A 45279-nucleotide genomic window follows, 5' to 3' on the forward strand; every position below is an offset into this window, starting at 1 on the left:
GGCGATAATGTCCGGTCATTATGATGTATGGCCCGACCGACATGTGGAACGAGGACAACGCCATCTATGACGATGGTGAATGGATCACGTGGACCGAGATCAATTCGCATCTCGAACGGTTGGAGTTCCAAGCGCGCTTCCCGAACCTCGATGTTGATCTTGTGCCGATCTTCCAAGACCTGCTCTCGGTGGCTCAAAACTATCACTGCCTCACCGGCAGCCATTTACAGGTCTACGGCGATCTGGGTGAACTATATGGTGCGATCACCCACGGGATCAAACTGCATCGCAATTATGCACAAGGGTCAGATGGCAAACTCGGCAATCACTTCGTCGAGGTGAAGACCATCACCCCGTTCAAGCGCAACGACACGATCACGCTCAACCTCAAACGCAACTTCAGCAAAGTGCTGATTGTCAAGATCGACAGCGCTTTCGAGGTGCAAGGCAAGCTGATCGACCGCAAGGCCCTCCCTAAGGTGAAGGGCGACAAGCTGCGCTTCGACTGGGATGACTTCGACCATGTCGAAATATCACGCGCCTCTCGCGTTATGATCGACTGAACCCAAAGTGCTGCCGCGCTCTTGATATGGACCGCCAATTGGAGCTACCAGCATACGCTCAGCATACGGTGGTCGTCATTTCCGGGTGACATCGGGAAACAGGCTGCAACAGGGCAGGGTGGAATTCGGGGAATTCAGGTGGGTTGGCGATGATCGAAGCCTTCAGAAATAGCGCTTCTGATCATTCGTAATGATGGGGTCAGAGGTTCGAGTCCTCTAAGCGGCACCATGATATCCCTGAAANGTGAAGCCTGAGAGCCGAGTTTCCCATATCTTTAGAGCACGACGCTTTTCAGGGTAGTAGTCGTTGCGATCGTAGATACCTTCAACGCCGCCGATGACGTGGCTCAACACGCGCTCAATATGATCCTTTGCGATCAAGCGATTACCGTGAGGATCGCGGATGGCATTCGCATGCGACGAGAAAGTGCGTCGAAGGTCGTGAAATGTCCAATGAGGAACTTCGCCTCCTTCTTTCGCTGCGAGTTTGGCTACCGCTTCGCGAATGCGTCCCATCGTCCTGCTGAATCCCGAGATATGACGTGAAGTGTCGTCTGTGCGGAACGATGGGAATAGATGCATGCTCTCCGTTTGAGCGAGACGCCTCTCAACAATTGCCCAAGCTTGATCACCGACCGGCACGATGTGCGGCCTACCGTTTTTCATCCGCTCGCCGGACAATTCAAGGTGACGATCAGCCTGATTAACTTCGGCACGGGTTAGGCCAAAAATCTCGGTCCTGCGCTGTCCGGTGAGGAGGCCCAGCTTGTAAGCGTCTGCCCAGATTGGCGGCTGTTGATCGAGTGCTATCCACAACCAGCGAATTTCATTGGCATCAAGGAAACGTTGCCGCTTTCGCGCGCTGCTTAGCGCCAAATCCTCGGCAGGGTTGGTTCGCAAACCTGTCGCTCGTCGCTCCGCTTTGGCCCATTTGAAGAAGGCCTTGAGGTAGGAAACGATAGCATTGGCCGCAGCCATTTCACCCTTGTCGCGGATGGATTGGACGATGTCGAATAGGGTATCGTCTGTGACCTCGGCGATTGGACTTGAGCCGATCTTGTCTTGAAGCTGTCTGCGCCATACGCCCTTTTTGCAGGCGATGGTGTTAGGCTTGTTCCCGGCTTTTCCGTGCACATTCCTGCCCATTTCAAGGCCGGAGATATAACGATCCCAAACTTGCTGACAGGTCAACGATACTGGCTTCACGCAAAGGGAAGTCTGCTTTTCGCCAACACTATGTAGCGTATAGACATCTTTGCCTTCATTAAGATCGACGACAAATTTGCGAGCCATAACCCGAGCGTCGGCCAATCTAAGCGCCGGGAACCGCCCGAGGGTGATGACGCGAGGCGCACCATCGACGCGCGCACGCCAAATCCACGTTTTCGCGGATTTCGTAACTTTGAGAGCCAAGCGGTTCCCCTCGGGGTCGAGGAGGATCGAATCTTTGACTCCACGCTTGAGAGCCATAAGGCCCCGATGGTTCCAACTGACCATATCAAACACCGTCTGCTGGCATACGCAGCGGGCACGAGGCTTGGTGATTTTTTGCGCGCTATCGGTAGGTAAATTTGCGTCCCGATAACCCAAAATCACCGCCCCACCGTATGCTGGGCGTATGCTGGAGGACGCTTTTGAGCGCCCCAATTGCCAACCGGTTTGGGCAAGAATCGCAGATTTTCAGGGATNGTGCTCTACCAACTGAGCTAAAGCGGCAACGATGGGCGCCTCTATCAGCGCGTCGGGGCTAAGACAAGCATCGTCGCGCAGAATCTGGTTGGACCGCATCGGGCGGTTTTGCCGGTCCTGACCGAACGCCAATATTCAAGCGGTCATGGCCGCCGATTGCAGCCGCAACCCGAGCGATCGATCGAAGAATGGGCGGCCCGACAGGTCGCGCGGAAAGTGGCGGGGGCCGTTTATCTCCCCGGTTTTTTGGGTGCGGGTCCGATGATGATCGCGTCGGCGCGTATCTCGACCCCGAGATCGAGTTTCGCGGCGAGTTCACGCGCCAGCGCGGCGGGGTCGGCAAGATCGAAACGGCCACTGACCTCGATCGTTTCGAGCGCGGGTTCGGTGAGGCGGATTTTCACGGCGTTCACGGTATTGGCGCGGGCGACGACATCGCCGAGCGGCATCCTGTCGGCGTCGATCGCGACCGGGCCGGCCGCAGACCGCATCGAAGGCAGGATCCGGACGTCGGAGGTGACGACCTCGGCGGTTTCGCCGGGTTGCAACCGGACGCTGCGGTCGGAATTGCGCGAGGCGACCTCGATCGCCCCTTCGATCAGCGACACGCGCGGGCGGCTGTTGCGGAGGTCGACCTCGAAGATCGTGCCGAGGGCGGTGGTTCTCGAGCCGGCTCCGAGGACGATGAAGGGGCGTCCGGCGTCGTGCGCGACGTCGAAGCGGGCATGACCGCCGAAGAGAAGGACGCGGCGTTGCTGGTCGTCGAACTTGTTTTCCAGAACCGCGCCATCGGTCAGCGTGACGCCGCTGCCGTCGGGAAGCTTGAACGTGCCGCCGGTGAGGACCGCAGGCGCCGTGACGACGGTATCGATCGTGAGCGGTGCGGCGGCCTGAGGCTCCTGCCGGTCGCTGACGATATACCAGGCGATGGCGAGCAAGCCGCCGACCGCGATCGTCGCCGCGATCGCCAGGCGTGTCCGGCTGGAGGCCGGCAAACCGCCTCGCGTCCGCGTGTCCCGTCCCGTCATGCCGATCCCCCCGAATCCCGTTGTCGTGTGATAACCAAGCCGCCGACCTCCTCGAAGCCGTCAGCCGCGCTGGGTCAACCGTCCGTTTGCCCGCGGCTTCGCCATTGTTCGCGCGCGAGCTCCCAATAGCGCGACACGCGAATCGATCCGTCGGGTCGGACACTTCGTCTTTCGCCCTGCGACAGGAATCCGGCAGCCTCGATGACGCGTGCCGACCGCAGATTGTCCATGGCCGCGGTGAGGCCGATCAACCGCACGCCCAGATGGTCGAACATCCAGCCGAAACTGCGCGCCGCACCTGTTTTTCCTCTACCCTGACCTTGTCCATCGGCGCGTTGCGCCCCGGCGAGTTCGGCCGCCGAGCGCTCGGGCCAGACGGTGAAATAGGAATATCCGGCCACCGCTCCTTGCTCGTCGACCGAGACCGCCAATATGGCTTCGCCGCGCGCCTGCCTGTCGCGCGCCTCGGAAATCCACGCCGACAGGACATCGTGGGTGAACGGTCTTGGCAGATCATAGATCGGATCGGAGACGGCGGGGTCGGACAGCAGCGCGATCAGGCCCTCGATATGGCGGGTGTCCGCCAGATGATATCTGGTGCCGAGCAGGGAAAGGTCGGCGGCGCGCACCGCGGCGCGGATCGCCATCTCCTCCTCCGCCGCGACCTCGAGCCTCGTTTTGGGGGGCGCACTCATCGCTTTGCCGCCCGTTCCTGCGCCTTACGCGCGCGGTGGCGGCGTAACGCGCCTATCGGCGTGAGACGTTCGGGGTCGTTCAAAGGCCGCCTTCGCCATCGCCGTGCAGGCTCATCAGCGAATCCATCAGCCCGTCGTCGGCGCTCGAGCAGACGCCGAGGACCAGCGCCTCCTCGCATCCTTCGGCGACGACATAGGCGTGGCCCATCGACGAATCGAGATAGATGCCCTGGCCGACCTCGAGCACCACCGGGTCGTAATATTCGGTGTGCACCGCCATCCGGCCTTCGAGGACATAGATGAATTCCTCGCCCTGGTGATGGACGAGTTCGCCGAATTCGGTCGCGCTGTGCGCGCGGATCCGGGTCAGGATCGGGATCATGCGCTTCTGGCGCAGGTCGGTGCAGAGGTAGTGATAGTCGTAATTGTCGGTGGTGACGCGCACCGCATTGTCGATCGTGCCGACGCTGCGGCGGCCGGTCGGGCGCGGCGACGCGTCCTCCGAATCCTCGGCGAACAGGTCGGACATGCGCATGTTGAGCCGCTGGCTGAGTTGCTGGAGCTTGTCATAGCTGAGCGTCAGCCGGTCGTGCTCGACCTTCGACAGCGTCGACACGGGGATGCCCGACTGGGCGCTCATCTCCTTGAGCGTCCAGCGATTCCGCGATCTTATCCCGCGCATCACCTCGCCCAGCGTGGGGGGCTTGGTCCGGTTCGCCATCAGCGTTGCCATAAGCCGTTTGACAATTTTCTAATCAGGATCATTATGTCCCTATTGGGCTAACAGTTGTTGGTCCCTTGGTAAGGGGTCGCGCGGCTCGCTGCAAGGTTAAGTGAGGGCGCCAGCAAAAGGGAGGTCGCGATGCGTTTTGTTCGCAAGCTGATGATCGGACTGGCCGCGCTCGCGGCGGTGCCGTTGATGGCGCAGGGGCCGGCGGTCGCGCCGCCCGCCAAGAAAGTCGCGGCGCCCGCGCCGCCGGCCGTGAAAACCGCCGCCGCGCCGGTCGCGCTCGATCGCGCCGACCTCGAAGCCTGGCTCGATGGATACCTGCCCTATGCGCTTGAACGTGCGCGAATCCCCGGCGCGGTCGTCGTCGTCGTGAAAGACGGTCAGGTCGTGCTGGAGAAGGGCTATGGCTTCGCCGACGTCGCCAAGCGCGCGCCGGTGCTGCCCGAGACGACGTTGTTCCGTCCGGGTTCGGTGTCGAAGCTGTTCACCTGGACCGCGGTGATGCAGCAGGTCGAGGCGGGCAAGCTCGACCTCGACAAGGACGTCAACGCCTATCTCGATTTCAAGATTCCGCCCTATCAGGGCAAGCCGATCACGCTGCGCAACATCATGACGCACACCGCGGGTTTCCAGGAATCGGTGCGCTACCTGATCAGCAGCGATCCCAAGGCGGTGATGACGCTCAAGAAACAGATGCCGCTGGCGCTGCCCGACCGCGTCTTCGCCCCCGGCACGACCCCCGCTTATTCGAACTACGCGACCGCGCTTGCGGGCTATATCGTCGAACGGGTCAGCGGCGAGGATTTCGACTCCTATATCGAAAAGCATATCTTCACGCCGCTCGGCATGGCGCATTCGTCGTTCCGCCAGCCGCTCCCCGCGGCGCTCGTGCCGCATATGTCGAAGGGTTATCCGAACGTCACGCAAAAGGCCGAGCCGTTCGAGATCGTTATCCCGGCGCCGGCGGGCAGCCTGTCGGCATCGGGCGCCGACATGGGCAAGTTCATGATCGCGCATCTCAATGATGGTGCCGGGCTGCTCAAGCCCGAAACCACGGCGATGATGCACAATTATAAGGCTCCTGGTGTCGGCCCGCTCAACAGCATGGCGCTCGGTTTCTACGAACAATGGGTCAACGGCCACCGCGCGATCGCGCATGGCGGCGACACCGTCTGGTTCCACTCCTATCTGTGGCTGGTCCCCGATGCCGACATCGGCGTCTATATCTCGATGAACAGCCCCGGTCAGGCTGGCGATGCCGGCGCGGTGCGTAGCGCGCTGTTCCACAAATTCGCCGACCGCTATCTGCCCGGCACCGAAAAACCCGGCACCGTCGATGCCAAGACCGCCGCGGCGCACGCGCAACTGATGGTCGGCCATTATGTCAGCAGCCGCGGCAGCTTCACCAATTTCTTCAGCCTGTTCGGGCTGCTCGGACAGGCGCAGATCGGGTTGACCGAGGATGGCAAGATCAGCCTCCCGGCGCTCGACGGTCTTGGCGCCGGCGCGCGCGACTGGGTCGAGGTCGCACCGTTCGTGTGGCGCGACACGGGCACAGGTGAGCGTCTTGCGGCGGAGGTCAAGGACGGCCGCGTCACACGCTGGAGCCTCGATGCGGGATCGCCGTTCATGGTGTTCGAGCCCGCGCCGGCCGGCACCAATGCCGCCTGGCTCAATCCGGCGCTGGTCTTCGCGCTCGGCATCGTCCTGCTCGCGGCACTGGCCTGGCCGGTGCGCGCGCTGGTCCGGCGCAGCTTCAAGGCCGACTTCGCGCTCGAAGGCAAGGCGCGCCGCGCCTACCGCCTGTCGCGGCTCTTTGCCTGGCTGGTGCTTGGCGCACTGGCGGGCTGGATCGGGCTGATAATGGCCTTCTCGGCCGATATCGGCAGCATCGGCGGACCGCTCGACTGGCTGATCCACCTGCTGCGCATCCTGACGCCGCTCGCCACCATCGGCCTGCTGATCACCGCGGTGTGGCATCTGGGACAGAGCATCAAGGGCAAGCGCCGCTGGACGATGAAGCTGGGCGCGGTGCTGCTCGTGCTGGCGGCGCTCCCGCTCGTCTGGGTGACGCTCGCCTTCCACCTCTATGGCTTCAACATGGTGTATTGATGACGACGATGGGCAAGCAGAAGCTGGCGCTCGACCTTCGGGTCGAGCGCTTTCCCTACCACCAGCCGTTCCGCATTTCGGGGCATGTCTTCACCGAAACCGCTCTGCTCGTCGCCGAGCTTTCCGACGGAACCCACGCCGGGCGCGGCGAGGGGGCGGGGGTCTATTATCTCGGCGACGATATCGACCATATGCTGGGCGAGGCGCAGCGCGTCCGCGCGGCGATCGAGGCCGGCGCGACGCGCGAGGAGCTTCAGCCTCTGCTCCCCGCAGGCGGCGCGCGCAACGCGCTCGACTGCGCCTTCTGGGAGCTCGAGGCGAAACAGGCGGGCAGACCGGTGTGGGACCTCGCCGGGCTGGCGGCGCCGCAGCCGCTGCTTTCGACGCTGACGCTTGGTGCCGACGCGCCGGGGACGATGGCGCGCGCCGCGCTGGCGCTCGATCCGGAGGCGCCGGTCAAGGTCAAGCTGACCGGCGATCTGGGCGAGGACATCGCGCGCGTTGAAGCGATCCGCGCCGCGCGGCCGGACGCCTGGATCGGCGTCGATGCCAATCAGGGCTATAGCATCGCGACGCTGCGCGAGTTGCTGCCGGTTCTGGTTGCGAATGGCGTCGCGCAGCTTGAACAGCCGCTTGCGCGCGGGCGTGAAGCCGATCTCGACGGATTGAAGCGGCCGCTGCCTTTCGTCGCCGACGAGAGCGCGGTGACGCTCGCCGATACCGCGTCGCTCGTCGGCCGCTTCGATGTGGTGAACATCAAGCTCGATAAATGCGGCGGGCTGACCGAGGGGCTGGCGATCGCGCGGCAGGCAAAGCTGCTCGGTCTCGACGTGATGGTCGGCAATATGATGGGCAGCAGCCTGTCGATGGCGCCGTCGTTCGTCCTTGGCCAGCTGTGCGACATCGTCGATCTCGACGGCCCGACCTTCCTCGCGACCGATCGCGATCCGGGGGTGCGTTACGCGGGCGGGCGGATCCATTGTCCGGAAGAAATTTGGGGTTAGACGGTGAGGATGTCCTATTTGGGTTGACAATTCTCTGATTAGGACAATAGTCTTGAAATTGTAAATTTCGTGAGTTGGAGGGTGGAATGAAGACGTCATTCCCGCTGACGCGCCGCGCACTCGTCGCCGGCGCGGTGGGCACCGCTTTGTCCGCGCCGATGATCGGCCGGAGCGCCTTCGCCTTTGCCGCCGCGCCAGGGCGCAGCTATTCGCGCCGCGCCGTCGACCTGGTCGCGTCGTCGCTCGTCATCGACATGCTTGCCCCGCTCAAGATCACCATGTCGCCCGACTATGTCGCGCATCGCCTGACCGATGCGGAGGCAGCGGAGTTCCGGGCGAGCAGCATCACCGGTTTCCACAACGCCTATGGCCTCGGCGGGCCCGACGCCCGCGCGCAGGGGCTGGAGTTCCTCGCCGGCTGGCAGGGCTTTGCCGGGCGCAACAGCCATGTCTTCACCCTCGTCGACACCGTGGACGACCTCGACCGTGCTAAGGTCGACCGGAAATGCGCCGTCATCATGGGCATCCAGAACGCCGAGCAGTTCGAAAAGATCGAGGACGTCGCGACCTTCCGCCGCCTCGGTCTGCGCTGCGCGCAGCTTACCTATAACAGCCAGAACATGATCGGGTCGGGCAGCACCGAGCGCGTCGATGGCGGGGTCAGCGACTATGGTGCCGCGATCATCGCCGAGATGGAAAAGACGAAGATGCTGATCGATGTCTCGCATTGCGGCGACAAGACGACGCTCGACGCGATCGACATCGCCAAGGGTCCGATCGCGATCACCCACAGCAACGCCCGCGCGCTGGTCGACCATCCGCGCGTCAAGACCGATGCCGCGATCAAGGCGCTCGCCGCGAAGGGCGGGGTGATGGGCATCACCGGGGTGCGGATGTTCGTGCGGCTGACCGACCCGACCAACGTCGGGCATATGGCCGACCATATCGACCATGTCGCGAAGCTGACCGGCATCGAGCATGTCGGCATCGGCTCGGACGCCGATCTCAACGGCTATGACGATATGGCGCCGGACGAATATGCGCTGCTCAAGCAGGGCTACAAGGCGAGCTACGGCTTTCGCGACAAGATCGACATCGACGGCTTCGACCATCCGCTCAAGGTCTTCGACCTGACCGAGGAACTGATCCGCCGGGGCTATTCCAACGAAAACATCACCGCGGTGCTGGGGGGCAATTTCCGCCGCCTGCTCGCGCAAGTCTGGGGGTAAGACGATGAAACAGGGTCTCTTTATCGCAGGAAGCATGGCCGCACTGATGGCCGCGATGCCGGCAGCGGCGCAGGAAGCCGGCGCCGTGGAAGCGGCGGGCGAAATCGTCGTCACCGCACAGAAGCGCGTCCAGAATGTCCAGGACGTGCCGATCTCGATCAGCGTCGTCGATGGCGAGGCGCTGCAGGAACAGGGCGCGGCGTCGCTCGTCGATTATGCGGGCTTCGTCCCTGGCATGCAGGTGTCGAACAGCGGCACTCCGGGCCAGACCACGATCACGCTGCGCGGCGTCGCACCGCTCAACTCGGCGCAGACGGTCGGTATCTATCTCGACGAGGCGCCGGTCGGATCGAGCGCGATCTACAACCGCGCGGGGGCGTTCACCATCGACCTGATGCCCTATGACCTCCAGCGTATCGAAGTGCTCAAGGGGCCGCAGGGTACGCTCTATGGCGCCAGCTCGATCGGCGGGCTGGTCAAATATGTCACCGTCCAGCCCGACACCAGCGCGTTCAAGGTGCGCGCCGGGGTCGAGGGTTTCGCGATCAAGGGCGGCGACGGACTCGGCTGGGGGGCGCAGGCGATGGTCAATGTCCCGATCGTCACCGACCGGCTCGCGATGTCGGCGAGCTTCGCCTGGCGCAAGACGCCGGGCTGGGTCGACAGCGTCAACAATGCCGCGCTCAAGGATCAGAACGACTATGAACAGCGCGGCGGCCGCGTCGCGCTATTGTGGCAACCGACTCCCGAATTCAGCGTCAAGCTCGCGGGCATCTGGCAGTCGCTCGATTCGGACGGCAACGGCCTTTACGCTGCCGACCTCGCCGTCAACCGGCTCGGCGACGGGCGTTCGTTCAACAATTATGTCCCCGAATCCTACGACATCGACCTCGACTATTATTCGGCCACGCTCGACTATGATTTCGGCGCCGCGTCGCTGACCTCGGCGACGACCTACAGCAAGACGCAGAGCCGACAGGTCCAGGATGCGAGCTATGCCTTTGGCGTGCTGTTCCCGCTGCTCACCGGCGGCGCGATCGCACCCGGCATCACGCCCTTCTACCTCGATCTCGGGCTGGAAAAATGGACGCAGGAGCTGCGTCTCGCCTCGCCGGGTGGCGGGCGCTTCGAATGGTTGATCGGCGGCTTCTTTACCGACGAAACGACCAGCAATTCCCAGCTCGTCCGGTCGTTCGACATGGCCGGCAACCCGATCGCGCCGCTCGATCCGCTCGCCATCGTCGGCCTGCCCGCGACGTACAAGGAATATGCCGCCTTCGCCAACGCGACCTTCCGCTTCTCCGACCAGTTCGAAATTACCGGTGGCCTGCGCTGGGCACGCAACGAACAGACCTTCCGCCAGATCAGCTCGGGCGCGATCGTGCCACAGGCGAACGATCCGGGTGAATCGGCGGAGAATGTCTTCACTTACTCGATCAGCCCGCAATTCCACATCAACGACGATGCGATGCTCTATGCCCGCGTCGCCACCGGCTATCGCCCGGGCGGCCCGAACGTCATCGTGCCCAATGTGCCGCCGACGGTCGATGCCGACCGGATGAAGAATTACGAGCTCGGGTTGAAGGCCGATTTCGCCGACCGCCTGGTGTCGGTCGATGTCGCGCTCTTCTGGATGGACTGGACCGACATTCAGGTCGTGCGCGCCTTTGGCGGCGTGTCGGGCGGCGCGAATGGGGGCAAGGCGACGAGCAAGGGCATCGAAGGTTCGATGTTGCTGCGCCCCGCGCCGGGCCTTACGATCACCGCGACGGGCAGCTATACCGACGCGACGCTCAGCGAGGATGTTCCCGAAATCAGCGGCGTCGACGGCGACCGCCTGCCGGCGGTGCCGAAGTTCAGCGGTGCGCTGCGCGCCGATTATGAATTCGAGCTCGGCGGCGGCACCAAGGGCAGCTTCGGTGCCGGCGTCCGCCATGCCGGAAACCGCTTTTCGCTGGTGGAGAGCGATCCGCTGACCGCGCTCGCCAAACCCTATACGTCGGTCGATCTCAATGCGTCGCTGACCTTCAGCGACCATTGGACGCTGCGCGCCTATGCGCGTAACCTGCTCGACAACAAGGGGGAGATGGCGCGATCGACGATGGCCGACGGACTCAACCGGCCCAGCTTCCTCGCCATTTCGCCGCTGCAGCCGCGGACGATCGGCGTTGCGCTCGACCTGTCTTTCTGACGCGACCGGAGTGAACCAAATGAACGCCCCTACCGGACGCCTGTCCGACCGATTGACCCTGCCGCAGCCCTATCTGCTGTTCCTCGGCGACACCACCGAGGCGAGCTTTGCGAAGACCGCCTTCGGGCTCGCCGACTGGGCGGCGGACCGCTGCGTCGGCGAATTTTCGGCCGCCGGTTGCACCGTCACCACCGGCCTGCCGCGGCTCGACCCCGCAGCGGCCAGGGCGGCGGGCGCGCGGTCGCTGGTGATCGGGGTCGCCAACCAGGGCGGGGTGATCGGCGAAAGCTGGGTCGCGATCCTAATCGACGCGATGGAGGCGGGACTCGACATCATCAGCGGGCTGCACGTCCGGCTGGCGAACGTGCCCGTGCTGGCCGAGGCGGCGCGGCGCACCGGGCAGCGGCTGATCGACGTGCGCACCCCGCCGTCGGACATCCCGATCGGCACCGGGCGCAAGCGGACAGGCAAAAGGCTGCTCACCGTCGGCACCGACTGCGCGCTCGGTAAGAAATACACTGCGCTCGCGCTGCACCGCGCCTTTGTCGAGCGCGGGCTCGACGCCGATTTCCGCGCGACCGGCCAGACCGGCATCATGATCGCGGGCGGTGGCATCCCGATGGACGCCGTGGTGTCGGACTTCGAAGCAGGCGCCGCCGAAATCCTCAGCCCTGACGCGCCCGCCGACCATTGGGACCTGATCGAGGGGCAGGGGTCGATCTTCAACCCCGCCTATGCCGCGGTGTCGCTCGGCCTGCTCCATGGCAGCCAACCTGATGTGTTCGTCGTCTGCCACGATCCGTCGCGCACGGTGATCCTCGGCATGGAAAGCTTTGCGCTGCCAACGGTCGAGGAGGTCATCGACCTGACAATCCGCCTCGGCAGCCGGACCAACCCGGCGATCCGCTGCGGCGGGATCAGCCTCAATACCTCGAGCCTGGGGACCGATGAGGCCGAAGCCTTGATGGCGGCCGAAAGCCGGCGGCTCGGGCTGCCGGTCGCCGACCCGATCCGCGGCGGCGCGGCCTTCGCCGCGCTCGTGGACAGCTGCCTCGCATGAGCGCCGCCGAACCAGCCGGGACGTCGAGCTGGTTCCAGCGCTTCCTGCTCCCGGGTTTTGCGTTGAAGGCGGTGATCATCGGCGGCGGCTATGCCACTGGGCGCGAGCTCGCCGAATATTTTGTGCCCGCTGGGCCGTGGGGCGGACTGGCCGCGATGCTGCTCGCGACCTTGATCTGGAGCCTCGTCGCGGCGGTGACCTTCGCGCTCGCGCGCAAGCTCGGCGCCTATGACTATCGCGCCTTCTTCCAGGGGCTTCTCGGTCCCGGCTGGATCGCGTTCGAGATTGCCTATCTGATCTTCGTCATCCTGATTCTCGCGGTGTTCGGCGCGGCGGCGGGGGCGATCGGCGCCGCGACCTTTGGTTGGCCCGAATGGCTGGGGTCGCTGCTGCTCGGCGTGTCGATCACCGCGGTGGTCGCATGGGGCACGGGTGTCGTCGAGCAGATGTTCAAATATGTCTCGATCCTGCTCTACACCGTCTACGGCCTGTTCCTCGTCATCGCGCTCGCCAGTTTCGGCGGGCTGATCGGGCAGGGTTTCGCGAGCGCGCCGCCGCCGTCGGGCAACTGGATGGCGGGCGGCCTCACTTACGCGAGCTATAATATCGTCGGCGCGGTGGTGATCCTGCCGGTGCTGCGCCATTTGACCAGCCAGCGCGACGCGGTGGTCGCGGGGCTGATCGCGGGGCCGCTGTCGATGCTGCCCGCGATCCTCTTTTTCGTCGCGATGATGGCTTTCTATCCCGCGATCGGCGCCGAGACGCTGCCGTCCGATTTCCTGCTTCGCCAGATGACCGTGCCGGGCTTTCACGTGATCTTTCAGGTGATGATCTTCGCGGCGCTGCTAGAAAGCGGCGCCGGCGCGGTCCATGCGATCAACGAACGCATTTCGGGCGCGGTCGAGAGTCGTGGCCGGCCCGCGCTAACCCCCGGTGCGCGTGCGATCATCGGTGCGGTGATCCTCGCCGGCTGCATCTTCGTCGCGGGGCGCATCGGCCTCGTCGACCTGATCGCCAGCGGCTACCGCTTCCTCGCATGGCTGTTCCTCGCCGTCTTTGTCGCGCCGTTGCTGACCATCGGCGTCTGGCGCCTGCTACGTCCTTCCCCCATTCCCCCCATGGAGACCGTGTCATGAAACACGTCCGTTTATTGGCCTTTGCGTTGCTCGCCACCGCCGCGATGCCGGCTTGGGCAGAACCGCCAAAGGATATCGCCGAAAGCGTCGAGGCGCTGCGCAAGGAGATCGGCGCCACCGGCGTGTCGATCGCGATCGTCGAGGATGGCAAGACGACGCTGTCGCGCGGCTGGGGCGAGCGCAAACTCGGCGAGCGCGGGCAGGTCGATGGCCAGACGATTTTCCAGACCGGATCGACCGGCAAGGCGATGACCGCCGCCGCGCTCGCGATCCTCGTCGACGAAGGCAAGATCGCGTGGGACGACCCGGTGATCAAGCATATGCCGTGGTTCCGCATGTACGACGCGTGGGTGACGCGCGAGATCACGATCCGGGACCTGCTCGTCCATCGCAGCGGGCTGGGGCTGGGGCAGGGCGACCTGATGTTCGTGCCGCGCACCAACCTCACGCGCAAGCAGACCGTCGAGCGCGTCGCCTACCTCAAACCCCAGACGAGTTTCCGCTCGTCCTACGCTTATGACAATATCCTCTATGCCGTCGCCGGCCAGCTGATCGAGGAGGTCAGCGGCCAGACCTGGGAAGCCTTCATGCGCGATCGCGTGCTGCGTCCCGGCGGCATGAAGAATGCGACCAGCGACAGCGAGGATCGCTTCCGCATCGCGAACCGGTCGTGGCCGCACGCGCGGCTGAACGGGCCGCTGCGCGGGTTGGGCGACCAGCAGGCGCTCGACGAGCGCGACGAACTCGGTCGCAACGGCGCGCCCGCCGGCGGCCTTGCCATGAGCGCAGACGACATGGCGGCGTGGCTCAAGATCCAGCTCGCGCACGGCGCGTTGCCGAACGGCAAAGCGCTGTTCAGCGCGGCGCAGGCCGCCGAGATGTGGAAGCCGGTGACGCCGATGCCGATCACCGAACTGCCCGCGGCGCTCAAACCCGCGCAGCCGATGCAGCAGGCTTATGCGCTCGGCTGGCAGGTGCAGGATTATCGCGGCCACCGCATCGTCCAGCATAGCGGCGGCGTCTTCGGCTCGATCACCCGCGTCGTGATGATCCCCGACAAGAATGTCGGCTTCGCGATCATGATGAACAGCGAGGAAAGCGGGATGCTGCTCGGGCTGACCTTCAAGCTGATCGATCATTATCTCGACCAGCCCGACTATGGCTGGACCACCAAATGGCAGGATTGGTACAAGGAGCGGCTCGCGGGCGGCGTCGAATATTTGAAACAGACGCAGGCGACGCCCGCGAAGGTCGGCCCGTCGCTCGACCCGGCACGCTACGCGGGGCGGTATCGCGATCCCTGGTATGGCGACATCGTCGTCGCGAATACGGCCAAGGGGCTGACGATCGACTTCACCTCGACCCCGCGCATGATCGGGCGGCTCAAGCATTGGCAGTATGACAGCTTCGTCACCGAATATGACGACCCCGCGATCGAGCCCGCATACGTCACCTTCGCGCTCGACGCTGACGGCAAGGTGACGGGCGTGACGATGAAGGCGGTGAGCAAGATCGCCGACTTCAGCTGGGATTATCACGATCTCGCCCTGAAGCCGGTGGAGGGGGCGAAGTGAAGCGCCTTGTTCTGTTGATGACCGCCACCGCGCTGGCGGGCTGCACGGCGACCAAGGAAAAGGGCGCGACCGATGAGCGGCCGCTGCACAGCCGGATGCTCGTGCTCGACACCCATCTCGACACCCCGCTCCATTTCGATCGGGCGGAGTGGAGCTTCGCCGACCGCCACAGCCTCGCGACCGACCTGTCGCAACTCGACATCCCGCGCATGAAGGACGGCAATCTCGATGGCGGCTTTTTCGCGATCTACATCGAACAGGGGCCGCTCGATGCCAAGGGCTATGCCGATGCGCTCGCCTTTGCGCGCAAGCGATCCGACCTGATCGACGCAACGATCGCCAAACACGCCGACGCGATCAGCCCCGCGCTTACTGTCGTCGATGCGCGCCGGCTCGACAAGGCGGGCAAGCTGATCGCCTTCAAGTCGATGGAGAACAGCTATCCGCTCGGCGAAGACCTGACATTGCTCGATGAATTCTACAAAAAGGGCGTGCGGCTCGCGGGGCCGGTGCATTCGAAGAACAACCAGTTCGCCGACAGCGCCACCGACAAGCCGCGCTGGAACGGCCTCAGCCCGCTCGGCAAAAAATGGGTCGCGGAAATGAACCGCCTTGGCATCGTCATCGACGCCAGTCATTCGTCCGACGCGACCTTCGACCAGATTCTCGCGCTGTCGAAATATCCGATCCTGCTCTCGCATTCGAGCCTGCGCTCGGCGCACGATCATCCGCGCAACCTCGACGAGGCGCGGCTGAAGGCGCTTGCCGCGAAGGGTGGCGCGATGTGCATCTCGACGATCTTCCTGTCGGAGATGAACATGACGCCCGCGCGCGCCGAACTGTTCGGCCAGTACGAGAGGATCGGCGAATTGTCGCCCGCCGAGCAGGCCGACCTCACCCGCCGCTGGCGCGAACTCGACAAGAAAGAGCAGATGTGGGCCGCCGATTTCGAGGCCTATATGAAGATGGTCCTGCGCGCGATTGAAGTCGGGGGCGTCGACCATATCTGCTTCGGCGCCGACTGGGACGGAGGCGGCGGCCTCAAAGGCATCGAGGATATCTCGGCGCTGCCCAAGGTCAGCGAGCGCCTGAAGGCCGCAGGCTATTCAGATGCCGATATCGAGAAGATGTGGAGCGGCAATATATTGCGCGTGCTCGCAGCGCAGGGGAAATGAGGAAAGGCCGGAAATATCCAGCCTGATCCCCGGCGAAGGCCGGGGCCCAGAGCGTGATAGCGTGACGGCGGCTTCCGGCCGCCCTGGACCCCGGCTTTCGCCGGGGCACGGGCTATCTCGAGGAAAAGCTCGCCCACCAAAGGCCGCCGGTTCACGGTCCCAAGGGCTAGCAACCGGCGACCGAACCGCATAGCAGGCCCAACATGACCGCAACCGTCGATCCCTTCTACGCCATCTCGATCAGCCGCCTCGCGCACCAGATGGCGGCGGCGGGCGATCCGGTAATCCATATGGAGTTCGGCCAGCCCTCGACCGGCGCCCCCGTCGCCGCGGTGGCGCGCGCGCAGGAGGTGCTGGCGCAGGACGGCATGGGCTATTGGGAAAGCCCGGCGCTCAAGGCGCGCATCGCGCGCTATTATCGCGACGCGCATGGCGTTGCGGTCGATGCCGAGCAGGTTATCCTGACCTGCGGCGCCTCACCCGCCTTCGTCCTCGCGCTGACCTGCGCCTTCGCGCCCGGCGCCCGCGTCGCGCTCGCCCGGCCGGGCTATGTCGCCTATCGTAACACGCTGCGCGCGCTGCATATGGTGCCGGTCGAGATCGGCTGCGGCGAGGAAGAGCGTTTTCAGCTGACCGCCGCGGCTGTCGCGGCGCTCGATCCGGCGCCCGAGGGGCTGATTGTCGCCAGCCCGGCCAACCCGACCGGGACGGTGATCGAGGCGGCGGAAATGGCCACCATCGCCGAAGTCTGCCGGCGGCGGAACATCCGCATCATCTCCGACGAAATCTATCACGGCCTGTCCTATGTCGGGCCGGTGCCGTCGATGCTGTGCGAGGCGCCGGACGCCTTCATCGTCAACAGCTTCTCCAAATATTACAGCATGGCGGGCTGGCGGCTCGGCTGGCTGGTGGTGCCGCCCGACCAGATCGACGCGGCGCGCGCGCGGATGGGCAATCTGTTCCTGACTCCGCCCAGCCTCGCCCAGCATGCGGGGCTGGTCGCCTTCGATGAAAGGGATGAACTGGAAGGGCATCTCGCCACCTATAAGCGCAACCGCGAACTGCTGCTGGGTCGGCTGCCCGCGATGGGGCTGCGGCGGATCGCGCCGCCCGACGGCGCCTTTTATATCTATGCCGACATCGGGCATCTGACCGACGACAGCATTGCTTTCTGCCGGCAATTGCTGGTCGACACCGCCGTCGCGACGGCGCCGGGCGTCGATTTCGATCCGGTCGACGGATCGCGCTTCATGCGATTGAGCTTCGCGGTGTCGACCGCCGAGATCGAGGAGGCGTGCCGCCGTATGGCGCCCTGGTTCGAGAATTATGCCCGCTTGCCCTAGCGGCATCTGGACCCCAAGAATTTCTATTCCGCCCTGGCCTCGCCGCCGCTTGCCTCGCCTCGCCCTGCGTGCAAGGGACATTCTCGCATAAACCTATGCGGGAGAGATTTGGCGATGCGGTTCGACGTGGTGATCGTGGGGGCGGGGCATGGCGGCGCGCAGGTCGCGGTATCGCTGCGCACGCAGAAGTTCGAAGGTAGCATCGCGATCATCGGCGACGAGCCCGAACTTCCCTATGAACGTCCGCCGCTGTCGAAGGAATATTTCGCCGGCGAAAAGGAATTCGAACGCATCCAGATCCGTCCCGCCAAATATTGGGACGAACGCGAGGTCACGATGCTGCTGAACAAGCGCGTCGTGTCGGTCGATCCGGTGGCGCACAGCGTCACCACCGACGGCGGCGAGACGATCGCCTATGGCAAGCTCGTCTGGGCGACCGGCGGCAGTCCCCGGATGCTGCCGATCCCCGGCGGCGACCTGCCCGGCGTGCAGGGCGTACGGACCCGCGCCGATGCCGACGCGATGAAAGCGGCGTCCGAAACCGCGAAGCAGATCGTCGTCATCGGCGGCGGCTACATAGGGCTTGAAGCCGCGGCGGTGCTGCGCAAGGCGGGCAAGCCCGTCGTGCTGCTCGAAGCGCTCGACCGCGTGCTCGCGCGCGTCGCGGGCGAGGATCTGTCGCGCTTTTATGAAAAGGAACATCGCGATCATGGCGTCGACCTCCGCCTCGGCGTGCAGGTCGCGGCGATTGAGGGCGACAGCCATGCGACCGGCGTTCGGCTCGGCACCGGCGAGGTCATTCTTGCCGACCTCGTCATCGTTGGCATCGGCATCGTTCCCGCAGTCGCGCCGCTGATCGCGGCGGGCGCGCATGGCGGCAACGGCGTGCTCGTCGACCATCACTGCAAGACCAGTCTGCCCGATATCTACGCGATCGGCGACTGCGCCGCGCATGAGAACGACTTTGCTGAGGGTGCGGTCATCCGGCTGGAATCGGTGCAGAATGCCAACGACCAGGCCAATGTCGTCGCCAAGGGCATCTGCGGCGACGAGGCGCGCTATCACGCGATCCCCTGGTTCTGGTCGAACCAATATGATTTGAAGCTCCAGACCGCGGGCCTGTCGACGGGCCACGACCAGACGGTGCTGCGCGGCGATATCGCCAGCCGCAGCTTCTCGGTCGTTTATCTGCGTCAGGGCAGGGTGATCGCGCTCGACTGCGTCAACGCGACCAAAGATTATGTCCAGGGTCGGATGCTGGTCACCGCAGGCCTGCAGGCTACGGCTGAGCAGCTTGCCGATGTCGAGACACCGCTGAAGGCGCTGCTGCCCGCCTGATCAGGCGGGCGGTAATTCGCTCACCGGTTCATCTCCCAGCGTTCGCTTCAGCGTCGCCTTGATGTTGCGGAGCAGGCGGCGCAGCGCGATGATCACGATCACCGCAGCGACGAACATCAGCACCGCGATGACGATCGCGATCGGCGGATAGGCGATGGCGAGCGCGAGCAGTCCGCCGGTCGCGACATCCTCTCCGGTCGACACTGCAACATTGCTGAACGGTTCGGGGCTGACGTTGACCACCGCGCGCGTCGTCGCCTTGGCGCCGTGACTGAGCAGCGCGCCGCCGCCGCCGAGCAGGAAGGCGACAACCTGCCATGCCGGATCCGAACTGTCGACGAGCGCCAGCGCCAGCAGTGCCCCGCCGAGCGGACGGATAAAACTGTGCACGCCGTCCCAGATCGAATCGACCCATGCGATCTTGTCGGCGAGGAATTCCGCGATGGTGCCCACCAACGCGACTCCGAGGACCCACGGATTGGCCAAGATCTGCAAGGATTGCAGATGGTCGGGCAGGGGCAGCCAGCCGAAATGCATCGCCACGCCGGTGGCAAGGATGGTGAGGTAGAGCCGCCAGCCCGCGAGCAGGCTGAGGCTGCCTGCGACGCCCAGTATCTCGACGATGCCCATCGGCCCTTCTCCCGCCGCCGACGCAAGGCGCCGGGCGATTGCCATCTTGCACGCAGCCCCCGGCGTGGGCAATGCCGGATGACAACAAGGATCGAGAGGATTATCGCCGGTGATAATGAGCGATGCAAACAAACTGCCCGACGGCGCGATTCCCGCCGCCACCCTCGTCATCATGCGGCCGTCCGATGACGGTGGCCCCGACGAGATATTGATGGTCAAGCGTGCCGCAAATATGGCCTTCGCGGCGGGTGCGGTGGTGTTTCCCGGCGGCCGGATCGACCCCGACGACTATCTTGTCGCCAGCCGCCACGGCTATGGCGACAGCGACGCCGATGGTGCCGGTCGCGTTGCGGCCTTGCGCGAAACGCTCGAGGAAACGGGACTCGCGGTGGGCTGGCCCGCGCTGGCCGACGCGGATGTTCCCGCGGTACGGCAGGCGCTGCTCGCCGAACGGCTGCTTTCCGAAATCCTCGACGAACGCGGCGACCGACTCGCGCTCGATGCGCTGGTGCCCTTCGCGCGCTGGTGCCCCAATTTCAAGGAAGCGCGTACCTTCGACACCCGCTTCTTTGCGGTCGAGGCGCCCGCGCACGGTCATGAACTGACCGTCGAGGAGGCCGAACACAGCCATATTTTCTGGGCCGGCGCGCGCGAAACGCTGGCGATGGCCGATCGCGGTGAGGTGTCGATCATCTTCCCGACTCGCCGTAATCTCGAAAAGCTGGCGCAGGCCGATGATTTCGCCGCATTTTCGGCTCATGCTGCCGCGCATCCGGTCGAATTGGTGACGCCATGGATCGAGGAACGCGAAGGGGAGTCGCACCTCTGCATCCCCGGACATCTGGGCTATCCCGTGACCAGCGAACCCTTCGAACGGGTGCGTCGCGGGTAGGCTGGGCCTTTTGGACAACTTTTTCTCTATTTAGCAGATTCATAAGAAATGCTGCAGTACGGCAAAACGCCTTGCAATATCTGGCAGCGATGCATAGAAGGGCGGGGCGGAAACGAGTTCGGGATGTGATTCTCAGGCTCGATTCGAGAAGATCAAAATTCCAGTGGATGGAGAAAACGATGAACTTCCTCAAGAAAGCAGCGATCTCCCTCGCCGCGACTTCGATGATTGCAGCACCGGTGGCGGCTTCGGCTGCACCCGCCATTTCGTCGGTGTCGTTTGACGACGTCAGCGCCGTTTCGGCCGTCGACGGCCAGAGCGAACTTGAAGGCAGCAGCTGGATCATCGCCCTCCTCGCACTGCTCGCCATCATCGGCGGCGTTGTGATTGCAGCCGGCAACAACAGCGATACCCCGACCAGCCCGTAATTCGGCCTAGTCGTTCAAGCTTCAAGGGGCTCCGAGTTTCGCTCGGGGCCTTTTGTGCGTCTGAAGAACCGGCAGGCGAAACGCGCCGGATTAGGCGGGGTCAGAGCGCGGGGCGGCGATTGGCACGCGAACGCGCGAGCGGGATCGACTGGCGGGCGCTGTCGGTCGTCGCGGGATCGATCGGCGCGACGACGAGCTGGAAGTCTGCGGCGGGCCGCCCGGTCGCCATGCTTTCGCCGAGCAATTCACCCCACGGCCCGACCGCCAGGCTATGGCCATAGGTCGATCGCCCGTCCGCATGCGTGCCGGCCTGCGCCGCCGCGACGACATGGCACCCGGTCTCGATCGCGCGCGCGCGGAGCAGGACGTGCCAATGCGCCGCGCCGGTCGAGGCGGTGAAGGCGGCGGGGATCGCGATCACGCTCGCGCCGCGCTCGACCAGTGCGCGATACAGTTCGGGGAAGCGCAGGTCGTAGCAGATGCTCAGGCCCAGCATGCCCACCGGCGTCTCGACGACGACCAGCGATTCGCCGCCGGCATAGCTCGACGATTCGCTCCAGCTTTCGCCCGAGGGCAGTGCGACGTCGAACATGTGGATCTTGTCATAGGCGGCGGCGATCGTACCGTCGGCGGCGATGACATGGCTGCGATTGACGCGGCGACCGCCGTCGTCGCTCAGGAACGGCATCGATCCGGTATGAATCCACAGCCCGTGGCGGCGGGCCATCGCCTGGAGCGCGGGCAGCCAGGGACTGTCGGCCTCGCGCGCTACATGTCCCGCCGACCGAGCGCGGTCGCGGTCGAGCAGCACCGACATTTCGGGGAAAAAGGCCATGACCGCGCCCGCCGTCGCAGCGGCCGCCAGCGCGCGGTCCATCGTCGCCAGATTGGCGTCGGGATCGATACCGCTCGTCATTTCGACGAGCGCGATTAGCGGCGAGGCGGCCTCCATGGTCATCGCCATGGGCTAAGCCGATGCGACGAAGAGGGCAAGCATCGCGACAGTTCAGTGGCGAGCAAGGTTCGGACGCGATAAGGTGGGGCAATGTCCGATCTTTCAGCGCCGGCCCCCGCCCGCTTCGCCCGTTCCCTGATGTCCGCCTGCGCCGCGCTGGCATTGCTTGGCGCGCCGCCCGTCGCTTTGGCCCAAGGCAGCGCGCCGGCCGCGCAGGTCCAGCCCGACAGCTGGCTGTACGAAGGCAGCGACATCCCGCGCGACACCGCGTGGCAGTTCGGCACATTGCCCAACGGCGTGCGCTATGCGGTGCGCAACAATGGTGTGCCCCCGGGGCAGGTGTCGATCCGCGTCCGCATGGACGTCGGCTCGATGTTCGAAACCGAGCAGGAGCGCGGCTTTGCGCATCTTCTCGAACATCTGACCTTCCGCGGTTCCGAACATATTCCCGACGGCGAGGCCAAGCGCATCTGGCAGCGGTTCGGGGTGAGCTTCGGCAGCGATTCCAATGCCCAGACGACGCCGACGCAGACCGCCTATCAACTCGACCTGCCCAGCGCGACTCCGGCGACGCTCGACGAAAGCATGAAACTGCTCGCCGGCATGGTCCGCGAACCGCTGATTTCCGACACTGCGGTCGCCGCCGAGCGCGGTGTCGTGCAGTCCGAACTGCGCGAATCGGACGGGCCGCAAAAGCGGATCGCCGATGCGACCAACGCGCATCTGTTCGCCGGCCAACTGCTCGGCGACCGCTCGCCGATCGGCACCTATGAATCGCTTGCTGCGGCACGCGCGAGCACCGTCAAGGCCTTCCACGATCGCTGGTACCGCCCCGACCGCGCGGTGGTGGTGATGGTCGGTGACGGCGACCCCGCCGAATTCGCACGGCTGATCGCCAAATATTATGGCGACTGGAAAGCCGGCGGGCCGATGCCGAAACAGCCCGATTTCGGCAAACCCGACCCTAAAGCGCCCGCGGCACTGCAGATCGTCGAGGCGAACCAGCCCCCGGCGCTGACCCTCGCGATGGTCCGGCCATGGATCAAGCGGATCGACACGGTCGAGAACACCCGGCGGCTGTACCTCGAGTTCCTCGCCATCGCGCTGGTCAACCGGCGGCTCGAAAACCGCGCGCGCGCGGGCGGCAGTTACCTCGTCGCGACCGCCGAACAACAATATGTCAGCCGCAGCGCCGATGTGACGCTGGCGCAGATCGTGCCGCTCGGCGACTGGAAGGCGGCGCTCGCCGATGTCCGCGGCGTCATCGCCGATGCGACCCAGAACCCGCCGTCGCAGGCCGACATCGACCGCGAAGCGAACGAGATTCAGGCGTTCCTCGTCAAGGAATTGCAGAACGCGCGCAACGAACCCGGCGCTCGGCTCGCCGACGACATGGTGCGTGCCGTCGACATCGGCGAGACGGTGACCAGCCCGCAGGGACAGGTCGACATGTTCGCCGCGATCCGCGCCTCGGCAACTCCGAAGGTGATGCTCGACATCAGCAAGGCGATCTTCTCGGGTCCCGCGACGCGTGTCGTCCTGACCACCCCGACCGCCATCCCCGGCGGCCAGCCCGCGCTGCTCGCCGCATTGAAGGCGCCCGCGGCGATCCGCGACGACCGGCTGACCGCCGCCGACGTCAATTTCAAGCAATTGCCTCCGCTCGGTACGCCGACTCCGATCGTCAAGACCGAGCGGCTGCTTGGGCTGCGCGCCGAACGGATCGAACTCGGCAATGGCGTCACGGCGCTGATCTCGGACAACAAGGTTGAACCCGGCAAGGTGCGCGTCAACGTCCGGTTCGGCACCGGCAACCGCAGCGTCGCGGCGAACGAGCCGAACCTGCTGTGGACCGGCGACTATGCGCTGATCGCCAGCGGTATCGGTCCGTGGGGACAGAATGAGATCGACGCGCTGACCAACGGCCGCCAGATCCAGCTCAATTTCGCGATCGACGACGATGCGTTCGAACTGTCGGCGGAAACCAAGCCCGACGACCTCGACGACCAGCTGCGGCTGATCGCCGGAAAGCTCGCGACCCCGCGCTGGGACGCGGCGCCGGTCGAACGGCTGCGCATCGGTTTCCTGACCGGATACGACCTTAACGACGCGACCCCCAACGCGGTGCTCGACCGCAATCTGCGTGGCTGGCTCGCCGCCGACGACAAGCGCTGGTCGCCGCCCGACAAGGCGGCAATCGAGGCGCTGACGCCCGCCGCTTTCCGCGCCTTCTGGGAACCGCGGCTCGCGAGCGGGCCGATCGAGGTCCAGATTTTCGGCGACCTGTCGGCGATCGACTACCGCAAGATCCTGTCCGAAACGCTCGGTGCGCTCGCGCCGCGCAAGCCGATCCTGCCTCCCGGCGGTCAGCAGGTCGCCTTCGCCAAGCATCTCGCGGAGCCCGCGCTCGCCTATCATCGCGGCGACAAGGGGCAGGCGGCGGCGATGACGGCCTGGCCGACCAGCGGCGGCCTGGGCGCACCGCGCGATACGCGCACGCTCGAGGTGCTCGCGGCGATCTTCAACGATCGCCTGTTCGACCGGCTGCGCGCCGAACAGGGGGCAAGCTATGGTCCGGTCGTCGACAGCCATTGGCCGACCGGTTTCGACAGCGGCGGCTATCTGCTCGTCGGCAGCCTGCTGGCGCCGAAGGATATCGACCGTTTCTATGCGATCGCCAGGGATATCGCCGCCGACCTTGCCGCCAATCCGGTGACCGCGGACGAACTGGCGCGCAACGCCGGCCCGATCCGCGAGCAGGTGGCGCGCGCGTCGACCGGCAACGTCTTCTGGATGTACCTGCTGGAGGGCGCGACGACCGACCCGCGCGTCGCTGCGGCGGCGCTGTCGATGGAAGAGGATATCGGTGCGGTCACCGCCGCCGACGTCCAGCGGCTCGCACGGCTCTATCTGGCGCCCGACAAGCAATGGTCGCTGGCGATCCTGCCGACGGGAATGACGCTGGCCGAGGCGTCGGCGCTCAATGCCCCGGCCGCCGCGGCCGCGGGCGGGCGCTAAGCCGGCCTTAAGCGGTGTCGTCGGCGCGGGCGGCGGGGCGCGGGCGCAGCTTACGGATCCGCGGTTCCTGGTCGAGGTCGCCCTTGGTCATGATGTCGCGCCGCATCTTGGCGCGCACGTCGTGGATCGAGGCGATCACCGGCCCCATCGCGACGCCGAGGTCGATCAGCACTGCTTCGGCGAGTTGCAGCGAGCTTTCGAGCGTTTCGGGCACGGCGTCATTGGCGCCCGCCTTGTAGAGCGCCGCCGCATGATTGGCGTCGCGCGCGCGGCTGATCACCGGCAGGTCGGGATATTTCTGTTTCAGCTGGCGCGTCATGCGCAGTTGCTGCACCGGATCGTCCATGGTCAGCACGATGGCGTTGGCGGTCTCGATCCCCAGCTTGTCGAGGCTTCCGGGGCGTGCGACGTCGGCGAAGCGGACGATGAAGCCATCGCGCCGCGCCGCCGCGACGGTATCGATATCGGCGTCGACCGCGACATAGGGCCGGTCATGTTCGCGCAGCAATTCGGCGACGGTGCGGCCGACGCGGCCGAAGCCGACGACGACCGTGCGGCCTTCGGGCGTGTCTTCGGCCTGGGCGTCGCCGCTGCGCATCTCGATCCGCCGCGCCATGTCGTGGCCGATACGCGCCAGCAGCGGCGTGATCGTCAGCCCGATCGCGGTGACGATCTGCCAGAATTCGGCGGTGTCGCGGCTGATGAGCTGGGCCTGCAAGGCGGTGGCGAGTACGATCAGCGTGGTTTCGGAGGGGCTGGCCATCAACAGGCCGACCTCGGCCGCAGTGCCGCGCCGCGCGGCGCCCGAAAAGCGTAGCAGCGCAGCGGTGACGACCGCCTTGACCACCACGACGCCCACCACCGCGGCGACCAGTTCGGGCCATTGCGCGGCGATCGTCTTGAGGTTGAGCCCCATGCCGACGCTGATCAGGAAGACCCCGAGCGCCAGCCCCTTGAAGGGCGCGGTGATCGCTTCGACCTCTTCATGATATTCGGTTTCGGCGATCATCAGGCCCGCGAGCAGCGCGCCGACGATCGGTGACAGGCCGACCGCCGCGGTTGCCAGCGCCGCGACGATGACGACGAGCAGGCTGGCGGCCAGGAAAAGTTCGGGGTCCTTGGCGCGCGCCGCCTGCGCAAAGATCCGCGGCAGGAGGAACCAGCCACCGATCGCCAGCGCCGCGATGACGGCGGCGCCCTGCCACAGGGTCGTGAGCAGCAGTTCGGCGCTGTCCCCCGATGCGGTCGGGGAGAGCGCTGCGAGGATGAAGATGATCGGCACCAGCGCCAGATCTTCGAACAACAGCATCGAAAAGGAGGCGCGGCCGACCGCCGATTTGGTGCCCGCGATCGGCAGCACCAGCGCGGTGGAGGAGAGGGCGAGGGCGATGCCGAGGCCGTAAGCGGCGGCGGTCGAATGATTGCCGATGAACAGCAGCGCGGTGCCGAGGATCGCGCCCGCGACGAACAATTCGGCGGCGCCGATGCCGAACACCAGCTTGCGAAGCTGCCACAGTCGCCGGAACGACAGTTCGAGCCCGATCGAAAAGAGCAGCAGGATGATGCCGAGTTCGCCGAACAGTGCGATATCCTCGGTCGAGGCGATGGTGACATGTTCGAGCCAGGGATAGTCGGTGGCGAGCGCGCCGAGGCCCGACGGACCCACCAGCAGCCCGACGAGGATGAAGCCGATCACCGGCGAGATCCGGAACCGCGCGAAGGCGGGAATGACGACGCCTGCGGCGCCGAGGACCACCAGCGCGTTGCCGATGGCCGATGTTTCGGTCTCCGATACCATAGGGGCCGACCTTATGCAGGCCGGCCCCCCTTGGCTAGTCGCCTATGTCAATCAAATCGCCAAACTTTGCCGGCGATTGCCCGAGCCTCAGGCGGCCATCGCCTTTTCTAGATTTTCGACGACGGCTTCGAAGAAGCCTTCGGTGGTCAGCCAGTTCTGGTCGGGACCGATCAGCAGCGCCAGATCCTTGGTCATCTTGCCGCTCTCGACCGTGTCGACGCAGACGCGTTCCAGCGTCTCGGCGAACTGGACCACTTCGGGGGTGTTGTCGAGCTTGCCGCGATGCTTGAGCCCGCCGGTCCAGGCGAAGATCGACGCGATCGGGTTGGTCGAGGTCGCCTTGCCCTGCTGGTGCATGCGGTAATGGCGGGTGACGGTGCCGTGCGCCGCTTCGGATTCGACGGTCTGGCCGTCGGGGGTCATCAGCACGCTGGTCATCAGCCCGAGCGATCCGAAGCCCTGCGCGACGGTGTCCGACTGGACGTCGCCGTCGTAATTCTTGCACGCCCACACGAACTTGCCCGACCATTTGAGTGCCGAGGCGACCATGTCGTCGATCAGGCGATGTTCGTAGACGATGCCGGCGGCGTCGAACTGGGTCTTGAACTCGGCGTTGAACACCTCTTCGAACAGGTCCTTGAAGCGGCCGTCATAGGCTTTGAGGATCGTGTTCTTGGTCGAGAGGTACACCGGCCAGCCCCGCGCGAGGCCATAGTTGAGGCTGGCGCGTGCAAAGTCGCGGATCGAATCGTCGAGGTTGTACATCCCCATAGCGACGCCCGCCGACGGGAACTGGAACACTTCCTCGTCGATCAGCGTGCCATCCTCGCCTTCGAACACCAGGCGCAGCTTGCCGGGGCCGGGGACGCGGAAGTCGGTTGCCTTATACTGGTCGCCGAACGCATGGCGGCCGACGACGATCGGGTCGGTCCAGCCGGGAACCAGGCGCGGGACATTCTTCATCACGATCGGTTCGCGGAAGACGACGCCGCCCAGGATGTTGCGGATCGTGCCGTTCGGCGACTTCCACATCTTCTTCAGCTTGAATTCCTCGACGCGCGCTTCGTCGGGGGTGATCGTCGCGCATTTGATGCCGACGCCATATTTGGCGATCGCATTGGCGGCATCGACGGTGATCTTGTCGTTGGTCTCGTCGCGCATTTCGACGCTGAGGTCGTAATAATGCAGGTCGATGTCGAGATAGGGAAGGATCAGGCGCTCGCGGATCCATTGCCAGATGATCCGGGTCATTTCGTCGCCGTCGAGTTCGACGACCGGGTTCACTACCTTGATCTTGCCCATATGCGTGCCTTTTCCTGCGGGGAGTCGAGTTGCAGGGGCCTTAAGCAAAGCCGCGCGATTGTTCAACTGCCCCGTGGCCGGTGAATTGCGCTCGGACGGCACCGTCAGCCGACCTTATGCATTGTCTATGCGAGACCTGCCCCCTAGAAAGACCGCCATGTCCTCATCCATATCCTCCAACCGCCCCGGTGGCGGTATCAAATGGCATTGGCCGTCGATCCATCCCGAGGGACGGAAATTCGTCCTGATCGCCGCCATCGTCACCCTGTGTTTCTGGCTGCTCGGCTGGGAAATCGCCGGCTGGCTGATGCTCGGTATCACCGCCTGGGTCGCGGCTTTCTTTCGCGACCCGGTGCGCGTCACCCCGACCGGCAGCGATGTGGTGATCGCGCCCGCCGACGGGCTGGTCACCCAGATCGCCGAAGTCGCGCCGCCGCCCGAGATCGCGGGCGCCGACGGCATCGGCGACGCGCCGATGCTGCGCGTCTCGATCTTCATGAGTGTCTTCGACGTCCACATCAATCGCACCCCGATCGCGGGGACGCTGCGCAAGATCGTCTATATCCCTGGAAAGTTCCTCAACGCCGACCTCGACAAGGCGAGCGAGGAGAATGAACGCCAGCATTTCGTCGTCGAGCGCGGCGACGGGGTACGCATCGGCTTTACCCAGATCGCCGGGCTGGTGGCGCGGCGCATCCTGCCGTTCGTCAGCATGGGGCAGGATGTCTCGACCGGCCAGCGGATCGGGCTGATCCGGTTCGGCAGCCGCGTCGACGTCTATCTGCCCGCGGGTACGACGCCGCAGGTCCTGCTCGGCCAGCGCACGTTGGCGGGCGAAACCGTCGTTGCGCGGATCGGCACCGCGGACCTCCTCGACGGCATCGGCCAATAATATGGCGGCGGGCGAGGAGATTCCCGCGGACGCTGCCGGCCGTCGCATCGGCGGCATCAGCCTGCGCGCCTTTCCGCCCAACGCGATCACCGTGCTGGCGCTCTGTTTCGGGCTGACCGGGGTGCGGTTCGCGATCGGCGGGCAATTCGAATATGCGATCGGCGCGGTGATCTTTGCCGGGGTGCTCGATGGCATGGACGGGCGTATCGCCCGGTTGCTCCGCGCGCAGAGCAAGTTCGGGGCCGAGCTCGATTCGCTGTCCGACGTGATCGCCTTCGGCGTCGCGCCGGCGATGATCCTCTTCCTGTGGTCGCTCACCGATGCGCCGAAATTCGGCTGGACCGCGGCGCTCGCGCTCGCGGTGTGCTGTGCACTGCGCCTCGCACGTTTCAACTCGCGCATGGATGCCGATTTCCAGCCGCACAAATCGGCGGGTTTCATGACCGGTATCCCGGCGCCGGCCGGGGCCGGGCTGTCCTTTGTGCCGGTCTATCTGTGGCTGGCGACGGGTGACGAGCTGTTCCGCCAATGGTATCTGGTCATGCCCTGGGCGCTCGGGGTTGCGATGCTGATGATCTCGGCAATCCCGACCTACGGCTGGTCGTCCTTTCGCCTGCGCCGCTCGTGGCGGCTGTTCGCGCTGGCGGGCGTGGGCCTGTTCGGCGCGGCGCTGGTCACCGCGCCCTGGCTGACATTGCTCGGGGTGTGCGCGGTCTATCTGGCGCTGCTGCCGTTCGGTATCGCCAGCTACGCCCGCGTCAGGCGGCGCGGCTGAGAACCGGGCGGGCCGTCAGCACGGCACGAACCGGGCGCGGCGCGTCGCGGCGTTCGGCGCGGCGGCGCAGCGGCACCGCATCATTTGCGGGGCCGGTGACCGGACCCGTCGCGATCGGAAAGGCGCCTTCGCCGAGCAGCGCGGAGAGAATGGCCGATTCGTTGTTCTTCAGCATCGCGAGGATCACAGTGATGCCGAGCCCGGCGGCAATGGCGAAGAGGAGAGCTGCGGCGACCTGAACCATCATCTTGTCCTTCCGGTTTCTTTGTGCGAAACCATGATCGGAACGACGGCCTCGCTGCGCATTTCGTTCCATGTTCTCGTTTTGTTCTCAAGGCATTTGCGACGAATGGAGTCATTTTGTCGCCGGGACGAGTCCGTCCGCGGGGCGGGCGCGATGGCTCGATGCGACGAAAAGCGTGCGCCGACCCTTGCTTTCGGCGCGCAAGCCCGCTAACGGGCCGCCCATTCCACATGGAAAGCGCACATAAACCGGTGCCGGGATCCGTCGCTTGCGACACCCGGTTCTTGCTTTCCAGAGGACCAACCGGAAGGAGAAAGACCATGGCGGCCCCTGTCGTCACGATGCAGAATCTTATCGAAGCTGGCGCCCACTTCGGCCACCAGACCCACCGTTGGAACCCGCGCATGAAGCCGTATATCTTCGGCGCGCGCAACGGCATCCACATTCTCGACCTGTCGCAGACCGTGCCGCTCTTCGCGCGCGCTCTCGAATTCGTCGCCTCGTCGGCGGCTTCGGGTGGCAAGGTGTTGTTCGTCGGTACCAAGCGCCAGGCGCAGGGCCCGATCGCCGATGCGGCCCGCGCCTCGGGTCAGCATTTCGTCAACCACCGCTGGCTGGGCGGCATGCTCACCAACTGGAAGACGATCTCGAACTCGATCAAGCGCCTCAAGACGCTCGAAGAGCAGCTCTCGGGCGACACCTCGGGCCTCACCAAGAAGGAAGTGCTTAACCGCACCCGCGAACGCGACAAGCTGGAAATGTCGCTCGGCGGCATCCGCGACATGGGCGGCATTCCCGACGTGATGTTCGTGATCGACGCGAACAAGGAAGAGCTGGCGATCAAGGAAGCCAATGTCCTTGGCATCCCCGTCGTCGCGATCCTCGATTCGAACGTCTCGCCCGACGGCATCGCCTTCCCGGTTCCGGCGAACGATGACGCCGCACGCGCCATCCGCCTGTACTGCGATGCGATCGCCCAGGCCGCGACCCGTGGCGGGCAGCAGGCCCGCGCCGATCGCGGCGAAGACCTTGGCGCTGCGGTGAACCCGGTCGCCGAACCCGTGCTCGTCGAAGAAACGGCTCCGGTCGCTGACGAAGCCCCGGCCGCCGATGCTGCCGCTCCGGTGACCGAAGACGAACAGGTCTCGCCCGAAGCAGCGGCCGAAACCGAACGCCAGAGCGACGCCTAAGCGCTTGCTCGGATGACGGGACGGCGCGCGAACTCTCGGGTTCGCACGCCGTCCCGGTCATCGTTTTGACTTATCGCCCCGTCATGCGCGCGGGCGTCATGCAGGCCGGATCGACGGCTTGCCCCACAGGAAAGGATCACCCATGGCTGAGATCACGGCCTCCCTCGTCAAGGAACTGCGCGACCGTACCGGCGCCGGCATGATGGATTGCAAGAAAGCGCTGGCCGAAAATGGCGGCGACATCGAAGCATCGATCGACTGGCTGCGCACCAAGGGCCTTGCCGCCGCCGCCAAGAAGGCCGGCCGCGTGGCCGCCGAAGGCCTGGTCGGCGTTGCCACCGATGGCACCCGCGGCGCGATGGTCGAAGTCAACAGCGAGACCGACTTCGTCGCCAAGAACGAGCAGTTCCAGGGCTTCGTCCGCGACGTGACCCAGGTCGCGCTTGCCGGTAACCTGACCGACGTCGATGCGCTCGGTGCCGCGGCCTATCCGGCCGGCGGCACCGTCACCGAGGCGCTGACCCAGAATATCGCGACGATCGGTGAAAACCAGTCGCTGCGCCGTTCGGCGATCATGTCGGTGAACTCGGGCGTCGTCACCGCCTATGTCCACAACGCCGCCGCGCCCGGCATGGGCAAGATCGGCGTGCTGGTCGCGCTTGAATCGACCGCCGGTGCCGACGTTCTCGAACCGCTCGGCAAGCAGCTGGCGATGCACGTCGCCGCCGCCAATCCGCTGGCGCTGAACGGCGACGATCTCGACGCCGAACTCGTCGCCCGCGAACGCGCGATCGCCGAGGAAAAGGCTGCCCAGTCGGGCAAGCCCGCTGACATCGTCGCCAAGATGGTCGACGGCGGCATCGCCAAGTTCCGCAAGGAAAATGCGCTGCTGTCGCAGCTGTTCGTGATGGACGGCAAGACCCCGGTCGCCGAAGTCGTCGCCGCCGCCGGCAAGGACGTCGGCGCGACGATCACGCTCAAGGGCTTCACGCGCTTCCAGCTCGGCGAAGGCATCGAGAAGGAAGAAAGCGATTTCGCGGCAGAAGTCGCGGCGGTCGCCGGCGTCTAAAAGAAACGTGGGGTTGCTGCGCCGCGGCGTGGCAGTCCGCTTGGCAATGGCGCGCACTCTGACTAGGGTGCGCGCCATTCGCATATTGATAACTGACAAGAGGTTCACCCAGACATGGCATTGCCCGGCCTGAAACGCATTTTGCTCAAACTGTCGGGCGAGGCGCTGATGGGACCGACCCCCTTCGGCATCGACCCCGAAACGGTCGCGGGCATGGCCGCTGAGGTCAAGGCGGCGAAGGAGCGCGGGCTCGAAATCTGCCTCGTCATCGGCGGCGGCAACATCTTTCGCGGCATGGCGGGCGCTGCCAAGGGCATGGATCGCGCCCAGGCCGACTATATGGGCATGCTTGCCACCGTGATGAATGCGCTCGCGATGCAGAATGCGCTCGAGCAACTCGGCGTCGAAACGCGGGTCCAGTCGGCGATTGAAATGGACAAGGTTTGCGAGCCGGTGATCCGCCGCCGCGCCGAACGCCATATGGAAAAAGGCCGCGTCGTGATCTTCGCCGCCGGCGTCGGCGCCCCTTATTTTACCACCGACAGCGGCGCCGCGCTGCGCGCCGCGGAGATGAAGTGCGACGCGCTGCTCAAGGGCACCAGCGTCGACGGCGTCTACAACGCCGATCCCAAGAAGGATCCGAACGCGGTGCGGTACGACACGCTCGGTTACGACCGGGTGCTCGCCGACAATCTGAAGGTGATGGATGCCAGCGCGGTGGCGCTGTGCCGTGACAATCATATCCCGATCGTGGTGTTCAACATCCGCGAGCCGGGCAATCTGGCGCGGGTGCTGGCGGGCGAGGGTGTCTCGACCGTCGTCAGCGACGCGGCCGGCCACGCATAAGAGAGGAAATTACGATGGCGAAATATGACAAGGCCGATCTCGAGCGCCGCATGCACGGCGCGGTCGAATCGCTGAAGAGCGACCTTGCGGGCCTGCGCACCGGCCGTGCGCACACCGCGCTGCTCGATCCGGTGACGGTCGAGGTCTATGGCAGCCACATGCCGCTCAACCAGGTCGCCTCGGTCAGCGCGCCCGAAGCCCGCATGCTGTCGGTACAGGTGTGGGACAAGTCGAACGTCGGCCCGGTCGACAAGGCGATCCGCTCGGCGGGTCTCGGCCTCAATCCGATCGTCGACGGCCAGGTGCTGCGGCTGCCGATCCCCGAGATGACGCAGGAACGCCGCAAGGAATTGTCGAAACTCGCCGGCCAATATGCCGAAAAGGCGCGCGTCGCGGTGCGCAACGTCCGCCGCGACGGCATGGACAATCTGAAGGCCGACGAGAATAAGAAGGAAATCAGCGAGGACGAGCGCAAGCGCCACGAAGCCGAGGTGCAGAAGCTGACCGACGCGACGATCGCCGAACTCGACGCCGCCGCGAGTGCCAAGGAAAAGGAAATCCTGGGCTAGTGCTTTCGAGGCCGCGCCCCTCTGCCGTTTGTGTCGAGCGAAGTCGAGACACGCTGCGCTTGCGCCAGACTTCACGTGTCTCGACTTCGCTCGACACAAACGGGTTCTGAGGTTTTTGTGACGATTCAGAACCACGGCGCGCGCCATGTCGCCATCATCATGGACGGTAATGGTCGCTGGGCGAAGAAGCGGCTGCTGCCGCGCGTCGCGGGACACCGTGCGGGGGTCGAGGCGGTGCGCACGATCGTGCGCGCGGCGGGCGACATGGGGCTGGAGGCGCTGACCCTCTACGCCTTCTCGTCGGAAAACTGGAAGCGCCCCGAGGACGAGGTGTCCGACCTGATGGGGCTGATGAAGCGCTTCATCATCAGCGACCTCGACGAATTCGCCGCCAACGATGTGAAGCTCAAGGTCATCGGCGACTGGCGGGCGCTGGCGCCCGACGTCGTCGCGCTGATCGAAAATGCGCTCGACCGCACCGCGGGCAACAAGCGCACGACGCTTGCGGTCGCGCTCAACTATGGCGCGCAGGACGAACTGGTGCGTGCCGCGGCCGCCGCAGCCGCCGACGGTGCGATCACCGCGGAAGCGATCGAGGCGCATCTCGATACCGCCGACATGCCGCCGCTCGACCTGCTCATCCGCACCTCGGGCGAGGTGCGGCTGTCGAACTTCCTGCTCTGGCAGGCGGCCTATGCCGAACTCTATTTCACCGATCGGCTGTGGCCGGATTTCAAGCCCGCCGACCTTCAGGCGGCGCTCGATCATTTTGCGCGGCGCGAACGCCGTTACGGGGGACTATAGGGCATGGCGGCAGGGAAATCGGACCTGATGGTACGCGCGGGATCGGCGGTCATCCTGGTCGCCATCGCGGGCGCGGCGCTGTGGTTCGGCGGGATCGCCTTTGCGCTGCTGCTGCTCGTCGGGGCGGCGCTGCTGCTGGTCGAATGGTTCGCACTGGTGCGCGCGATGACGCTGGGCACTGGTGCCAAGACCGGCTTGATGGTCCTCGGCCCCGTGCTGACGATCGGGGCGGTCGGCGGGCTATGGTTTATCCGCGACACGCTCGGCATGACCGCCGCGCTGTGGGTTTTCGCGATGGTCTGGGCGACCGACATCGGCGCCTATTTCGCCGGGCGCGCCTTTGGCGGCGCGCGGCTCGCGCCCAAAATCAGCCCGTCGAAGACCTGGTCCGGCCTGTTCGGCGGCATGATCGCGGCGCTCGTCGCGGGTGCGACTCTCGGCGACCGGGCGGGCATCATCGGGGTGCCGCTGTGGATCGGCCTCGTCATGGGCCTGATCGCGCAACTCGGCGACCTCGGCCAGAGCTGGATGAAGCGCCGCGCCGGGGTCAAGGATTCGGGTAAGCTGATTCCCGGCCATGGCGGCGTCTTCGACCGTGTCGACGGGCTGTTGCCGGTCGCGCTGATCCTCGGCGCGCTGGCCTTTGCCGGCGATATCATCGTGCGAACGGCGCACTGATATGACACGCCGCCTCTCGCTGTTCGGCGCGACGGGATCGGTCGGGCAATCGACCCTCGATCTGGTGCGCCGCGACGGCGAGACGTGGACCGTCGGCGTGCTGACCGCGAACAGCGATGTCGCCGAACTGGCGAAGCTCGCGAGGGAGTTTCGCCCCGAACTGGCGGTGATCGCCGACGAGGCACGCTACGCGGACCTGCGCGATGCCCTTGCCGGCACGGGGGTCGAAGTCGCCGCCGGGGCCGACGCGCTGATCGCGGCGGCGACCGCGCCCACCGACCTCGTGATGGCGGCGATCGTCGGCTGCGCGGGGCTTGCCCCGACGATGGCGGCGCTCGAGGCCGGCACCCCGGTCGCTCTCGCCAACAAGGAAGCGCTTGTATCGGCGGGCGAGTTGATGACCGCCGCCGCGCGCGCGTCGGGGGCGCCGATCCTGCCGGTCGACAGCGAGCATAATGCGATCTTCCAGTGCCTTGCCGGCGGCCGCATCGACCAGGTGCGCCGCATCATCCTGACCGCCAGCGGCGGGCCGTTCCGCACGATGAGCGCCGCCGACATGGCGCGTGTCACCCCGGCGCAGGCGGTCGCGCATCCCAATTGGTCGATGGGCGCCAAGATCAGCGTCGATTCGGCGACGATGATGAACAAGGGCCTCGAACTGATCGAGGCCCATCACCTGTTCCCGGTCGGGCTCGACCGCATCGAAATCCTCGTTCATCCGCAGTCGGTGATCCACAGCCTCGTCGAATATATCGACTGCTCGACGCTGGCGCAGCTCGGCTCGCCCGACATGCGGATCCCGATCAGCAGCGCGCTCGCCTGGCCCGACCGCATGGCGACGCCCTGCGCGCCGCTCGACCTCGCGACCATTGCGCGGCTTGATTTCGAGGCGCCCGACGAGGCGCGTTTCCCCGCGACTGCGCTGTGCCGCGCCGCGATCGCCGAGGGCGGCGCGCGCCCGGCGCAGCTCAACGCCGCGAACGAGGTGGCGGTCGCTGCTTTCCTCGCCGGTCGGATCTCCTTCCCCGCGATCGTCGACACGGTGCGGCGCGTGCTCGATGCCTCCGCGCCCGCCGCTCCGACGTCGCTTCAGGACATATTCAGCGTCGACGCCGCATCCCGCGCCGCCGCGCAGCATTTTGTGGATCAGTTCGAACATGTCTAACGTGCCATATTGGCTTTATATCGTTGCATTTCTCGCGGTGCTCGGCCCGCTCGTCTTCGTCCACGAATATGGCCATTATATCGTCGGTCGCTGGTGCGGGGTGAAGTCCGATACCTTCTCGATCGGGTTCGGGCGCAAAATCCTCGGCTGGACCGACAAGCGTGGGACCGAATGGAAGATCGGCTGGCTGCCGCTCGGCGGCTATGTCCAGTTCGCGGGGGATCGCGATGCGGTCAGCCAGCCCGACGCCGACTGGCAGAGGCTGTCCGACGCCGAACGCGCGCACACCTTTCCCGCCCAGCCGGTGTGGAAACGCGCGCTGATCGTCCTCGCCGGGCCGGTCACCAATTTCCTGTTCGCGATCCTGATCCTCGCCGGCTTCGCGGCGTTCGTCGGCACGCCCACGACGCCGCCGATCGCCGGCGGCATCGTCGCGGGGTCGCCCGCCGAAGCCGCGGGTATGCGCACGGGCGACCGCATCCTGTCGATCGACGGGCGCCCGATCGAGGTTTTCATGGATATCACGATGGCGGTCGCGCACCGGCCGGGCGAGGCGGTGGATGTCCGGCTCGACCGCGCGGGGACCGAACGCACGCTGCGTCTGACGCCGCGGCTGTACAAGGCGAAGGACTCGTTCGGCAACGATGTGAAGATGGCGATCATTGGCATCGAGCAGCGGGGCGAGCGCGTTTTTCAGACCGTCCCGCTGAGCGAAGCGCCGGTCGTGGCGGTGCGGCAGACCGGCCAGATCATCAGCCAGACGGGCGACGTCCTCATCCAGTTCCTCACCGGCAACCGCTCGATCAAGGATATGAGCGGTCCGCTCGGCATCGCGAAGGTGTCGGGCGAGGCGGCGACGCTCGGTCCGGACTCGTTCATCTTCCTGATCGCGCTGGTGTCCATCAATCTGGGGTTCATCAACCTGTTGCCATTGCCCATGCTCGATGGCGGACATCTGCTTTTCTATGCGTATGAAGCGATCCGGCGGCGCCCGGCACCGGCGGCGGCACAGGAATGGGCGTTCCGATTCGGCTTCGCGGCCATCGTCACGCTCATGCTGGTCGTGACTTTCAATGATTTGGCCTCATTCGGCCTGTGGGACGGGATCGCGCGCTTGATTGGATAGGCGGACTGGTGCAGGAGTGCGCGCCGACCCGTGGGCAAGCGGGTTCGTCGCTTTTGAGTTATTTTTGCGGGATGAACAGCGTGGCTTCACACAAATTTTCGGCGCGGACGCAGCTGACGACGCTCCTCCTTGCCGGCACGATGCTGGCGGGGCCAGCGTTCGCGCAACCGGTGCCGCCGCCGACCGTCCCGGCGTCCACCGTTCCCGCCCCTTCGGCCGAGGCGGTTCCGGCCGCCACGACGGTCCGTTCGATCACCGTCACCGGCAACCAGCGGCTCGAGGCGCAGACGATCCTGTCGTACCTGCGTCTGCGTGTCGGCCAGACCTATGACCGCGCGATGCTCGACCAGGCGCTGAAAGACCTGGCCTCGACCGAATTGTTCAAGGATTTCCAGATCAGCGACGACAATGGCGCGCTGACGATCCAGGTCGCCGAGAACCCGGTGATCAACCGCGTGATCCTCGAGGGCAACAAGCGGCTGAAGGAAGACAAGATCCGGCCCGAGATCAAGCTCTCGCCGCGCCAGATTTTCACCCGGTCCAAGGTCCGCGCCGACGTCGCGCGGATTATCGAACTCTACAAGCGCCAGGGCCGCTTCGCTGCGACCGTCGAGCCCAAGATGGTGTCGCTCGACCAGAATCGCGTCGATGTGGTGTTCGAAATCAACGAAGGGCCGAAATCGAAGGTCCGCCAGATCAACATCATCGGCAACGAGAAATTCAGCGACGGCGATCTCAAGAGCGAGATGGCGACTAAGGAATCGGGCCTGCTGACCATTTTGTCGTCCAATACCAGCTATGATCCCGATCGCCTGGCTTATGATCAGCAGAAGCTGCGCCTGTTCTATCTTTCGAACGGTTACGCCGATTTCCGCGTCATTTCGGCGGTCGCGGAACTGACCAGCAACAAGCAGGACTTCATCATCACCTATGTGGTGGAAGAGGGCGAGCGCTATAAATTCGGGCCGGTGAACGTCGAAAGCGAATTGCGCGATTTCCGTCCGGAAACGCTGAAGACGTTGCTGCCGATGAAGGAAGGCGACTGGTACGACGCCAAGCTGGTCGAGGACACGGTCGAAAGCCTGAGCGAGACCGCGGGCCTGTTCGGCTACGCCTTTGCCGACATCAATCCCGACTTCCGCCGCGATCCCGAAACGCGGACGATGGCGATCAGCTTCAACGTCGCCGAAAGCCCGCGTACTTACGTGGAACGCATCGACGTCAACGGCAACACGCTGACCCAGGACAAGGTGGTTCGCCGCGAATTCCGCCTGAACGAGGGCGATGCCTTCAACAGCTTCGGCGTCAAGCGCACCGAAAACCGCATCAACAGCCTGGGATATTTCCAGGAAAATCTGGAGATCGAGCGCAAGGAGGGCAGCGCCCCCGACCGCATCATCCTGGAAACCAATGTCGAGGAAAAGCCGACCGGCGAATTGTCGCTGTCGGCGGGTTTCTCGTCGATCGAGAATTTCCTGCTCCAGGCCTCGATCCGCCAGCGCAACTTCCGCGGTCTCGGCCAGCAGTTGCAGGCGTCGGTCAATTATTCGAGCTATTCGAAGTCGATCGAACTGGGCTTCACCGAACCCTATCTGTTCGACCGCAACATCTCGATCGGCGGCAGCGTCTATCGCCGCGACCTGAACTCGTTCAACTTCATCAACAACGACCGCCGCACGACCTTCCAGCAGGTCACGACCGGCGCGCAGGTCACCGTCGGGGTGCCGCTGACCGAATATCTGTCGGCGTTCGGGCGCTACAGCCTCAACTTCGACGATGTGACGCTCGACAAGACCCTCTATTATTTCGGCGACGAGTGCGATCCGCTGGTTGCCGGCCGGTATCTGTGCGACGCGATCGGCAAGCGCACGACCTCGCTGCTCGGCTTCACGCTGGCCTATGACGACCGCGACAACCGCATTCGCCCGACGCGCGGCCAGTCGCTGTCGATCAGCCAGGATTTCGCGGGTCTCGGCGGCAGCGTCAAATATGTCCGCACCCGCGCCAACGCGTCGAAGCATTTCAACCTCGGCAGCCGCTTCATCCTCAATGTCTCGGCCGAAGGCGGGTATATCTATCCGTTCGGCAGCGCGCCGACCGCGACCAGCGACAAGGTCCGCCTGACCGACCGCTTCTTCCTCGGCGAACCGCAGATGCGCGGTTTCGACATCCGCGGTGTCGGCCCCCGCGTCATTCGCTATTCGGTCGACAATACCGATCCGGCCAACCCCAAGGTGGTCACCGACACCACCAACCGTGGCCAGATCGACGATGCGCTGGGTGGCCGCGCTTATTATCAGGGCCGGCTCGAGGTCGATATTCCGCTCGGCACGGGCGCCAAGGAACTGGGGCTGCGGCCGTCGGTCTTCCTCGACGTCGGTTCGGTGTTCGGCGTGAAGCGTCCGACCTTGACGACGCTGGCGACGTTCGTCGATCCGGCTGACGGCCTGGCCAAGAACCTCTGTCGCAACGGCACGACCGGTGCGCCGCCGACCTTCGGGTCGAACATCGATCCGTCGACCGGCGCGGTCGGTACCGCCTATGTCTTCTGCCCGACCGGCACGACCTCGAACCTTGCGCCGTTCGAGGAGCGCTTCTTCGGCGACAGCTGGATGCCGCGCGTCTCGATCGGTGCGGGCGTCAACTGGAACTCTCCTTTCGGTCCCTTCCGGATCGACTTCGCTTACGCCCTTCGCAAAGAAGAGGGTGATGACACCAAACGCTTCTCATTCAACGTAGGAACCCAATTCTAATGAAGAAAATCCTTGTCGCATCGGCACTGGCGATCGCCACGCTGTCGGTTTCGCCCATGATCGCCGCGCCGGCATTCGCACAGGCCAAGGGCGTCGCCGTCGCCGACGTCCGCGTCGCCGCCGCGCGTTCGAGCGCCTTCACCACCGCCAGCGGGCAGATCGAAACGACCTACAAGGCCGTGATCGACAATCAGAACACGCGCGCCCAGACGCTGCAGGCCGAAGTCAACGTCCTCGTCGCCAAATATAGCGAAGAGTCGAAAAAGCCGACGCCGAACCAGGCCGCGCTGCAGGCCGCCGCCAAGGCGGTGCAGGACAAGCGCCAGGCCGCGCAGACCGAGCTCAGCCAGATCGGCGCCCCGGTCGACCTCGCCATCGCCTATGTCGAGGACCAGATCAGCGTTCGCATGAACGAGGCGATCAAGGCCGCGATGACCGCCAAGAAGGTCGACCTGCTGCTCAACCCCGACGCCGTGATCGCGCGCGAAAACAATGTCGACATCACCGAAGCGGTGGTGACCGAACTCAACCGCATCCTGCCCACCGTCTCGACCGCGGTGCCGGCCGGCTACCAGCCGGGCCAGCTTGTCCAGCAGCGCAATCAGCAGCTGATGGACGCCGCCCGCGCCGCCCAGCCGGGCGCCGCCGCGCCGGCCCCGGCCGGCACCGCGCCGACCACCCGCTAAGATCGTGGCGGACGGGGAAAAGACGGACGGCGCAAAGGGACCGGCGGATATCCGCCGGATCCTGGCGCTGCTGCCACATCGTTATCCGATGCTGCTCGTCGACCGGGTGGTTTCGATGGTGCCCGACACCTCGATCCACGCGGTCAAGGCGGTGACGATGAACGAGCCCTTTTTCCAGGGGCATTTCCCCGGCCGGCCGATCATGCCCGGCGTCCTCATCGTCGAGGCGCTGGCGCAGGCCGGCGGCGTGCTGGCGATCGAATCGCTCAGCCTCGCCGGGACCGGCAAGCTCGTCTATTTCATGGGGATCGACGGCGTGAAGTTCAGGAAACCGGTCGAACCCGGCTGCCTGCTCGACCTTCACGTCACGATCCTCCAGGCGAAGCGCAACATCTGCAAGTTCGAGGGACGCGCGATGCTCGGCGACAGCCTTGCGACCGAGTGCCAGTTCACCGCGATGATCGCCGATCCGCCGAGCGACTAGCTAGCCAACCTCTATTCCGTTCGTGCTGAGCTTGTCGAAGCACCGTTCTTCGTCCCTTCGACGCGGAAGAAAAGAACAGCCCTTCGACAAGCTCAGGGCGAACGGGAGAGGTGTTGCATTTCACGCCATAGGCCACTAAAGGCCGCCACTTCGCGTCCCCGGACGCACAGACTCAGCCGCTGGTCGGTAACCAGCGGCACAGGAGCCCGACATGAAAAAAGACATTCATCCCGCGTACCACATGATCACGGTCAAGATGACCGATGGCACCGAATATCAGACGCGCTCGACCTGGGGCAAAGAGGGCGACGTGATGACGCTCGAAATCGACCCCACCGCGCACCCGGCGTGGACCGGCGGCACCGGCCGTATGCTCGACGCTGCGGGCCAGGTCGCCAAGTTCAACAAGCGGTTCGGCGGTCTTACCCTCAAGCGCTGATCGATACGATCCTCCCTGTGCCGAAGGCATGGGGAGGGGGACCGCCCGCGTAGCGGGTGGTGGAGGGGCCGCGTTGAAGCCCCTCCGTCAGCGNGCCCAGAACCTTTGCAAGCGCGCTTTGCCACCCGGCAAGGCGCGTTTTGCGTTTGTCGGCGGCGAGTGCCGGGGTGAAGCGCGTCGCGGTGCCGCGCATCGCTTTGGCGGCGCTCGCCAGGTCGGGATAGAGCCCCGCACCGGTCGCCGCGAGCATCGCCGCGCCCAGCGCGGTGCTCTCGACGAAATCGGGGCGCTCGACGGTCAGGTCGAGCATGTCGGCCAGGTCCTGCGCCATCCAGTCGTTCGCCGCCATGCCGCCGTCGATACGCAGGTCGGCCCAGTCGACCCCGTCGGCGGCGAAGGCCGATTTCAAATCATGCGCCTGATAGGCCTGCGCCTCCAGCGCGGCGCGCGCGACATGCGCCTTGGTGCTTGCAAAGTTCAGCCCGGATATCGCGGCGAGCGCGTCGGGGCGCCAGTGCGGGGCACCAAGCCCGGTGAGGGCGGGGACCAGATAGACCCCGCCGTTGTCGGTCACCGAGCGCGCCAGCCCCTCGCTCTCCCCCGCATTGGCGAGCAGGCCGAGTCCGTCGCGCAGCCATTTGATCAGGCTGCCGGCGACGAACACCGACCCTTCAAGCGCATAGCTGCGTCTATCGCCTTCCTGCACCAGCACCGTTGCGAGCAGGCGGTTGTTCGATTGCGGGCGCGTCGTACCACTCGCCGACAGGATGAAGGCGCCGGTGCCGAAAGTCGCCTTGGTCTGCCCCGGCGACAGGCATGCCTGGCCGATCGTCGCCGCCTGTTGGTCGCCCGCCATGCCGCAGATCGGGATCGCGCCGCCGAACAGCGTGGGGTCGGTGGTGCCGACGCTGGCCGTGCATCCGGTGATCTCGGGGAGCAGGTCCATCGGCACACCGAGCAGGTCGCACAAGTCCGCGTCCCAGCCGCCGCTGCCGTTGATATCCATCAACAGCGTGCGCGACGCGTTGCTCGCATCGCTGACATGCACCCCGCCGGTCAGCCGAAAGACCAGATAGGATTCGATCGTCCCGACCGCGAGCCGGTCGCCGGCGTCCTGCAATTGCGGCCAGTTTTTGAGCGCCCAGCCGATCTTGCTGCCCGAAAAATAGGGATCGAGAAGCAATCCGGTTTTGGCCTGTACCGCCGCTTCATGCCCCGCGTCCTTCAACGCCGCGCAGTCGGCGGCGGTGCGCCGGTCCTGCCACACGATCGCGGGCGCGAGCGGTTCGCCGGTCGTGCGGTCCCAGAACACCACCGTCTCGCGCTGGTTGGTGATGCCGATCGCGGCGATGCGGTCGGCGCCGCCCGCTTTCTTGATCATCGCCCGCGTACAGGCGAGCGTCGCCTCCCAGATTTCGGCGGCGTCATGTTCGACGAGGCCGGGACCCGGATAATGCTGGCGGAACTCGCGCTGCGCGCTGCCCAGCGGGGTGCCATCGGCGGCGAACAACATCGTGCGGGTCGATGTCGTGCCTTCGTCGATGACGATGATCTTTTCAGCCAACCGGTTTCCCCCAAAGCTTTGACGATGAACCTGCCAAAGGGGGCGGTTTAGAACAAGGGCAGGAATAGGGTTCACGCGGAGGCGCGAAGAAGAATATTCGCGCAGAGGCGCAGAGATCGCAGAGGAAGAAGAGCAAAAGGCGGCAAAGCCGCCAATTTTCCCTCTTCGTCTCTCCGCCCCTCCGCGTCTCCGCGCGAACAAAATCTCTGCGTTCTCTGCGCCTCTGCGCGAATCTCTTTTCTCGCCGACGCCGAACACTGCACAACGGAAACGCAATTATCTTGCAAAACCGCGCAACCCATGCCATATGTTGTGCAGCGCAGCATGGCGGGATATCCCGCCGCAACCACCGGCAGCGTGATTTTCCCGCCCATTTCAGGCGCGGGACGAGCCGGACCAGCGCTTTGTCCCCAGAGGCACCCTTTCACGCGGGTCGTTTCGAACCCGCGGCCGTGCGCCGTCCGTTCGATGCGAACGGATGCGCCTGCGCGTCGCCCTATGTGAGTATTTTATGACGACTTTCAACGACTTTGGCCTGCACGCCGACATCAACCGTGCGCTCGCCGCCAAGGATTATACCGTTCCCACCCCGATCCAGGTCCAGGCGATCCCGCCGCTGATGAAGGGCCGCGATCTGTGCGGCATCGCGCAGACCGGCACCGGCAAGACCGCGGGTTTCTCGCTGCCCTCGATCCATCACCTGCTGACCTATCCGCACCGCCCGACCCCGCGCGGCTGCCGGATGCTCGTGCTCGCGCCGACGCGCGAACTCGCGGCGCAGATCGCGCAGAGCTGCCGCGACTATGGCCGCTTTACCAAGCTGACCGTCTCGACCGTGTTCGGCGGTGTGCCGATCAACAAGCAGATCCGCGACCTGTCGGGCGGCGTCGACATCCTCGTCGCCACCCCGGGCCGCCTGCTCGACCTGATCGACCAGCGCGCGCTGCGCCTCGACGATGTCGAAATCTTCGTGCTCGACGAAGCCGACCAGATGATGGACATGGGCTTCATCCACTCGCTGCGCCGCGTCGCCAAGCTGCTGCCCTCGCGCCGCCAGAACCTCTTCTTCTCGGCAACGATGCCCAAGGAAATCGCGCACCTCGCCGAACAGTTCCTTGAGGATCCGGTGACCGTGTCGGTGACGCCGGCGGCGACCACGGTCGAAAAGATCAGCCAATATGCGACCTTCGTCGAACAGAAGGAAAAGCAGGCGCTGCTGCATGCGGTCGTCGCCAGCGAGGATATCGACCGCGCGTTGATCTTCACCCGTACCAAGCATGGCGCCGACCGCGTCGTGCGTCATCTGGCGGGCGCGGGCATCAAGGCGATGGCGATCCATGGCAACAAGAGCCAGTCGCAGCGCACCCACGCGCTGCAAGCTTTCCGCTCGGGCGACATCAAGCTGCTCGTCGCGACCGACATTGCCGCGCGCGGCATCGACGTGTCGGGCGTCAGCCATGTGATCAACTTCGAGATCCCGAACGTGCCCGAGCAATATGTCCACCGCATCGGCCGCACCGCGCGCGCCGGCGCCGAGGGCAAGGCGATCAGCTTCATCGCCCCCGACGAGCGTCCGTATATGCGCGACATCGAGCGCGTCACGCGGAGCAAGTCCGAGCCGATGCCGCTGCCCGAGAATTTCAACGAGTTGGTCCGCAACCTGCCCAAGCCCGTTGCGGGTCCTCGTGACACCGGCAGCCAGGGCCGTGATCCGGGTCGCCAGCGCCAGGATGCGATGCGCGGTCGCGGCGGCGCCAAGCCCGGCGGCGATCGTGGTCCGCGCCGCGACGGTGCGGCGGGCGAGGGCGCCGAAGGCCAGCGCAAGCGTCGCTTCCGCCCGCGCAACAAGAGCGTCGGCGCGCACAAGGGCGCGGTAACCCGCGTCAACTGATCGGGATCGGCTGCCGATCGATGCGCCTTTTCTGGCGCATTGACGGCAGCCCCCGGCGCGTTAGGGTCGTCGTGGGTCAGGGTGGGGGACCGCGATGATCGACGACGACGACTATGAAGCACCGCCGCCGCGGCGGCACATGATGCGGCGCAAGCGGGTGCTGATTCCGCTCGGGCTGCTGCTCGCGATCGTCATCGCCTTCCTCGCGCTGCGC

The 45279-nt window shown here is 65.3% G+C and carries 37 protein-coding genes and 2 pseudogenes; 29 read left to right on the forward strand and 10 right to left on the reverse strand.

Features of this window, described 5'->3' with window-relative positions; translation table 11 throughout:
* The first annotated feature begins 20 nt into the window (after nt 1-20).
* Nucleotides 21-563 carry a hypothetical protein gene (locus ASD67_RS10765; protein ID WP_327197013.1) on the forward strand — a complete coding sequence of 181 codons (543 nt, stop codon included), beginning with the start codon at nt 21-23 and terminating at the stop codon, nt 561-563.
* Nucleotides 564-807: 244 nt separating this feature from the next.
* Here ASD67_RS10765 and ASD67_RS24025 read toward each other — a convergent pair.
* The 4 genes and pseudogenes from ASD67_RS24025 to ASD67_RS10785 all read right to left on the reverse strand — a co-directional run.
* A pseudogene (locus tag ASD67_RS24025) lies at nt 808-2060 on the reverse strand (tyrosine-type recombinase/integrase); the annotation flags it as partial.
* A 422-nt stretch (nt 2061-2482) separates the two neighbouring features.
* On the reverse strand, nt 2483-3280 hold the full coding sequence (locus ASD67_RS10775) for a FecR family protein (protein WP_082544958.1): 798 nt from the start codon (nt 3278-3280) through the stop codon (nt 2483-2485).
* Between the two features lie 74 nt (nt 3281-3354).
* Nucleotides 3355-3975: a GNAT family N-acetyltransferase gene (locus ASD67_RS10780; RefSeq protein WP_082544959.1), complete on the reverse strand. Its 621-nt coding sequence runs from the start codon at nt 3973-3975 to the stop codon at nt 3355-3357.
* A gap of 79 nt (nt 3976-4054) precedes the next feature.
* Complete coding sequence (locus tag ASD67_RS10785; RefSeq protein WP_056347305.1) at nt 4055-4696, reverse strand: helix-turn-helix domain-containing protein; 642 nt, start codon at nt 4694-4696, stop codon at nt 4055-4057.
* A 141-nt stretch (nt 4697-4837) separates the two neighbouring features.
* On the opposite strand from ASD67_RS10785, the gene ASD67_RS10790 reads away from it, so the two are divergent.
* From ASD67_RS10790 to ASD67_RS10835, 10 genes are all read left to right on the forward strand, one after another.
* On the forward strand, nt 4838-6817 hold the full coding sequence (locus ASD67_RS10790) for a serine hydrolase domain-containing protein (RefSeq protein ID WP_056346708.1): 1980 nt from the start codon (nt 4838-4840) through the stop codon (nt 6815-6817).
* Nucleotides 6817-7821: a dipeptide epimerase gene (locus ASD67_RS10795; protein WP_056346710.1), complete on the forward strand. Its 1005-nt coding sequence runs from the start codon at nt 6817-6819 to the stop codon at nt 7819-7821. Before ASD67_RS10790 ends, ASD67_RS10795 begins: the two co-directional genes overlap by 1 nt.
* 86 nt (nt 7822-7907) lie before the next feature.
* Nucleotides 7908-9050: a dipeptidase gene (locus ASD67_RS10800; RefSeq protein ID WP_056346711.1), complete on the forward strand. Its 1143-nt coding sequence runs from the start codon at nt 7908-7910 to the stop codon at nt 9048-9050.
* 34 nt (nt 9051-9084) lie between these two features.
* Nucleotides 9085-11241 carry a TonB-dependent receptor gene (locus ASD67_RS10805; protein WP_056346712.1) on the forward strand — a complete coding sequence of 719 codons (2157 nt, stop codon included), beginning with the start codon at nt 9085-9087 and terminating at the stop codon, nt 11239-11241.
* Nucleotides 11242-11260: 19 nt separating this feature from the next.
* Nucleotides 11261-12301, forward strand: coding sequence for a DUF1611 domain-containing protein (locus ASD67_RS10810; protein WP_056346714.1), 1041 nt, complete (start codon nt 11261-11263; stop codon nt 12299-12301).
* Nucleotides 12298-13437 (forward strand): YkvI family membrane protein, encoded by a 1140-nt coding sequence (locus ASD67_RS10815; protein WP_056346716.1) that lies wholly within the window; start codon nt 12298-12300, stop codon nt 13435-13437. Before ASD67_RS10810 ends, ASD67_RS10815 begins: the two co-directional genes overlap by 4 nt.
* Nucleotides 13434-15011 (forward strand): serine hydrolase, encoded by a 1578-nt coding sequence (locus ASD67_RS10820; RefSeq protein ID WP_056346719.1) that lies wholly within the window; start codon nt 13434-13436, stop codon nt 15009-15011. Before ASD67_RS10815 ends, ASD67_RS10820 begins: the two co-directional genes overlap by 4 nt.
* On the forward strand, nt 15008-16186 hold the full coding sequence (locus tag ASD67_RS10825) for a dipeptidase (RefSeq protein ID WP_056346722.1): 1179 nt from the start codon (nt 15008-15010) through the stop codon (nt 16184-16186). The genes ASD67_RS10820 and ASD67_RS10825 overlap by 4 nt, the downstream gene beginning before the upstream one ends.
* A gap of 203 nt (nt 16187-16389) precedes the next feature.
* Nucleotides 16390-17529 (forward strand): aminotransferase class I/II-fold pyridoxal phosphate-dependent enzyme, encoded by a 1140-nt coding sequence (locus ASD67_RS10830; RefSeq protein WP_056346724.1) that lies wholly within the window; start codon nt 16390-16392, stop codon nt 17527-17529.
* A 114-nt stretch (nt 17530-17643) separates the two neighbouring features.
* Nucleotides 17644-18867 (forward strand): NAD(P)/FAD-dependent oxidoreductase, encoded by a 1224-nt coding sequence (locus ASD67_RS10835; protein ID WP_056346729.1) that lies wholly within the window; start codon nt 17644-17646, stop codon nt 18865-18867.
* On the opposite strand, the gene ASD67_RS10840 is transcribed toward ASD67_RS10835, so the two are convergent.
* A complete protein-coding gene (locus tag ASD67_RS10840; RefSeq protein ID WP_056346730.1) occupies nt 18868-19497 on the reverse strand; it encodes a DUF4126 domain-containing protein in 630 nt (209 codons plus the stop codon).
* Nucleotides 19498-19612: 115 nt separating this feature from the next.
* On the opposite strand from ASD67_RS10840, the gene ASD67_RS10845 reads away from it, so the two are divergent.
* Together ASD67_RS10845 and ASD67_RS10850 are read left to right on the forward strand one after the other, a co-directional pair.
* The gene (locus tag ASD67_RS10845) at nt 19613-20389 is read left to right on the forward strand and encodes an NUDIX domain-containing protein (RefSeq protein WP_056346731.1); all 777 of its coding nucleotides are present in this window, start codon (nt 19613-19615) and stop codon (nt 20387-20389) included.
* Between the two features lie 179 nt (nt 20390-20568).
* Entirely contained in the window at nt 20569-20817 is a 249-nt protein-coding gene (locus tag ASD67_RS10850) for a hypothetical protein (protein ID WP_156377663.1), read from the forward strand.
* A gap of 100 nt (nt 20818-20917) precedes the next feature.
* Here the strand turns inward: ASD67_RS10850 and ASD67_RS10855 are convergent, their stop codons facing one another.
* Nucleotides 20918-21781 carry a carbon-nitrogen hydrolase family protein gene (locus ASD67_RS10855; protein ID WP_235535632.1) on the reverse strand — a complete coding sequence of 288 codons (864 nt, stop codon included), beginning with the start codon at nt 21779-21781 and terminating at the stop codon, nt 20918-20920.
* 129 nt (nt 21782-21910) lie between these two features.
* On the opposite strand from ASD67_RS10855, the gene ASD67_RS10860 reads away from it, so the two are divergent.
* Entirely contained in the window at nt 21911-24790 is a 2880-nt protein-coding gene (locus ASD67_RS10860; RefSeq protein ID WP_235535633.1) for a M16 family metallopeptidase, read from the forward strand.
* Between the two features lie 7 nt (nt 24791-24797).
* Here ASD67_RS10860 and ASD67_RS10865 read toward each other — a convergent pair whose 3' ends face one another.
* A complete protein-coding gene (locus ASD67_RS10865; protein ID WP_056346736.1) occupies nt 24798-26588 on the reverse strand; it encodes a cation:proton antiporter domain-containing protein in 1791 nt (596 codons plus the stop codon).
* A gap of 87 nt (nt 26589-26675) precedes the next feature.
* The gene (locus ASD67_RS10870; RefSeq protein ID WP_056346738.1) at nt 26676-27890 is read right to left on the reverse strand and encodes an NADP-dependent isocitrate dehydrogenase; all 1215 of its coding nucleotides are present in this window, start codon (nt 27888-27890) and stop codon (nt 26676-26678) included.
* 157 nt (nt 27891-28047) lie between these two features.
* Here ASD67_RS10870 and ASD67_RS10875 point away from each other — a divergent pair, with 157 nt between their 5' ends.
* Nucleotides 28048-28782, forward strand: a complete 735-nt coding sequence (locus ASD67_RS10875; RefSeq protein WP_056346739.1) for a phosphatidylserine decarboxylase — start codon at nt 28048-28050, stop codon at nt 28780-28782.
* A gap of 1 nt (nt 28783) precedes the next feature.
* A complete protein-coding gene (locus ASD67_RS10880) occupies nt 28784-29557 on the forward strand; it encodes a CDP-alcohol phosphatidyltransferase family protein (protein WP_056346740.1) in 774 nt (257 codons plus the stop codon).
* Here the strand turns inward: ASD67_RS10880 and ASD67_RS10885 are convergent.
* Entirely contained in the window at nt 29541-29801 is a 261-nt protein-coding gene (locus ASD67_RS10885) for a hypothetical protein (RefSeq protein WP_056346741.1), read from the reverse strand. The two genes, ASD67_RS10880 and ASD67_RS10885, sit on opposite strands and share 17 nt — an antisense overlap.
* 320 nt (nt 29802-30121) lie before the next feature.
* On the opposite strand from ASD67_RS10885, the gene rpsB reads away from it, so the two are divergent.
* The 12 genes from rpsB to rpmE all read left to right on the forward strand — a co-directional run bounded on the left by rpsB (nt 30122) and on the right by rpmE (nt 41610).
* Nucleotides 30122-30991 (forward strand): 30S ribosomal protein S2, encoded by an 870-nt coding sequence (gene rpsB / locus ASD67_RS10890; protein ID WP_056346744.1) that lies wholly within the window; start codon nt 30122-30124, stop codon nt 30989-30991.
* 142 nt (nt 30992-31133) lie between these two features.
* Nucleotides 31134-32060, forward strand: a complete 927-nt coding sequence (gene tsf, locus ASD67_RS10895) for a translation elongation factor Ts (RefSeq protein ID WP_056346745.1) — start codon at nt 31134-31136, stop codon at nt 32058-32060.
* A gap of 114 nt (nt 32061-32174) precedes the next feature.
* Nucleotides 32175-32906 carry a UMP kinase gene (gene pyrH / locus ASD67_RS10900; protein ID WP_056346747.1) on the forward strand — a complete coding sequence of 244 codons (732 nt, stop codon included), beginning with the start codon at nt 32175-32177 and terminating at the stop codon, nt 32904-32906.
* 14 nt (nt 32907-32920) lie between these two features.
* Complete coding sequence (gene frr / locus ASD67_RS10905; protein WP_056346750.1) at nt 32921-33475, forward strand: ribosome recycling factor; 555 nt, start codon at nt 32921-32923, stop codon at nt 33473-33475.
* A gap of 117 nt (nt 33476-33592) precedes the next feature.
* The gene (uppS, locus tag ASD67_RS10910; protein ID WP_082544961.1) at nt 33593-34279 is read left to right on the forward strand and encodes a polyprenyl diphosphate synthase; all 687 of its coding nucleotides are present in this window, start codon (nt 33593-33595) and stop codon (nt 34277-34279) included.
* Between the two features lie 3 nt (nt 34280-34282).
* Nucleotides 34283-34957 (forward strand): phosphatidate cytidylyltransferase, encoded by a 675-nt coding sequence (locus ASD67_RS10915; RefSeq protein ID WP_056346752.1) that lies wholly within the window; start codon nt 34283-34285, stop codon nt 34955-34957.
* 1 nt (nt 34958) lies between these two features.
* Entirely contained in the window at nt 34959-36122 is a 1164-nt protein-coding gene (locus ASD67_RS10920) for a 1-deoxy-D-xylulose-5-phosphate reductoisomerase (RefSeq protein WP_056346754.1), read from the forward strand.
* Nucleotides 36115-37248, forward strand: coding sequence for an RIP metalloprotease RseP (gene rseP / locus ASD67_RS10925; RefSeq protein ID WP_056346757.1), 1134 nt, complete (start codon nt 36115-36117; stop codon nt 37246-37248). The genes ASD67_RS10920 and rseP overlap by 8 nt, the downstream gene beginning before the upstream one ends.
* A gap of 71 nt (nt 37249-37319) precedes the next feature.
* Nucleotides 37320-40001: an outer membrane protein assembly factor BamA gene (gene bamA, locus ASD67_RS10930; protein WP_056346759.1), complete on the forward strand. Its 2682-nt coding sequence runs from the start codon at nt 37320-37322 to the stop codon at nt 39999-40001.
* Entirely contained in the window at nt 40001-40687 is a 687-nt protein-coding gene (locus ASD67_RS10935) for an OmpH family outer membrane protein (RefSeq protein ID WP_056346761.1), read from the forward strand. The genes bamA and ASD67_RS10935 overlap by 1 nt, the downstream gene beginning before the upstream one ends.
* A 4-nt stretch (nt 40688-40691) precedes the next feature.
* Entirely contained in the window at nt 40692-41171 is a 480-nt protein-coding gene (gene fabZ / locus ASD67_RS10940; RefSeq protein WP_056346762.1) for a 3-hydroxyacyl-ACP dehydratase FabZ, read from the forward strand.
* A gap of 211 nt (nt 41172-41382) precedes the next feature.
* Nucleotides 41383-41610, forward strand: coding sequence for a 50S ribosomal protein L31 (rpmE, locus tag ASD67_RS10945; protein WP_056346764.1), 228 nt, complete (start codon nt 41383-41385; stop codon nt 41608-41610).
* 94 nt (nt 41611-41704) lie between these two features.
* On the opposite strand, the pseudogene ASD67_RS10950 reads toward rpmE, so the two are convergent.
* Nucleotides 41705-43174: pseudogene (locus ASD67_RS10950) on the reverse strand (glycerol kinase); the annotation flags it as partial.
* Nucleotides 43175-43685: 511 nt separating this feature from the next.
* On the opposite strand from ASD67_RS10950, the gene ASD67_RS10955 reads away from it, so the two are divergent.
* Nucleotides 43686-45065, forward strand: coding sequence for a DEAD/DEAH box helicase (locus ASD67_RS10955; protein ID WP_056346766.1), 1380 nt, complete (start codon nt 43686-43688; stop codon nt 45063-45065).
* Nucleotides 45066-45279: the final 214 nt, after the last annotated feature.

Source organism: Sphingopyxis sp. Root1497, assembly GCF_001427085.1.
Taxonomy (GTDB): Bacteria; Pseudomonadota; Alphaproteobacteria; order Sphingomonadales; family Sphingomonadaceae; genus Sphingopyxis.

Bases quoted from the DNA above. Each gene is read 5' to 3' on its own strand.
- ASD67_RS10765 (WP_327197013.1), top strand. From the start codon at position 21: ATGATGTATGGCCCGACCGACATGTGGAACGAGGACAACGCCATCTAT.
- ASD67_RS10775 (WP_082544958.1), bottom strand. From the start codon at position 3,280: ATGACGGGACGGGACACGCGGACGCGAGGCGGTTTGCCGGCCTCCAGC.
- ASD67_RS10780 (WP_082544959.1), bottom strand. From the start codon at position 3,975: ATGAGTGCGCCCCCCAAAACGAGGCTCGAGGTCGCGGCGGAGGAGGAG.
- ASD67_RS10785 (WP_056347305.1), bottom strand. From the start codon at position 4,696: ATGGCGAACCGGACCAAGCCCCCCACGCTGGGCGAGGTGATGCGCGGG.
- ASD67_RS10790 (WP_056346708.1), top strand. From the start codon at position 4,838: ATGCGTTTTGTTCGCAAGCTGATGATCGGACTGGCCGCGCTCGCGGCG.
- ASD67_RS10795 (WP_056346710.1), top strand. From the start codon at position 6,817: ATGACGACGATGGGCAAGCAGAAGCTGGCGCTCGACCTTCGGGTCGAG.
- ASD67_RS10800 (WP_056346711.1), top strand. From the start codon at position 7,908: ATGAAGACGTCATTCCCGCTGACGCGCCGCGCACTCGTCGCCGGCGCG.
- ASD67_RS10805 (WP_056346712.1), top strand. From the start codon at position 9,085: ATGGCCGCACTGATGGCCGCGATGCCGGCAGCGGCGCAGGAAGCCGGC.
- ASD67_RS10810 (WP_056346714.1), top strand. From the start codon at position 11,261: ATGAACGCCCCTACCGGACGCCTGTCCGACCGATTGACCCTGCCGCAG.
- ASD67_RS10815 (WP_056346716.1), top strand. From the start codon at position 12,298: ATGAGCGCCGCCGAACCAGCCGGGACGTCGAGCTGGTTCCAGCGCTTC.
- ASD67_RS10820 (WP_056346719.1), top strand. From the start codon at position 13,434: ATGAAACACGTCCGTTTATTGGCCTTTGCGTTGCTCGCCACCGCCGCG.
- ASD67_RS10830 (WP_056346724.1), top strand. From the start codon at position 16,390: ATGACCGCAACCGTCGATCCCTTCTACGCCATCTCGATCAGCCGCCTC.
- ASD67_RS10835 (WP_056346729.1), top strand. From the start codon at position 17,644: ATGCGGTTCGACGTGGTGATCGTGGGGGCGGGGCATGGCGGCGCGCAG.
- ASD67_RS10840 (WP_056346730.1), bottom strand. From the start codon at position 19,497: ATGGGCATCGTCGAGATACTGGGCGTCGCAGGCAGCCTCAGCCTGCTC.
- ASD67_RS10845 (WP_056346731.1), top strand. From the start codon at position 19,613: ATGAGCGATGCAAACAAACTGCCCGACGGCGCGATTCCCGCCGCCACC.
- ASD67_RS10850 (WP_156377663.1), top strand. From the start codon at position 20,569: ATGAACTTCCTCAAGAAAGCAGCGATCTCCCTCGCCGCGACTTCGATG.
- ASD67_RS10855 (WP_235535632.1), bottom strand. From the start codon at position 21,781: ATGGCGATGACCATGGAGGCCGCCTCGCCGCTAATCGCGCTCGTCGAA.
- ASD67_RS10860 (WP_235535633.1), top strand. From the start codon at position 21,911: ATGTCCGCCTGCGCCGCGCTGGCATTGCTTGGCGCGCCGCCCGTCGCT.
- ASD67_RS10865 (WP_056346736.1), bottom strand. From the start codon at position 26,588: ATGGTATCGGAGACCGAAACATCGGCCATCGGCAACGCGCTGGTGGTC.
- ASD67_RS10870 (WP_056346738.1), bottom strand. From the start codon at position 27,890: ATGGGCAAGATCAAGGTAGTGAACCCGGTCGTCGAACTCGACGGCGAC.
- ASD67_RS10875 (WP_056346739.1), top strand. From the start codon at position 28,048: ATGTCCTCATCCATATCCTCCAACCGCCCCGGTGGCGGTATCAAATGG.
- ASD67_RS10880 (WP_056346740.1), top strand. From the start codon at position 28,784: ATGGCGGCGGGCGAGGAGATTCCCGCGGACGCTGCCGGCCGTCGCATC.
- ASD67_RS10885 (WP_056346741.1), bottom strand. From the start codon at position 29,801: ATGGTTCAGGTCGCCGCAGCTCTCCTCTTCGCCATTGCCGCCGGGCTC.
- rpsB (WP_056346744.1), top strand. From the start codon at position 30,122: ATGGCGGCCCCTGTCGTCACGATGCAGAATCTTATCGAAGCTGGCGCC.
- tsf (WP_056346745.1), top strand. From the start codon at position 31,134: ATGGCTGAGATCACGGCCTCCCTCGTCAAGGAACTGCGCGACCGTACC.
- pyrH (WP_056346747.1), top strand. From the start codon at position 32,175: ATGGCATTGCCCGGCCTGAAACGCATTTTGCTCAAACTGTCGGGCGAG.
- frr (WP_056346750.1), top strand. From the start codon at position 32,921: ATGGCGAAATATGACAAGGCCGATCTCGAGCGCCGCATGCACGGCGCG.
- ASD67_RS10915 (WP_056346752.1), top strand. From the start codon at position 34,283: ATGGCGGCAGGGAAATCGGACCTGATGGTACGCGCGGGATCGGCGGTC.
- ASD67_RS10920 (WP_056346754.1), top strand. From the start codon at position 34,959: ATGACACGCCGCCTCTCGCTGTTCGGCGCGACGGGATCGGTCGGGCAA.
- rseP (WP_056346757.1), top strand. From the start codon at position 36,115: ATGTCTAACGTGCCATATTGGCTTTATATCGTTGCATTTCTCGCGGTG.
- bamA (WP_056346759.1), top strand. From the start codon at position 37,320: ATGAACAGCGTGGCTTCACACAAATTTTCGGCGCGGACGCAGCTGACG.
- ASD67_RS10935 (WP_056346761.1), top strand. From the start codon at position 40,001: ATGAAGAAAATCCTTGTCGCATCGGCACTGGCGATCGCCACGCTGTCG.
- rpmE (WP_056346764.1), top strand. From the start codon at position 41,383: ATGAAAAAAGACATTCATCCCGCGTACCACATGATCACGGTCAAGATG.
- ASD67_RS10955 (WP_056346766.1), top strand. From the start codon at position 43,686: ATGACGACTTTCAACGACTTTGGCCTGCACGCCGACATCAACCGTGCG.